Annotated in this window: 50 protein-coding genes and 6 pseudogenes (1 of these 56 only partly in view); 19 read left to right on the forward strand and 37 right to left on the reverse strand. The window is 61.8% G+C overall.

What is annotated here, in order from left to right; translation table 11 throughout:
- The first annotated feature begins 558 nt into the window (after positions 1-558).
- Positions 559-1,197 (forward strand): hypothetical protein, encoded by a 639-nt coding sequence (locus NKI49_RS26670; protein WP_352695821.1) that lies wholly within the window; start codon positions 559-561, stop codon positions 1,195-1,197.
- Between the two features lie 109 nt (positions 1,198-1,306).
- Positions 1,307-2,359: a LysR substrate-binding domain-containing protein gene (locus tag NKI49_RS26675; protein WP_352608395.1), complete on the forward strand. Its 1,053-nt coding sequence runs from the start codon at positions 1,307-1,309 to the stop codon at positions 2,357-2,359.
- On the opposite strand, the gene NKI49_RS26680 is transcribed toward NKI49_RS26675, so the two are convergent.
- The 8 genes from NKI49_RS26680 to NKI49_RS26715 all read right to left on the reverse strand — a co-directional run bounded on the left by NKI49_RS26680 (position 2,346) and on the right by NKI49_RS26715 (position 11,861).
- Positions 2,346-3,809: an amidase gene (locus NKI49_RS26680; RefSeq protein WP_352695823.1), complete on the reverse strand. Its 1,464-nt coding sequence runs from the start codon at positions 3,807-3,809 to the stop codon at positions 2,346-2,348. The genes NKI49_RS26675 and NKI49_RS26680 overlap by 14 nt on opposite strands.
- Before the next feature lie 48 nt (positions 3,810-3,857).
- A complete protein-coding gene (locus NKI49_RS26685; protein ID WP_352605744.1) occupies positions 3,858-4,685 on the reverse strand; it encodes an FAD binding domain-containing protein in 828 nt (275 codons plus the stop codon).
- A gap of 10 nt (positions 4,686-4,695) precedes the next feature.
- On the reverse strand, positions 4,696-7,083 hold the full coding sequence (locus tag NKI49_RS26690; RefSeq protein ID WP_352605758.1) for a xanthine dehydrogenase family protein molybdopterin-binding subunit: 2,388 nt from the start codon (positions 7,081-7,083) through the stop codon (positions 4,696-4,698).
- 13 nt (positions 7,084-7,096) lie between these two features.
- The gene (locus NKI49_RS26695; RefSeq protein ID WP_352605742.1) at positions 7,097-7,573 is read right to left on the reverse strand and encodes a (2Fe-2S)-binding protein; all 477 of its coding nucleotides are present in this window, start codon (positions 7,571-7,573) and stop codon (positions 7,097-7,099) included.
- 16 nt (positions 7,574-7,589) lie between these two features.
- The gene (locus tag NKI49_RS26700; RefSeq protein ID WP_352695825.1) at positions 7,590-8,696 is read right to left on the reverse strand and encodes an ABC transporter ATP-binding protein; all 1,107 of its coding nucleotides are present in this window, start codon (positions 8,694-8,696) and stop codon (positions 7,590-7,592) included.
- Positions 8,693-9,604 carry an ABC transporter permease gene (locus NKI49_RS26705; protein ID WP_352605738.1) on the reverse strand — a complete coding sequence of 304 codons (912 nt, stop codon included), beginning with the start codon at positions 9,602-9,604 and terminating at the stop codon, positions 8,693-8,695. Before NKI49_RS26705 ends, NKI49_RS26700 begins: the two co-directional genes overlap by 4 nt.
- The gene (locus NKI49_RS26710) at positions 9,601-10,476 is read right to left on the reverse strand and encodes an ABC transporter permease (RefSeq protein ID WP_352605736.1); all 876 of its coding nucleotides are present in this window, start codon (positions 10,474-10,476) and stop codon (positions 9,601-9,603) included. The genes NKI49_RS26705 and NKI49_RS26710 overlap by 4 nt, the downstream gene beginning before the upstream one ends.
- A gap of 74 nt (positions 10,477-10,550) precedes the next feature.
- On the reverse strand, positions 10,551-11,861 hold the full coding sequence (locus NKI49_RS26715) for an ABC transporter substrate-binding protein (RefSeq protein WP_352605734.1): 1,311 nt from the start codon (positions 11,859-11,861) through the stop codon (positions 10,551-10,553).
- A 28-nt stretch (positions 11,862-11,889) separates the two neighbouring features.
- Here NKI49_RS26715 and NKI49_RS26720 point away from each other — a divergent pair, with 28 nt between their 5' ends.
- The 5 genes and pseudogenes from NKI49_RS26720 (at position 11,890) to NKI49_RS26740 (ending at position 15,937) form a co-directional block, all read left to right on the forward strand.
- Complete coding sequence (locus NKI49_RS26720) at positions 11,890-12,255, forward strand: hypothetical protein (RefSeq protein WP_352605732.1); 366 nt, start codon at positions 11,890-11,892, stop codon at positions 12,253-12,255.
- A gap of 923 nt (positions 12,256-13,178) precedes the next feature.
- The gene (locus NKI49_RS26725) at positions 13,179-13,493 is read left to right on the forward strand and encodes a YMGG-like glycine zipper-containing protein (RefSeq protein ID WP_352605730.1); all 315 of its coding nucleotides are present in this window, start codon (positions 13,179-13,181) and stop codon (positions 13,491-13,493) included.
- 54 nt (positions 13,494-13,547) lie between these two features.
- Positions 13,548-14,012 (forward strand): annotated as a pseudogene (locus tag NKI49_RS26730) (SDR family NAD(P)-dependent oxidoreductase); the annotation flags it as partial.
- A gap of 486 nt (positions 14,013-14,498) precedes the next feature.
- On the forward strand, positions 14,499-14,867 hold the full coding sequence (locus NKI49_RS26735; protein WP_352605728.1) for a hypothetical protein: 369 nt from the start codon (positions 14,499-14,501) through the stop codon (positions 14,865-14,867).
- 785 nt (positions 14,868-15,652) lie between these two features.
- Positions 15,653-15,937 carry a hypothetical protein gene (locus tag NKI49_RS26740; RefSeq protein WP_352605726.1) on the forward strand — a complete coding sequence of 95 codons (285 nt, stop codon included), beginning with the start codon at positions 15,653-15,655 and terminating at the stop codon, positions 15,935-15,937.
- A gap of 586 nt (positions 15,938-16,523) precedes the next feature.
- Here NKI49_RS26740 and NKI49_RS26745 read toward each other — a convergent pair.
- From NKI49_RS26745 to metC, 13 genes and pseudogenes are all read right to left on the reverse strand, one after another.
- Positions 16,524-17,882, reverse strand: a complete 1,359-nt coding sequence (locus NKI49_RS26745) for a sensor histidine kinase (RefSeq protein ID WP_352605724.1) — start codon at positions 17,880-17,882, stop codon at positions 16,524-16,526.
- A pseudogene (locus tag NKI49_RS26750) lies at positions 17,869-18,545 on the reverse strand (response regulator). The gene NKI49_RS26745 and the pseudogene NKI49_RS26750 overlap by 14 nt, the downstream one beginning before the upstream one ends.
- A 385-nt stretch (positions 18,546-18,930) precedes the next feature.
- Entirely contained in the window at positions 18,931-19,215 is a 285-nt protein-coding gene (locus tag NKI49_RS26755) for a copper-binding protein (RefSeq protein WP_352605723.1), read from the reverse strand.
- A gap of 23 nt (positions 19,216-19,238) precedes the next feature.
- Positions 19,239-19,727: a cupredoxin domain-containing protein gene (locus NKI49_RS26760; RefSeq protein WP_352605721.1), complete on the reverse strand. Its 489-nt coding sequence runs from the start codon at positions 19,725-19,727 to the stop codon at positions 19,239-19,241.
- 44 nt (positions 19,728-19,771) lie between these two features.
- Positions 19,772-21,130 (reverse strand): multicopper oxidase family protein, encoded by a 1,359-nt coding sequence (locus NKI49_RS26765; RefSeq protein WP_352605719.1) that lies wholly within the window; start codon positions 21,128-21,130, stop codon positions 19,772-19,774.
- Positions 21,131-21,146: 16 nt separating this feature from the next.
- Positions 21,147-22,604 carry a TolC family protein gene (locus NKI49_RS26770; RefSeq protein ID WP_502899584.1) on the reverse strand — a complete coding sequence of 486 codons (1,458 nt, stop codon included), beginning with the start codon at positions 22,602-22,604 and terminating at the stop codon, positions 21,147-21,149.
- A 318-nt stretch (positions 22,605-22,922) separates the two neighbouring features.
- Positions 22,923-23,471, reverse strand: a complete 549-nt coding sequence (locus NKI49_RS26775) for a hypothetical protein (protein ID WP_352605717.1) — start codon at positions 23,469-23,471, stop codon at positions 22,923-22,925.
- Between the two features lie 413 nt (positions 23,472-23,884).
- Positions 23,885-24,279, reverse strand: a pseudogene (gene cueR / locus NKI49_RS26780) (Cu(I)-responsive transcriptional regulator).
- A 140-nt stretch (positions 24,280-24,419) separates the two neighbouring features.
- Positions 24,420-25,169, reverse strand: a complete 750-nt coding sequence (locus NKI49_RS26785; RefSeq protein ID WP_502899583.1) for an amino acid ABC transporter ATP-binding protein — start codon at positions 25,167-25,169, stop codon at positions 24,420-24,422.
- A gap of 44 nt (positions 25,170-25,213) precedes the next feature.
- Positions 25,214-26,305 (reverse strand): amino acid ABC transporter permease, encoded by a 1,092-nt coding sequence (locus tag NKI49_RS26790; RefSeq protein WP_352605713.1) that lies wholly within the window; start codon positions 26,303-26,305, stop codon positions 25,214-25,216.
- A gap of 3 nt (positions 26,306-26,308) precedes the next feature.
- Complete coding sequence (locus NKI49_RS26795; RefSeq protein WP_352605711.1) at positions 26,309-27,430, reverse strand: amino acid ABC transporter permease; 1,122 nt, start codon at positions 27,428-27,430, stop codon at positions 26,309-26,311.
- Between the two features lie 70 nt (positions 27,431-27,500).
- Complete coding sequence (locus NKI49_RS26800) at positions 27,501-28,535, reverse strand: transporter substrate-binding domain-containing protein (protein WP_352605709.1); 1,035 nt, start codon at positions 28,533-28,535, stop codon at positions 27,501-27,503.
- A 29-nt stretch (positions 28,536-28,564) separates the two neighbouring features.
- Entirely contained in the window at positions 28,565-29,779 is a 1,215-nt protein-coding gene (gene metC, locus NKI49_RS26805; protein ID WP_352605707.1) for a cystathionine beta-lyase, read from the reverse strand.
- Between the two features lie 80 nt (positions 29,780-29,859).
- Between metC and NKI49_RS26810 the strand changes: the two genes are divergently transcribed.
- The gene (locus NKI49_RS26810; RefSeq protein WP_352605705.1) at positions 29,860-30,756 is read left to right on the forward strand and encodes a LysR family transcriptional regulator; all 897 of its coding nucleotides are present in this window, start codon (positions 29,860-29,862) and stop codon (positions 30,754-30,756) included.
- 290 nt (positions 30,757-31,046) lie between these two features.
- Here NKI49_RS26810 and NKI49_RS26815 read toward each other — a convergent pair whose 3' ends face one another.
- A complete protein-coding gene (locus NKI49_RS26815; RefSeq protein ID WP_352695827.1) occupies positions 31,047-31,322 on the reverse strand; it encodes a putative quinol monooxygenase in 276 nt (91 codons plus the stop codon).
- 224 nt (positions 31,323-31,546) lie between these two features.
- Here NKI49_RS26815 and NKI49_RS26820 point away from each other — a divergent pair, with 224 nt between their 5' ends.
- The 3 genes and pseudogenes from NKI49_RS26820 to NKI49_RS26825 all read left to right on the forward strand — a co-directional run bounded on the left by NKI49_RS26820 (position 31,547) and on the right by NKI49_RS26825 (position 32,208).
- Positions 31,547-31,678: a hypothetical protein gene (locus NKI49_RS26820; RefSeq protein WP_352605703.1), complete on the forward strand. Its 132-nt coding sequence runs from the start codon at positions 31,547-31,549 to the stop codon at positions 31,676-31,678.
- A gap of 128 nt (positions 31,679-31,806) precedes the next feature.
- A pseudogene (locus NKI49_RS33480) lies at positions 31,807-31,988 on the forward strand (hypothetical protein); the annotation flags it as partial.
- A gap of 67 nt (positions 31,989-32,055) precedes the next feature.
- Positions 32,056-32,208, forward strand: a complete 153-nt coding sequence (locus tag NKI49_RS26825; protein ID WP_352695830.1) for a hypothetical protein — start codon at positions 32,056-32,058, stop codon at positions 32,206-32,208.
- Positions 32,209-32,240: 32 nt separating this feature from the next.
- Here NKI49_RS26825 and NKI49_RS26830 read toward each other — a convergent pair whose 3' ends face one another.
- From NKI49_RS26830 to NKI49_RS26840, 3 genes and pseudogenes are all read right to left on the reverse strand, one after another.
- Positions 32,241-32,420: a hypothetical protein gene (locus tag NKI49_RS26830; protein WP_352605701.1), complete on the reverse strand. Its 180-nt coding sequence runs from the start codon at positions 32,418-32,420 to the stop codon at positions 32,241-32,243.
- 36 nt (positions 32,421-32,456) lie between these two features.
- Positions 32,457-32,615: a hypothetical protein gene (locus NKI49_RS26835; RefSeq protein WP_352605699.1), complete on the reverse strand. Its 159-nt coding sequence runs from the start codon at positions 32,613-32,615 to the stop codon at positions 32,457-32,459.
- A gap of 693 nt (positions 32,616-33,308) precedes the next feature.
- Positions 33,309-34,082: pseudogene (locus tag NKI49_RS26840) on the reverse strand (adenylate/guanylate cyclase domain-containing protein); the annotation flags it as partial.
- Between NKI49_RS26840 and NKI49_RS26845 the strand changes: the two are divergent.
- Positions 33,967-34,383: a hypothetical protein gene (locus tag NKI49_RS26845; protein WP_352695835.1), complete on the forward strand. Its 417-nt coding sequence runs from the start codon at positions 33,967-33,969 to the stop codon at positions 34,381-34,383. The pseudogene NKI49_RS26840 and the gene NKI49_RS26845 sit on opposite strands and share 116 nt — an antisense overlap.
- A 76-nt stretch (positions 34,384-34,459) precedes the next feature.
- On the forward strand, positions 34,460-35,035 hold the full coding sequence (locus tag NKI49_RS26850; protein ID WP_352605697.1) for a hypothetical protein: 576 nt from the start codon (positions 34,460-34,462) through the stop codon (positions 35,033-35,035).
- Here NKI49_RS26850 and NKI49_RS26855 read toward each other — a convergent pair.
- Entirely contained in the window at positions 35,009-35,227 is a 219-nt protein-coding gene (locus NKI49_RS26855) for a hypothetical protein (RefSeq protein ID WP_352605695.1), read from the reverse strand. The two genes, NKI49_RS26850 and NKI49_RS26855, sit on opposite strands and share 27 nt — an antisense overlap.
- A 313-nt stretch (positions 35,228-35,540) precedes the next feature.
- Here NKI49_RS26855 and NKI49_RS26860 point away from each other — a divergent pair, with 313 nt between their 5' ends.
- A complete protein-coding gene (locus NKI49_RS26860; protein WP_352605693.1) occupies positions 35,541-37,817 on the forward strand; it encodes a PAS domain S-box protein in 2,277 nt (758 codons plus the stop codon).
- Positions 37,818-38,373: 556 nt separating this feature from the next.
- On the opposite strand, the gene NKI49_RS26865 is transcribed toward NKI49_RS26860, so the two are convergent.
- A complete protein-coding gene (locus NKI49_RS26865; RefSeq protein ID WP_352605691.1) occupies positions 38,374-40,119 on the reverse strand; it encodes an adenylate/guanylate cyclase domain-containing protein in 1,746 nt (581 codons plus the stop codon).
- Positions 40,120-40,685: 566 nt separating this feature from the next.
- On the opposite strand from NKI49_RS26865, the gene NKI49_RS33485 reads away from it, so the two are divergent.
- Positions 40,686-40,958: a hypothetical protein gene (locus NKI49_RS33485; protein WP_502899581.1), complete on the forward strand. Its 273-nt coding sequence runs from the start codon at positions 40,686-40,688 to the stop codon at positions 40,956-40,958.
- A 234-nt stretch (positions 40,959-41,192) separates the two neighbouring features.
- Here NKI49_RS33485 and NKI49_RS26875 read toward each other — a convergent pair whose 3' ends face one another.
- On the reverse strand, positions 41,193-41,384 hold the full coding sequence (locus NKI49_RS26875; RefSeq protein ID WP_352605689.1) for a hypothetical protein: 192 nt from the start codon (positions 41,382-41,384) through the stop codon (positions 41,193-41,195).
- A gap of 138 nt (positions 41,385-41,522) precedes the next feature.
- On the opposite strand from NKI49_RS26875, the gene NKI49_RS26880 reads away from it, so the two are divergent.
- Both NKI49_RS26880 and NKI49_RS26885 read left to right on the forward strand, forming a co-directional pair.
- Positions 41,523-41,726, forward strand: a complete 204-nt coding sequence (locus NKI49_RS26880) for a hypothetical protein (protein ID WP_352605687.1) — start codon at positions 41,523-41,525, stop codon at positions 41,724-41,726.
- A gap of 12 nt (positions 41,727-41,738) precedes the next feature.
- The gene (locus tag NKI49_RS26885) at positions 41,739-41,942 is read left to right on the forward strand and encodes a hypothetical protein (RefSeq protein ID WP_352605685.1); all 204 of its coding nucleotides are present in this window, start codon (positions 41,739-41,741) and stop codon (positions 41,940-41,942) included.
- A 533-nt stretch (positions 41,943-42,475) separates the two neighbouring features.
- Here the strand turns inward: NKI49_RS26885 and NKI49_RS26890 are convergent.
- The 8 genes from NKI49_RS26890 to NKI49_RS26925 all read right to left on the reverse strand — a co-directional run bounded on the left by NKI49_RS26890 (position 42,476) and on the right by NKI49_RS26925 (position 55,448).
- Positions 42,476-43,129, reverse strand: a complete 654-nt coding sequence (locus NKI49_RS26890; RefSeq protein ID WP_352605683.1) for a hypothetical protein — start codon at positions 43,127-43,129, stop codon at positions 42,476-42,478.
- Positions 43,130-43,161: 32 nt separating this feature from the next.
- A complete protein-coding gene (locus NKI49_RS26895; RefSeq protein ID WP_352605750.1) occupies positions 43,162-44,343 on the reverse strand; it encodes a gluzincin family metallopeptidase in 1,182 nt (393 codons plus the stop codon).
- An 80-nt stretch (positions 44,344-44,423) separates the two neighbouring features.
- Positions 44,424-45,146, reverse strand: coding sequence for a TfuA-like protein (locus NKI49_RS26900; RefSeq protein WP_352605681.1), 723 nt, complete (start codon positions 45,144-45,146; stop codon positions 44,424-44,426).
- A gap of 5 nt (positions 45,147-45,151) precedes the next feature.
- Complete coding sequence (locus NKI49_RS26905; RefSeq protein WP_352605679.1) at positions 45,152-46,306, reverse strand: YcaO-like family protein; 1,155 nt, start codon at positions 46,304-46,306, stop codon at positions 45,152-45,154.
- A 23-nt stretch (positions 46,307-46,329) separates the two neighbouring features.
- Positions 46,330-49,491 (reverse strand): ATP-binding protein, encoded by a 3,162-nt coding sequence (locus NKI49_RS26910; protein ID WP_352605677.1) that lies wholly within the window; start codon positions 49,489-49,491, stop codon positions 46,330-46,332.
- Between the two features lie 36 nt (positions 49,492-49,527).
- Positions 49,528-49,827: a hypothetical protein gene (locus tag NKI49_RS26915; protein ID WP_352605675.1), complete on the reverse strand. Its 300-nt coding sequence runs from the start codon at positions 49,825-49,827 to the stop codon at positions 49,528-49,530.
- 897 nt (positions 49,828-50,724) lie between these two features.
- Positions 50,725-54,192, reverse strand: a complete 3,468-nt coding sequence (locus NKI49_RS26920; protein WP_352605673.1) for an AAA family ATPase — start codon at positions 54,190-54,192, stop codon at positions 50,725-50,727.
- Positions 54,189-55,448, reverse strand: a complete 1,260-nt coding sequence (locus NKI49_RS26925; protein ID WP_352605671.1) for a metallophosphoesterase family protein — start codon at positions 55,446-55,448, stop codon at positions 54,189-54,191. The genes NKI49_RS26920 and NKI49_RS26925 overlap by 4 nt, the downstream gene beginning before the upstream one ends.
- A gap of 132 nt (positions 55,449-55,580) precedes the next feature.
- On the opposite strand from NKI49_RS26925, the pseudogene NKI49_RS26930 reads away from it, so the two are divergent.
- Positions 55,581-56,009: pseudogene (locus NKI49_RS26930) on the forward strand (IS6 family transposase); the annotation flags it as partial.
- A 25-nt stretch (positions 56,010-56,034) separates the two neighbouring features.
- Here NKI49_RS26930 and NKI49_RS26935 read toward each other — a convergent pair.
- Entirely contained in the window at positions 56,035-56,652 is a 618-nt protein-coding gene (locus NKI49_RS26935) for a tyrosine-type recombinase/integrase (RefSeq protein ID WP_352605669.1), read from the reverse strand.
- 444 nt (positions 56,653-57,096) lie between these two features.
- Between NKI49_RS26935 and NKI49_RS26940 the strand changes: the two genes are divergently transcribed.
- On the forward strand, positions 57,097-57,306 hold the beginning of the coding sequence (locus NKI49_RS26940) for an adenylate/guanylate cyclase domain-containing protein (protein ID WP_352605666.1). 1,956 nt of this gene lie beyond the right edge of the window; 210 of the gene's 2,166 nt are visible here — the first part of the coding sequence; it begins with the start codon at positions 57,097-57,099; the stop codon falls past the right edge of the window.

Below are 57,306 nucleotides of genomic sequence, written 5' to 3' on the forward strand. Positions count from 1 at the left end.
CAGACGGAATAGATGACGCTCCCGCGCCGTGCGTCTAGGAATGGCACTTTCCGGAATGACGTCCAGGACGTATCGGGCAGCCGAGCTTTATAAAGGCGTTATAGTCACCACCGCAGCGGCCGATAGACGATGTCAGCACTCGCTGATGGAATTCCTCTCCGCACTGGAAGCATTTTCCAATCGCCGTCTCGGAGTCGGTGTTGCCGCGATCAGCCGGAGCGCCAATACTTGGAGTGCTGTTGGCGAGGTCACACGATTTGGCCAAAATTGGCTGCTTTGGGCCCAAACTAGGTTGAACATCCGCTATCGTTTTTTCGGGCGTCAGGAGAGGCCAGTCAGGTTTCGGCCCCCAAAAAGCCGCCAGGCGGCAACGCGCCTGATATCGCACTTTGAGATCAACTCTGCCGCTTCCTGTTAGCCGAAGTTGCAAGCGGCCCCGCTAACAATCATGGTTGCGCCTTTAGGGCATCGTGGTTCAGACCGCTGGCGGATTAGAACTCATGTTGGCTTTGCGATCGGCTCATCGCTGCCGACAATCGGTGACCTATATAAAGGGGCATGTCCACGCGCCGAAAAATCAATGCAACAGCGAAGCTGATGGGAGAGTGGCCGTTAACCCCAGCTGCAACGTTTGGATCGTCCGTCAGAGCGAGGGGTATTTTTCTCGAAATACGCGCCCGCCTTCCAACGGAGTTCAGGAAATTGCTCAATATCGAGTCTCGCGTGCTCACCCTGCGCCAGTCTGAGGGCGCCGAGAATGATGTGGAGGTGGTATTCGGGATCGTATCCAAAGCACTGCAGAATATCGAAGACCTGCCCGTAATCCCCCGTGAAATCGAGGACATTCTGACGATCTCGACGGCCGAACGGCACCGCTGGCTGAAAGATGGTCGCTTGCAGAGCGCCGGGACGAAAACGGTGAAACTCCGCGGGCGGGCAAGCAACATCACCTTTCACGTGTTCGACCCGCAGCACGTGGAAGATGTGCTTGACCGCGATCTGGTCACGGTCTGGCGCGAACAGGACGCAGCGACAGCTGCGGAGAATAGGCGGCGAGCCGCGGGGAAGGCCGCTATGAAACGCGCTCAAAGAAGCGGTCGCGGAACTGCAGCTTCAGCTGGCTATGGCCCCGATGAGAACGCGCACTCCGATTTGCGCGGCTGGGAAGATTTTGAGAAGGACGGCCTCCTGCGCTGATGGGCCGGGCGCACAAGCAGGTTAGGACGTTTGCCTGCGCCGTGCGAGATGCGCAAGGAGGGCTGTCAAACGCATCGCGTTCAGGACCCGCTTCGCAGGGACACCGCCCTTGCGTGCCATCTCGACACCTAACGGCGTCCGCTCCGGCCACAGCTGCAGACGCCGCACAGAAAATTGGAACGAATCTTGCTTAAATTCACTCGGCGCATCGGATCTGGCCCGGGGCACGAATATGAACCTCATCAGCGTCGACATACGAATGCTCCGATCGCTGCAATGTGTCGCGAAAACCGGCAGCATTACGGAGACGGCGCGGCGCCTCAGCCGCTCACAACCGGCCATTACCCTGCAACTTCAGCGACTCGACGACATTTGCGGCTGCAACCTGTTCCGTCACGACGGACGCAAGATGGTGCTTACTTCCGACGGCAGGCTGGTGCTTTCTTATGCAAATTCGATCCTACGCCTGCACGACGAGCTGCTGTCACGCCTGTCGTCGCCCGACATCGAAGGCCAGGTGATCCTTGGTACGCCCGATCTCTACGCGGCCTATCTGCTGCCGTCGATCTTAGCCGTATTCCAGCGCGCCTTCCCGCGTGTCCAGGTCCAGCTTCAATGTTCGCTGTCGACGCCGCTGGTTGCGCAGGTCCATCGCGGCGAAATCGACATCGCGCTGGTCACGCGAATGAACGACTTCATCGGCGGGCGGGTCGTGCGTCAGGAACAGCTCGTCTGGATCACCGGGGAACACTCAACGGCGCATATCGAGTCACCCTTGCCTCTGGCACTGCTGCCGCCTGGCAACATCTATCGCGACCACGCCATCGAGCACCTCGAAATGGCGGGCCGCCCCTGGCGCATCGCCTGCGTCAGCGAAAGCGTCAGCGGCCTCCAAGCCGCGGTGTTTTCGGGTATGGCCGTCACAGTGCTCGGCCGCAGCGCGCTCGTTTCGGGCATGCGCGAGATCGTCGCCAGCGGCGAATTTCCGACACTGCCGAAAGTGGACCTGCTGCTCTACAAGGCGCAAGGCGCGACCACGCCGGCCGCCAAGGCGCTGTACGACTATCTTTCGCACTATCTCGATATCAGCCGCGAGATCAGCGGTGTGCTGATGCCGGACATGCGTGAAGCTGGAAGCGAAGAACCCCTCACTGGAAGTTGAGCGGCGGCCATTCCAGCGCCCAAGGCCGTGCCTGCTCCAAGGCTCCCGCCAGCGCAATGACAGAGCTCTCCCGCATCCATGGCGCGATCATCTGCAGGCCGATCGGCAGCCCCGAGGAATCGCGCCCGCAAGGAACCGTCGCGGCTGGCAGGCCGCACAGATTGACCGGCCAGGTGAAGGGCGACCAGCCCAGATGCGCGTCGACCGGACGCCCGTCGACGCAGGATGCACCGAGCGTGCCGGCCGCGAAGGCGGTGACTGCGACCGTCGGCGTCAGCAATATGTCGACGGTGCCGAACAGCTCGACGAACTGGCTCCTCAGCCTTGTGCGCAGATGCGTTGCCGCCATGTAGTCCGCGCCACTGTAGCGGAGGCCTTTTTGAAGAACCGCGCGGAACGCATCGTCCGAATCGACAAACGCCTCTTCACCGCGGTCGCCGACCGATGCCGCTTGTTCGGTGAAGGCGATCGGCTTGAGCACCTTGTCGAGCATCTGCGGATCGAGGGTAAAAGGGAACTCGACGAGTTCGGCGCCGGCGGACGCCAGGATATCCACTGCGGTGGCAAACGCCGCGCGGACCTGCGGATCGATCGGCGCGTAGCCGAAATCGGCCGAGAAGGCGACGCGCAGGCCCTTCGCTGACGGCGGTATCCTCGAATATTCCTGTGGCTTCAGGGCGAGCGAGGCGGCGTCGCGCACGTCGTAGCCCGCAATTGTCTCGAGCAGCAGGGCCGCATCGGCGACGGTTCGAGCAATGGGGCCGGTATGCGCGAGCGATCCCCACGACGGCGGGAAGAAGCCGGGCGCGCGCGAAACGAGGCCAAAAGTCGGCTTGAGACCAAAGACCCCGCAGAACGAAGCCGGGACGCGGATCGAACCGACGCCGTCGGTGCCAATCGCCAGCGGGCCGCAGCCGGCGGCGACACCGGCTGCGGCACCGCCGCTGGAGCCCCCACTGGTGCGGTCCGGTGACCAGGGATTGCGGGTAATGCCGCTGACCGGACTGTCGGCGGTGAGCTTGTAGCCGGATTCACAAGTGGTCGTTTTGCAGGTTACGATGGCGCCGGCGTCGCGCAGGCGGCGCACGACATGCGCATCGACCTCAGGCACGAAACCGGCAAGCGAAGGTGCGCCCGCTTTCGCCGGTTTACCGGCGACGAAGACGAGATCCTTTACGGTGACAGGAACGCCCGCCAGCGCACGGTTCTCAATGCCCTTTCGGTAGCGCTGTGCGATCACCTTGGCGGCGGAAACAGCCTCGTCATAAAGGTCGGTCACCACGATGTCGCAGACAGCGTCCGCGCGGCGGAGCGCCGACACCGTATCGTCGATCACGTCGACAGCGTCGAAACGGCCTGCTCTGTAGCCGGCGACCATGTCGGCGGCGGAAAGACGCGCAAGGTCGCCCGGCGCGCTGGCCGCGCCGAAATTGGCTGGATTGACGGTCATAAGCCCTCCCGGGCCGGACTCGCGCGGCCGAACCGCGCCGGCCGGCCGCTATTGTCCTTTTGTTGCACCCTGGCCGGCGTTTTGAAGCGCAGCCGCTACCGCTCGCCGTGCCATGACCATCACCAGATTGGCGCGATAGCCGCGATCCGCGTGGATATCGGAATTCAATCTTGATGGATCCATCGAGACGCGGTTGAGCGCATCCGGATCGAACCGTTCCTGCAGCGCAGCCTCGATGTCGAGCGCCCTGAAAACCGACGAGGCCGCACCGGTGACGGCGACACGAACCTTTCCGGCCGTCCGTGCGACGAACACGCCGACAAGCGCATAGCGCGACGCCGGGCTGCGGAATTTCGCGTAGGCCGCCATCTCGGGAACCGGGATGCGAAAACCGGTGATGATTTCCCCTGGCTCAAGCGCCGTCTCGAACATGTCGACGAAGAAATCATCAGCGGCGACGGTCCGCGTGGTCGTGACCACGGTGGCATCGAGGGCGAGGATCGCCGCCGGATAGTCGGCGGCTGGATCGTTGTTGGCAACGGAGCCGCCGATCGTGCCGCGATGGCGCACTTGCGGGTCGCCGATCTGCCCGGCGAGCGAGGCCAGTGCGGGGATATGCGCCCGCACCAGCGCGGAGGACGCCACATCGTAGTGGCGCGCCATTGCGCCGACGACCAGGGCACCCTCCTCCCATTGCATCTCGCGAAGTGCCGCCACCGCCGAGAGATCGATGATCGCGGCCGGCGCGGCGAGGCCTTGCTTCATGGTGGGCAGCAGGGTCATGCCGCCGGCGAGGATCCTGGCATCATCATGTTCGGCAAGCAGAGTGGCTGCCGCCACAGTCGTCTCGGGCTTCAGATAGCCGAAGGATTTCATCGAAGCCTCCTCATTCGGCTGCAAGCGCGGCGCGCGAATTGCGGATGATGTTCCAGATCCGGTTCGGCGTGGCCGGCATGTCGACATGGGTGATGCCCAGTGGCTGCAGGGCGTCGACCACGGCGTTGATGACGGCGGCGGGAGAACCGATGGTGCCGCACTCGCCACACCCCTTCACGCCCATCGGCGTATGAGTGCAGGTGGTGGAGTGCGGCGCAACGACGATCGCCGGGAAATTGTCGGCGCGCGGCATGCAATAATCCATGAAGGACCCGGACAGCAGCTGTCCGGAACTCTCGTCGTAGACGGCGTGCTCGAACAGCGCCTGGCCGACGCCCTGGGCGATGCCACCTTGCAACTGGCCCTCGACGATCATCGGATTGATGATCGTGCCGACATCGTCGACGGCGGTATAGCGCTCGAGCGTCACCGTGCCGGTGTCGGGGTCGATCTCGACTTCGGCGAAATGCGCACCGCCGGGATAGGTGAAGTTGACCGGGTCGTAGTAGGCTTGCTCTTCGAGCCCCGGCTCGAGCGTTTCCAGCGGATAGTCGAAGGGTACATAGGCCGCGCCGGCAATCTCGGTGAACTTCTTCTTGCGATCCGTGCCGGCGACGGAGAACTCCCCCGCCTCGAAGACGATATCCCCCAGATCGGCCTCGAGCTGGTGGGCCGCGATCTTCCTGCCCTTCAGGATCACCTTGTCGGCTGCCTTCGAAAGTGCGGCACCGCCGACGACGAGCGAGCGCGAGCCGTAGGTGCCCATGCCGAACTGAACCTTGGCGGTGTCGCCGCAGACGATGTCGATATCCTCGAAGGGCACACCAAGACGATCCGAGACGATCTGCGCGAATGTCGTCTCGTGGCCCTGGCCGTGATTGTGGGTGCCGATCAGCACGGTGACGGCGCCGGTCGGATGCACGCGCACCGTGGCGCTTTCGTAAAGCCCGCCGCGCGCGCCGAGACTGCCGGCGAGCCGCGATGGCGCCAGCCCGCAGGCTTCGACATAGGTAGAGAGCCCAAGGCCGCGATGTTTGCCGCGACGCGCCGATTCCAGCCGTCGCTGCTCGAAGCCATCGACATCGGCGAGCTTCTCGGCACGGTCGAGGCAGCCTATCGGATCGCCGCTGTCATATTCGACGATGACCGGCGTCTGGTAAGGATAGGCCTCCGTCGGGATCATGTTGCGGCGCCGGATGGCGCGCTTGTCGATGCCCATCTCGATCGCCGCCACGTCGACCAGACGCTCCAGCACGAAAGTCGCTTCCGGCCGCCCGGCGCCGCGATAGGCATCCACGGGAACGGTGTTGGTGAACACCACCTTGACCGAGCAGTGGATCGCCGGCATGCGATAGACCCCCGACAGCAGCGGTGCATAAAGATTGGTCGGGATGTTGGGTCCAAAGGTCGAGAGATAGCCGCCCATATTGGCGAGCGTTCGCACCCTCAGGCCGAGGAACTTGCCGCTCTCGTCGAGGGCCAGGTCGGCCTCGGTGAAATGGTCGCGGCCATGGGCGTCGGAGAGGAAGCCTTCCGACCTCTCACACACCCATTTGACCGGTCGGCCGAGCTTGGCGGCGGCCCAGGTGACGACGGCTTCCTCGGCATAGTGGAACTGCTTGACGCCGAAACCACCGCCGACGTCGGGCGCCACGACGCGCAATTTGTGCTGGGGGATATGAAGCACGAACTCGCCCATCAGGAAGCGCACCACATGGGGAAACTGGCTGGTGGTCCACAGCGTGTGCTGGCCGCTGGCGAAATCATACTCGCCAATAGCCGCGCGCGGCTCCATCGGATTGCCGATCAGGCGGTTGTTGACCAGCTCGATGCTGGCGACATGCGCGGCGTCGGCGAAAGCCGCCTCCACGGCGGCGGCATCGCCCAGTTCCCAGTCGCAGCACAGATTGTCCGGAATGTCGTCGTAGACGGCGGGCGCCCCCGCCTGCAAAGCTTCGACGACGCTGACCACAGCAGGCAGGATCTCGTACTGGACTTCGATGACTTCCGCGGCGCTCCGCGCCTGCTCGACCGAGTCCGCCACCACGAAGGCGACGGCGTCGCCAACATGGCGCACCTTGCCATGCGCGATCGGCGGATGCGGCGGCTCCTTCATTGGATTGCCGTCCTTGCCATGGATGCCCCAGCCGACCGGGAGGCCGCCGACATTGTCGGCTTTCAGGTCTTCGCCGGTGTAGATCGCCACCACGCCCGCCATGGCCCGGGCCGCCGTCACATCGATCGCCTCCAGCCGGGCATGCGCATGCGGCGAACGCAGGAACGCGCCGAACACCATGCCGGGCCGCTTGATGTCCGCGACGTAGTTGCCGCGCCCGGTAACGAAGCGCAGATCCTCCTTGCGCTTTGGCGCCGCGCCGATGCCGATCACTTTTGACATGCTCATGAGCCCCTCACTTCGCATCGCGCATGGCGGCAGCGCCGGCGATCACCGATTTGACGATGTTATGGTAGCCGGTGCAGCGGCAGAGATTGCCTTCCAGCCAATCGCGCACTTCCGTCTCGCTCGGGTCGGGATTGCGCCCGACAAGGTCGACCGCGCTCATCAGCATGCCCGGCGTGCAGAAGCCGCATTGCAGCCCGTGATTATCATGGAACGCCTGCTGCATCGGATGCAGCTTCGCCAGCCCGGCAGCCGACAGGCCTTCGACGGTCATCACCGAGCCGCCATCCGCCGAGATCGCCAGCATGGTGCAGCTCTTCACGGACTCGCCGTTGAAATGCACCAGGCAGGCGCCGCATTGGCTGGTGTCGCAGCCGACATGCGTCCCGGTGAGCGAGAGTTGTTCGCGCAGCAGCTCGACCAACAGCATCGCCGGTTCGACCGAAATGCTGATCGGTCGTGCGTTGAGCGTGAGGCTGATTTCCATGACGGACTCCAAATCCTTAGGCAAGCAAATGTGCGCGGTCGATCAGCCATGCTGCAAGCACGCTGTCGCCAACCTCGAACGGATTCTCGAAAAAACGGCGCTCCGGCACATACGCGACGAATTCCGCCTCGCCGGCTGCGTCCAGCATCACCTTGACGAAATTGCCCTGATACTCGATGCCGAGGATCGTCGCCGGCACCGACGCCATGTCCTTGTCCGACAGAGCCGTGTCCTTGCGGAAGAGCTCGATATCGTCGCGCCGCACCGCGATGTCGATCGCCTGGCCAGCTTCCAGCCGGGCGCCGGCGTGCATCGGAATTTGAATGCCGGCGATCTCGGGGCTCGCGATCATCGCCCGCGCGCCGTTGATCTTGCCGACCTTGCCGCTCAGCACGTTCTGCCCGCCAAGAAACTCAGCGACATAGCGATCCTTCGGTGCGGCGTAGATTTCGCGCGCCGGACCGGCCTGCTTGATCTTGCCGTTTTCCATGACCACAACCAGGTCGGCGAGCGCGATCGCCTCGAGCTGGGTGTGCGTGACATGGACGAAGGTGATGCTGAGTTCGCGCTGCATACGCCCCAGTTCGGCGCGCATCTTGATGCGCAGATGCTCATCGAGTGCCGACAGTGGCTCATCGAGCAGCAGCACCCGCGGTTCGGTGATCGCCGCACGGGCCAGCGCCACGCGCTGCTGCTGACCGCCGGACAGCTGCGCCGGGAGACGGTTGGAAAACTCGGTCATCCGCACCTTCTCGATCATGGCGTCGGTCCTGGCGTAGCGCTGCGTCTTCGAAAGCCCGCGAACCCTGAGCGCGAATGCGATGTTGTCGCGCACCGTGAGATGCGGAAACAGTGCGTAAGACTGAAACATCATCGCCGTGCGGCGCTCGACCGGCGGCAAGCCGACAACATTCTCGCCGCCGATCAGGATCTCGCCGACAGTCGGATCCTCATGCCCGGCGATCATGCGCAGGATCGTCGTCTTGCCGCAGCCGGATGGGCCCAGAATGCAGCAATAGGCGCCGTCCGGGATCTTCAGATTGACGCCGTCGACAGCATAGGTGAAGCCGTCATAGCTCTTGGCGACGCCGGCGATCTCGATCTGACCCTTGCCTGGGCTCACGCCGCGCCTCCCGGCTGGCCGGGCGCGCGCGCCTCGCGCCGCTTCTGGATGAAGGCGATCGTGCCCAGGCTTGCGCCGATGACGAGGAAAGAAACGATCGTGGTTACAGTGCCGAGCGCGTAGAGCGCCGGCGAGGTTATGTTCAGCGTCATGCTCCAGATCTCCAGGGGCAGCGTGTTGAGCGAGCCGGCCGTCTGCAGCGTCCGGGCGAATTCGTCATAGGAGAGCGTGAAGCCGAACAGCGCGACAGCGACCAGGCCGGGTGCCAGCACCGGGATCACGACGAGCCAGATCGTCTGCCAGGGCGAGGCGCCGAGGTCGCGCGCCGCTTCTTCCCAGGCATGATCGAAGCGCGACATGACGGCGAACATAACCAGGACGCCGAAGGGCAGCGTCCACGAAAGCTGGGCGCCAAGTGCGGAGGTGAATAGGCTTGCGTCGATGCCGACCGCGTTGAAAATGAGCCCGACGCCGATGCCGAGCACCAGGCCAGGAGCGACCAGGCTGCCGATCATCATATAGAAGACGATGGTGTCGCCGGCGAAGCGTATGCGGAAGCCAAGCCCGGCCAGGAAGGACACGACCACGGTCAGCACAGTGACGATGATCGCGAGCTCGAACGAGCGCTCGAAGGAGCCTTTGACGTCGCCGGTGCGAACCTGCGTGAACAGGTCGATGAACCAGTGCAGCGACAGGCCCTTCATCGGGAAGACCAGCCCGCCGCGCAGATCCTGGAAGGAGAGGATATAGATGCAGGCCATCGGACCGTAGAGCGCCAACAAATACAGCGTGAACAGCGTGGCAAGCACATAAAAGGTCCAAGGCCGTCCACTGGCTGGCGCAATCGCCCGGCTTCTGCGCGCCGGTACGCCGGTGGCCGCCACGTCCGAGATACGGGCCAGGCTCATCGCGTGATCTCGTTGCGGATGTCGACGAAGCTCAGGATGAGGCCGACCGTGAGGACGAGGATTATCGTCAGCAGAACCGCGCTCGCCGCGGCGGTCGGGTATTGCAGCACCGAGATGTCCTCGTAGAAAGCGCCGACGACGGAGGCCGAGCCGCCGCCCGACATCACCTTGACGACGAAGAAGTCGCCCATGACGATCGAGATCACGAAGATCGAGCCGAGCGCGATGCCGCTCTTCGACAGCGGCACGATGATCAGGCGCATGATGTCGAAACGGCTGGCGCCAGCATCGAGCGCGGCCTCGACGACGCACTTGTCGATGCGGCCCATGGCGTGGAAAATCGGCACGATCATGAAGATGGTGAGCTGGTGGACGTAGGCGACCACCACCGCGAAGCTGGAGAACAGCAGGAATTCAAGCGGCTGATCGATCAGTCCGAGCTTGAGAAAGGCCTCGTTGACCAGCCCTTCCTTGCCGAGCAAGGGGATCCAGGAAATCATCCGGATGATGTTCGAGGTCCAGAACGGTACCGTACAGAGCAGGAACAGCCCGAGCGCCAGCAACTGGTTCTTAACATGGAAGACGAGGAAATAAGCGACGAAGAAGCCGATCAGGATGCTGAAGAACCAGGTCAGCACAGCGAACTTGATCGTCTCGTAGTAGAGATTGAACGTCAGTCCCGAAGTCAGGATCTGGGTGTAATTGCCGAGGTTGAAGGCGGGGAACAATCCGCCGAAGCCATCGGTCTCGAAAAAGCTCGCGGCCACCACGGCGATCAGCGGCAGCACGAAAAACGGGATCAGAATGACGACCAGCGGGGCCACATAGGCCCATCCGGCCAGACTTCGCTTGAACGCAGCGCTATGCGCCATCGCGCCTCTCCGAAGATCTTCAGCTGAAGGTATGGATCGGGCACGGCATGCGCGATCCGGTTGCAGCTAGCGTCTTAGGCGACCTTGAAGTCGTTCCAGCGCTTGTTCATGTAGGCCGCCTCATCCATCAGCGTGTTCCAGCATGAGATGTTGGTGACGCGCTCGACGAAGGAGCCGCCGTCGCGGACGGTGCCCGCCTTCTCCATCGGCACACCATAGGGGTCCTTAACTTCTTCGGGTCCCGGTTTGCCTTCGTACCAGAAGGTGTATTCGTCCGGCGTCATGAACTTCTTCGCCGTGGAGGGAACCGGGCTGTAATAGCCGTAGCGGCTAACGAAGGCGCCCTGCCAGCCCGACATGTACCAGTTCATATATTCATAGGCTGCGTCGAGCTTCTTGCCGGCGAGATGTTTCATCAAGCCCATGCCGTTGCACCAGCCGCGATAGCCTTCCTTGTCACCCCTCTTGTTGACCGGAGCGTAGACGCAAGGGATCTCCTTGACGCGCACCGCGGCGACGGCCGGCGACCACATCGACTGGATGATCACCTCGCCGGCCGTCATCAGCTGCACTGACTGGTCGAATGTGGTCCAGGTGGCGCGGAAGTGGCCCGACTTCTTCAGTTCGATCAGCTTGTCGATGGTGAAGTCGATCTCAGCCTTGGTCATGTTTCCCTTGTTGCCGTACTTGATCAGGTCGGCGCTCTCGAAACAAAGGGCGGCGTCCATGATACCAATCGCCGGCACGTCGAGGATCGCCGCCTTGCCCTTGAACTTCGGGTCGATCAATTCCTTCCATTCGGTGACCGGATGGCCGACGAGATCGGGACGATAACCGATGGGATCAGCATTGTAGACCTGCGGCACATTTGTCAGCCATTCCGTGACGCCGTCATGCAGTTCTGTGGAGTCCGGTTTCTCGATGTAGAGAGCCTCGTAGGGGGAAATACCCTGGCGCGGGATCTTGTGCCCGTCGAGTTCGCCTTTGGTGAAGATCGGCAGGAAGTTGTCGAATTCCTTGATCCTCTTGGCTTCGATGCCCTGGAGCACGCCGCGCTTGACGGCAAGCTTGGCCTGCCAGCCTTCCAGATCGGCGATATCGACTGAATTCGGCTGGGTGATGAAGCGGTTGATGGCTGCCGAGGTGTCGAGGTTCTGCATCGTCACCTTGAAGCCGAGATCCTTGGCAGCCTGGTCGCCGATCGCCTTGACCACCGAGTAAGAAACGCCGAGATGGCGCAGTTCAATGTCCTTGATCTCCTGGGCCCAGATCGTCGGGAACCCGCCTATCGCGCCCGATCCGACGGCGGCTCCGGCCGCGACCGCGCTGCCTTTGAGAAACTTTCTTCTGGTCAGTGCATTCGTCGACTCTTTCACCTGTTTCATGGTCAAACCCTTCCCCTGCATGCCGAGCGTGTCGTCGGCAATCCACATTCTTTCAATGTCTGGCTGTCTGCTGGGGGCAGGATATATTTTTTGCGCGATGCGCCAAATTAGAAGTAAAAATCCCAACCATAAGCAGCGCAAATCTGCCGCCGATATGGGCACGGGCAAGCACAAAATAGCCAAAACGTATGCAAAAGCGCCACCTTGCCGAGATTTTCTGCTGGAAGATTCAGCAATTGGCGAATCCGTCAGCCGACGACTTGCAGGCGTTGTGAAAAAAATGCAAGGCGCTGCTCTGCCGAGCTTACCGTGGCTGATCCTTATTGATCGTCAACGTGCGCCAGGCATCCATGATCTATCGCGCCAGGAACACGCCGCGAGGACGGGTGTGTAGCTTCGGACACATCCCGATGTGTGGATCTTCATAATTGAGGCTGTCAACGCCCGTAAGGATTCTAAAAGGCTTCGGCTCCGTGATTGATCGGGCTTCAGATTGCCGGGCAAATGCGATCCTGCCCCAGCGACAAGTGCCGTCTCGGCAGCTACCGTCGATATTGCACATCTCGATCATAGAGGCCGCGACTACTGGCCGGTGTGCCTACCGATTTCGACAACGTCGTCACAGGTGGGAACGCCACTTGTATCGCCGACGGCAAGGTTGCGATCGCCACGAGATGGCGAATGCATCGGGCTTCGCCGCCGGTTGCTACCGTCGCGAATTCGTTGAAATCTACTCTTGCAAGTTCGAAGCGATACTGTTGTCTTCCCAAAACCGGGCGCTGTGCACGGACGCTCCAGCTTAGTCGCCGACGGCCATAACGTGCTCGACCGATCTTGCGGTTTGGCATGGGGCCCGAAATTTCCAACGACCACGTACCGACAAGTCCGAGCAGAAGGCTAATAGCCAGGCAGGAACGCGCCTCATCTCGCCCGTCTAGATCCGCTTTGCCGTTCCTGAAAGCTGACGTCGCAGGCGACCGCGCTGGAGGTCGTGGTGCCGCCACTTCCCGGCTCTGCCGGTGTTGGCGCGAAGGTCGCGTGTCGACCCCAGCTCGGACTTGCCCAGCAGGATCGATCGGGCAGGCCAGAAAGGCTGGGCGTTCGAGAAGCCTTGCCTCATAAAGTGCTCTGCCTTGTGCCCCGAGTTTCGTTCTAATGGGGCTGGTCTTCTCAAATCAACTCACCAGACTCTTGCGGCCCATCATCAACCCGCGAGAAACCATGTCTCATATCGTGAGTGCGGCTGCCGCCGTTCCGCCGCAAAGCAACCTGATCTGACAAGGCATAGGGATTTCAGGCGTTTAAGGAGACCTCACGATGAATCGTCACAAAGCCATTGCAACAATTCTGGTGGCCGCCGCACTTGCAGGCTGCGCGCAGACAGAGGGTCAGCAGCGGGCCGGAACCGGCGCGCTGATCGGCGGTGCCGGCGGCGCCCTCGTCGGCCAGGCGATTGGCGGCAACACCAAGAGCACGGTCATCGGCGCGGCCAGCGGCGCGCTGCTCGGAGCGGTCGTCGGTTCAGCCACGACCCCGCAGCGTCGCGGCGAAGAACTCTGCCGCTATCAGGACCGCTACGGTCGCATCTACACCGCGCCCTGCGACGATCGGTACTACAACGGCAATTATTGATCCGTCTTAGTAGGAAGGGCGACGATTGCGGCGCCGCCCTCCAGCGGATGGCCGCGCGTTGTCTCCGTCAGCTCCAGTGGCAGCCTGTTCGGTCCGGTCTTCTGGGACGACCCGCATTTCTACTTCCTCCCATACGATCCGCTTCTTGCTTATGCCCAGTCGAAGACAGCTTGCACCCTCCTGTCCGTGGGGATCCGGGATAGATGGGCCGACGACGGGATCGTGTCCAATGCGCTCAATCCGGGAGCCATCGCGACAAACCTGCAGCGTCATACCGGAGGACTGCGTACGCCCGAACACCTTCGCAAGACACCCGAAGAGGGGGCTGCGACATCGGTGCTTCTCGCGGTCTCGCCGTTGGTCGAGGGAACGAACGGACGGTATTTCGAGAACTGCGCCGAGGCCCCGGTCGTGCCGAGCCGCCCCCAGTTGAGGTTGGAAGGCGTTGCCCCATACGCGCTCGATATCGCCAACGCGCAACGCCTGTGGGAGATGGCCGCAGGCTCTTTGGGAGAATGAGGGTGATGGACCGAGGCGCAGCATACGCATGCACTTCGGCATCGGGTGGTCGTGCGTCCGCTTTTCGCGTCGCCCGGCATAAAACCGGACGGTCTCCTTTCGGCCCCAAGGCTTGCCGAGCGGCACCGCATGTCGGCCGTTGAGGTCAGCTTTGCGACCGCCTGACCTAGCGATGGCTAGTGTCCCGGGTGTTGACCTTCTTGTAAATCGCGCACAAAGCTAGGATCGCCAACGGTTCCACTCATGCTTTGATCCCTTCGTGGCCATGTGAAGAAACAAGCCATTTCGTTCTTTACGAAGTCTAATTGCCGCGGAAAAGCATTGTGCTTAGCATCCGCATCATGAGCCTGCCGGCCGCCTCGAGCGCTGCCGCTACGAGGACTATCCCAGCCCTCTGAATGTCTCCGCCCACGCCGACGTGGAGATTCGATTCGAACATTGACGCGAGAGGTGATAGTTTCACCTTGGATCCCCGGGAGGAGGAAAGTGCGCGCCATTGCATTATTTGCCGCCGTGTTGGTGGCTACGCCCTCGATGGCGGCGGAGCAACTAGTCTTTTACACAGCCAGTTTTCCAGATGCCACGTCGGTCCAGCTCAGCGTAGTGAACAACAATGTCTCGCTCTATGGCGACTATGACTTTGATGTCGCTATTGGCCTGGTCGAGACGGAAGCGAACGGCGCCATCAGGTATGAAGATGCGGGCAGGCATCGTGCACGCGTTCGCTGTAACTTTCCGGCATATGTGAGCGTAGGTGCGCGAAAATATCCAATAGAGATGCCCCTGAGCCGCTCCGCACATGACGATTGGAAAGAAAATCTCTGGAGGATTTTCTGCCCGGCACCTTCATCCTGACTTCCGTGCCCATGGCATTGCTCGACCGGGTCACTGTACGGGCGACCGTGATGCGTCCATTGACGCGGTCGGCTGTGAACTCGATCGCCTGACCGGTTTTGAACTTATCAGCATGCCCTCCTCCGCGACCACGAACATCATCGTCATCGCCGGCGTGTCGAGATCTAGTCAGCGGCCCATGGTTTGATCGTCAGCTTGTTATTCTGCTTGGAGAACACGAGCGCGAGCGTCGAGAGAGTTCAATAGTGTCATGATTGGTAGTCAGTTGGCGACGGTGATGCCGCCCTTCATGCCAGGGTCGTAGTGACCCGGGACCAAGGCAGAGGAACCGAATTCGCCGGCATGGCGAATAGATGATCTCGCCTCTGACACCAGGCGTCAGCCGGATCGAGTTGGGATCGGCGTGCTTGTGTATGCGAGTGCTCGTCAACCTCGCTGCAGACCTCCTGAATCAAGAATGGAATAGCGGAAGACCGACGCACCCGTGTGCGGCAATCTCTCAGCAAAAAGCAGGTGCGACAGTGGACTCCGTGTTTCATGAGATCTGGCTGAATGCGCGTTCTTCCCCTTTGAAGCCGCATTGGACCGCCATGCATCGGCATAAGAGAAACGGCGACAGCCGTTCAACGCGTGACATTTCAAAGCTGATCTTCCCGGGCTTCAGCCGCGGCCACGCATGAGAATCACAAAAATGTAAATCCGAGGGAAGGTGCCCGTGAATTCGACCCGGTAGCCTGGTTGTTGCTGAGTGTTCGAACGCTCACTTTCGACAAAAGGACTGAACCATGAAGCACACCATCGGATATGCATTGATTGTCTTAGCGGCAATGACCGGTGTCGCCCACAGCGGCACGAACTCGACAAGCCCCCGCATCGGCGAGGTCTTGCACGGCCATGGATCGACGGGCGAAGCCAGGAAATCGGCATCCAACTCCGATATATCTTCCCAAGTGCTCGACAAGGGCGATATCGAGAAAACCGATTCCCCCTATAACCGAGTCGAGGCAGTGAGCCCCTCATCGTGGCAGGGCGGGAGCCCTCGCCAGCGCGCCAGCTGGGCGGGCCGGTAGCGGGGCCGACACCGCAGCTCCGCATCTTCCCACGGAGCCGGTGCAGGACAAACCAGCCGGCAGCACTGCCGGCTGGTTTGCCCTTCGACTGCCGTCAACGAAATCTATACAGCACCGCACACCGCACCAAGGAAACCTACTCGCCACCACCCGTCTTCGGATGGTCGTCACCTACGCCACCAACGCGTCACGATGCTGCTCTCACCCGCCATACTGTCATCGGTCGTGAAGTGGTCGCAGCGTCACCGCGCGACGAGAGTGTTTGATTTGAGTATAGGCGCGCAACGTGCCGAGCTCGGTCTGGCGGCATCTGTCTAAAACGGCCAACCACGTCCGAGCTGAGGTTTTCGCCGGCGATATCGTATCGGACATAGCTGCTGATGCGCAGGCCGGTCCGTACCAAGAAATAAAGAAAAAGCCAGTGCCGTAGGCACCCATCCGCCGGCGCACGCCGGACAACGCAGCGACCAAGAGCGCCGGGCCATCGTGGCGGGTTAGCGAACTCTGGTCTGGTCGCCAGCACTATTGAATTGTAATTCGGCTCAAGCCGATATGAACCACCCGTCTACGCGTGACTGACCTCATACTATAGTTTACGCGGGAACTCTGTTTGCACGATTAAGCCGGGCCTATTGTCCTTCAGGGAAATTGTCGCGCCATGGATGTCCGATATGGCTTTGACCACGCTGAGGCCGAGGCCTGTCCCTTCGGTGGTCCTGCTCTTTTCCAGGCGATAGAAGCGCTTGAACACTTGCTGCCGCTCCGCCGCCGGGATGCCCGGTCCGTTGTCGCTGACGACGATCGCGCAGCGGTTCGCCTGCGTGGTGACGCCGATTGCAATCCGGGCCCCTCGTGGTGTGTGGCGCATTGCATTGACGACAAGGTTCACGCACATCTGCTTCAGCAGATCGGCATCGCCCCATATGAATGAGGCCGTGTTTCGGCTGTCATTGGAAAGAACCAGCGAGCGCTCGGCGTCGTCCACGATGTGACTATAGATATCGTAGAGTTCAGCAACCAGTTCCGGAAGGTTCACCTTCGCAAATCGCGAACGGCGTGCGCCGGACTCAATCTGCGAGATGCGCAGCAAGCCCTCGAACGTGCCGGCTATATGCGAGACTTCGCTCATCGCTTTTTCGATGAGGGATCTCGTGGCCGTTTGGTCTTTGCTTTCGGAAGCGCCCTCAAGCGTTAGAAACAGCCGGCCGACCGGCGTCTTGAGGTCGTGCGCGATGTCGGTCGCTACCTGTGTCATCGCCGCGACACTAGCCTGTAGCTGTGCCAGAGCGACATTGACTTCAGTCGCCAGCACGTCGATGTCATCGCTGCGCAAGGAGACCGGCAAGCGGGTAGCGAGATCGCCGGCGCCAACGGACTGCATCACCTCCGAGAGTCTAGTGATGCGCCGTCGCGTGCGGAACGCCAAAACTGCGCCCGCACCGAGACCTCCAGCAAGCACGATCGCCGTTCCCCAGCCGAAGCTGATAAGCGCGATGCTACGCAGGCGATTGGTGTCGTCATAGCTTACGCCGACGGTCAGGTCGTAGCCGTCTAGGTTCTTCCGGTAGAGCCTGTAGTTATTGGGCGCCACCTCGTGGCTTGTCGGTGCGCGCGTGGAAAATCCCGGCGGCACGGCGGAAATATCAATGTTGCCAGCCAAGAAGTCGCCGTTGGGATCCTTCAGTGTGTAAAGCGTCTCCTGCCCCCGGATTGCCGGACCATGGCTTCGGATCATCAGGGCTGCGCCGTCGACACCATTCGCCTCATAGGCGGAAGAAATCTCCCGGAACCGCTCCATCACATTGGAATCCAGCCGCTCGTAGAGGTAGGCGGCGACCATGTTGTAAGCGACGAAATTGGCTCCCAGGAACGAAAGCAGAAACAGGGAGATGTAGAACGCGGCAACTCGGATTGACGCACTTCTAGCGATACTAGCGTTGGCCATGAATGGTGTAGCCGGTGTTGCGTGTATTACGCAGGAGCGGGACATCGAATGGTTTGTCGATCTTCGCCCGCAGTCGGCTGATATGGGTTTCCACCACGGTGCTTTGCGGGTCGAAGTTGAAGTTCCAGATCCGCTCAAGGAGCATGGTCTTCGTCAGTATACGGCCCTCGTTGCGCATCAGGAGTTCAAGCAGCGCGAATCCCGAGGAAGCAATTCGATCGTCGTTCCGCCGCGGGTGGCGAGGCGGCTGAAGAGATCCAGTTCCAGGTCAGCCACCTTCAGCTTTGCCTTTTCGGCGGTGATCGGAGGACGCCTTTGCAGAGCATTGACCCGAGCCAGGAGTTCGGAGAAGGCAAAGGGCTTGATCAAGTAATCGTCCGCACCTGCCTCCAAGCCTTCAACTCGATCGTCAACGCCGCCCACAGCCGTCAGGAAGATCACTGGCACCTTTGCGCCGGCGCCTCGAAGACCCCGCACAAGCGACAAGCCATCGAGGCCTGGCAGCACCCGATCCACGATTGCGACGTCATATGGATCGCGTAGTCCGACAAGCAAAGCATCGCGTCCGTCTGTCAGGGCATCGACCACATGGCCGGAAGAGCTCAGTCCATTTTCGATGTAACGGCTGATTTGTTCGTCGTCTTCGACTAGGAGAATTTTCATAATAGCAATCTCTCATCTGGCCTGGCGCGCCAAGCGTTGATGACCTCCAGTTTGCTTCTGAACGAAGCGATGTCTCAGTGAGGCTTTGGCCGGCGGGTCTTTCGGCTCGGTGCCATTAGTCGGTGACGCAGCTTTTTCAATCAGCCAGGTACTGGGTTTTCGATGCATCAACATCCATCGACTGAATCGACAACACGGTTCGCAAGCGAAAGCGCCTTGCAACTTTCACGTTGTATCTCATTGTGGCCTATCCCTTTTATTGTGCCGCAAGTCCAGCATAAGGCTGATCCGCGGCGCTCATCACCTCAAGCCATCACGCCGTGATCGCTTCTGAGAGCAGCCAGCGGGCCGCGGATTGGTTTCAACCCGCGGCGCTGGTCCCGGATCACTTGATGCCGGTGACCGTGATACGTCCGTTGACGCGGTCGGCTGTGAACTCGATCGCCTGACCCGTTTTGACCTTATCGAGCAGGCCCTGCTCCGCGACGACGAACACCATCGTCATCGCGGGCATGTCGAGATTGGTCAGCGGCCCATGCTTGATCGTCAGCTTCTGCTGTTTGGCGTCGACCTTGATGACTTCGCCCTTCACGTATTGCTGCGCAAGCGCGCTCCCGCCGATGGCGAGAACGAGCGCGAATGTCGAGAGTGTCCTTACCAAAAGTGTCATGATTTGCTTCCTTTGCGTTGAGGTCAGTTGGCGACGTTGATGTCGCCCTTCATGCCGGAATCGTAGTGACCCGGAACCAAGCAGCCGAAACCGAAGTCGCCAGTATTGGCGAACGTCCAGATGATCTCGCCTCTGGCGCCGGGCGCCAGCCGGATCGCGTTGGGATCGGCGTGCTCCATGTCGGGGAACTTCTCCATCAGCGCCTTGTGCTCCATGATCGCCTCATGGACGTCCATGACGAACTCGTGGTCGACTTGGCCCTTGTTGACGAATTTCAGGCGAACGGTCTCGCCCTTCTTCACCCTAAGGACGGCCGGCTGGAACAACATTTTTCCGTCGTCCTTCTCAGACATCGAGATGTTGATAGTCCGCTTTGCCTTGCCGGCCTCGCCTGGATTGCCGATCCGCATAATGGCGGCTTTGTCGCCATGGCTTCCGGCGTGGGTTCCACTGGCATGAGCCGCTCCGGAACTAAGTACCGTCAAAACGGCCGCTGCGATGATACGTTTCATGCTGTACTTTCTCTCATTGTTGAGGTTGAGGGGTTTCGGTTTTGTCATCCCTGTTTGCTGTGACCGCCGTGCGCTGCCGGGGCCATCGTTTTTGCGTCGCCTGATTTCGTCGGAGCGGGCACATCTCCCTTCCACTCGTAAGCCACGGTTCCCTCCGGGTGCTGGTACCAGCCCGGATCGGCGTAGTCGTCCGAGGCGAGCCCCTCGCGAACCTTCACGACCGAGAACATGGAGCCCATCTCGATGGGGCCGAATTGCCCCCAGCCATCCATCATCTTGATGGTGTTGTCGGGCAGCGGCATTTCCATTTCGCCCATGTCGGCCATCCCGCGATTGCCCATCGGCATGTAGTCGGGCTGAATTGTTCGGATCTTCTCGGTAACCCTTGTCTTATCGACGCCGATGAACGTTGGCACATCGTGTCCCATGGCGTTCATCGTGTGGTGCGATTTGTGGCAGTGGATCGCCCAGTCGCCCTCATATTTGGCTTCGAACTCGTAGGCCCGCATGGCTCCGACCGGAATGTCGATCGACACCTCCGGCCAGCGTGCCTCGGGGCGGACCCAGCCACCATCGGTGCAGGTCACTTCGAAGTCATAGCCATGCATGTGGATCGGGTGATTGGTCATGGTCAGATTGCCGACTCTTACCCGCACCCTGTCGTTCTTTGACACCACTAAAGGACTGACCCCTGGAAAAATGCGGCTGTTCCAACACCACAGGTTGAAATCAGTCATCTCCATAACCTTGGGGACGTAGGACCCAGGTTCGATGTCGTATGCATTCAGCAGGAAGACGAAATCCCGGTCGACCCGCATGGATTTCGGGTCCTTCGGATGAATGACAAAAAAGCCCATCATGCCCATGGCCATCTGGACCATTTCGTCGGCATGAGGGTGGTACATGAAGGTCCCGCTCTTCACGAGGTCGAACTCGTAGACGAAGGTCTTGCCAGGTTGGATGTGCGGCTGGGTGAGGCCGCCGACGCCGTCCATTCCGTTCGGCAGGATCATGCCGTGCCAATGGATGGTGGTGTGTTCCGGCAGCTTGTTTGTCACAAAGATGCGAACTCGATCGCCTTCAACCGCCTCTATGGTCGGACCGGGGGATTGACCGTTGTAGCCCCAGAGATACGCGGTCATGCCAGGCGACATCTCGCGTTCGACCGCTTCGGCCACGAGGTGGAACTCCTTTATGCCCTTGTTCATGCGGTGCGGAAGGGTCCAGCCGTTGAGTGTCACCACCGGTTGGTAGTCCGGTCCGCTTGTCGGGAAGATCGGAGGCTGCATGTCGGGGGACTCCATGATTGCAGCCTCGGGCAGCCCCACAGCGGACGTTTTGCTCCATGCGGTGGCGCTGGCGAGCAGGGCTCCCGCGCCTAGCAACTGACGTCTTGAAAGCATTTTCTTCTCCTTGAGTTCAGGGGCCTTCGGCGCCCGCTTCGGCTGCGTCCGGTGTATCGCCGGCTGCAGATGAGCTTGTGCCGCCACCGTTGATGGCGGTTCCGAGATTGACGTCGGCCAGCCAGAAATTGCGGTTGGCGTTGAGGGAAAGCATGATCGAGCTGATTTTGGCGCGTGTATCTGCGAGCAGTTCGAACGTGTTGGTGATCATGCCGTTGTAGGTGAGGACCGATTCCGCCTCGATCTTTGTTCGCAACGGCACGACGTTGTTTCGATAGTGCCGGGCAATATCGTAGGTTGACCGGTAGGCGTCATAAGCGGACCTGGCCTCCGACCGGATGTTGACCGCTTTTTCAGCCACTCGGTTTGCAGCTTGCATGTAGGCAAGCTCGGCCTTGCGCATGCGTGCCTTGCCGGAGTCGAAAATCGGAATGACAAACTCGAGCTCGAGAGTGGGCGAGACACTCGTCTCCGTGCCGCGCTCCTCCGACCCTTCGCGTTCCACCTCCACGCCGGAGAGGAGTTCCAGCTCGCTGACGTAGCGCGTCGCCTCGGTCAGGCCGTAGGATTTCGCGAGCGCCTCCAGTTCAAGTTTCGCGATCTGAAGGTCGACGCGATTTTTTAGCGCTTCCGCCTCGATCGCGCGTTTGGCCTTGGCGCCTTTGGGCAGGGCTGGAAGCATGTTGGGGACTGAGTAATCGACGTCCGGTCCCCATAGACCCATCAGGCGGGTTAGCTCTTCCTTGGCGATCCGGGCGGCAAGCCGCGCCTCCGCCGCCTGACCGGTGATCTCGGCATAAAAGACGTGTTCGCGGGCTTGGCCGGTCTTTGTGAAGGCGCCCGTCTCCCCAAGTTTTTGAGCGAGTTCCGAGGCAGCGTCGGCGGCGGCTTGCGCCTTGTTCAGATAGGAAACGCTTTCCCAGGCCGATGCCGCATTGATCCAGGCCCGCCGCGTGTCCGCGGCCAGCCGTAACGTTTCTTCGGCGGCACGGAGCTGGGCCTGACGGAAACGCGCATCCGCGACTGCGATGCGCCGCTTATGGGTCGCCAACGCAAGGATGTTGCTGACCAGCGCTCCTTCAATCGTCCGCACAGGGTCGACGCCGATCATGCCGATCGAGATCGTCGGATTAACGAGCATCGTTTGCTGCCACATGTCGGCCGCCGACAGGCCGACCTCGGCGTAGGCGGCCTGCAGGCCCTTGTTGTTGAGCAAGGCGACCTGCACCGCGGTGTCTGGACCGATCGTCTTCTTCTGGACGAGGCGCTTCACGCGCTCCGAAATCGTCCGCGCTTCCTCGCTGGACTGCACCCACACGGTTTTCTTGCCGGTCACGGATGCGGCACGCGCCGCGACTGTCGTGAAGCCGGCCATGGGGACTGAGATGCCATCAAGGGCCCCGCTCGTCGTGCATCCGGCAGCGATCAGCGAAATGGTCACCACCGCAGTTATGGTCAGGGGCCGGCGCTTCATGATCCGGCTCCCGAGGCTGCGGGAGAGAGTTCTTGATTGAGACGCCGCCAATTCTGGGGATCGAGTGGCTCCCGCTGGCGATAGTCGGCGACGACCGGGTGGTATTGCGTGCCACGGATGCCAATGACGGGATCTGCCGGATTGAAGGCGGGACGAATCTCGGACGGCGTGGTTGCCGCGCATCCGGCAACGAACAGCGATGCGGACATCGCGAAGCTTGCGATTTTCATTGTAGACCTGAATCTTGACGTGTGCATTTGGCCGCGTGGGAACGAATTCCCAACGCTGCGCGCGAACGCCCTCAAAAGAGGCGTCAGTTCAGACGTATCTGGGGGGTCTAATCAGCGCTTTGTATTCGCCGAGCGGCAAAGTGACGGCAATGACAGGCGCAAAGCAGCGGGAGACAACATGCTCCAACTCAGGACAATCGACTGGCACTGCATTTGCCGGCGCGCAATGGACTTCACAGCTCTTGTCGGCGGATTGCTTGTCGGCGGATTGCTTGTCGCCGTGCTGATGCTCCGACCTGTCCGTGTCATTCGCCGTGGCGCCGTGATGGCCCATGCCGTGTGCAGGTGTCTCGGCTTGCAGATCCGCGCTGGCGTGAAAACCCGTGGCATTGGCTGTGGCGAAGAGACCAGGCTGAAGCGCCGACATCACCAGGAATACAACTGCCAGCAGAGTTCGCAGCGGTACGCTTCCTAGGATCGCGATTCGACCAACAGTCCTCATCGTCCCTTTCCACAAATGTTCGGCTGATTTGTCAAGGCCGCCTTCGACCAGTTTGCTGCACTGCAACCAAAGTGAGGATCGTTGCAGGAACGGTATTGCTCGAAGCTCCCATGCGCCACAATATTTTTCATACATTTTTGTATGGCCTGGCTCATGCCCAAATGAACGCGAACGCGCTGCGATGTCCGCGATTTCGGTTTAGGTCAGGCTCAGCACCGCTCCGGCGACGACCGGATAAAGCGAGACGCTTCTCGGCGGCAGAGACCGAAGCCGTGCTGCCTTGGGGCGTGCTTATGTCCGCTGTGATCGTCGCGCTGGGATTCACCGGGTGGCGTGGAGGCGCGCTTCCGGACGAGCGGCGGATGGTTTCGGCAGCCGCCTTCAAGGCTGCGGGGTCATAGGCGCTTCCCGTCAAAAACCCGGAGATGGTTTTGGCGGCATCTGCCATCGCCTTCATCGCCGCCTGGCGTTCCGCGACAATCGGCGCGACAGCGCTGTTGCAGCGGCGCCGGCCACGAACAGGATCGCGGCTATCACGGTAGTGCGCCTCACTGGACCGGACCGCTTCCCGCAAGACCGTCGATGATCGGGCAATCAGGGCGCTCATCGCCGTGGCAATTGTAGACGAGATGGGTGAGCGTGTCCCGCAGGCTCGTCAACTCCGCGATCTTGCGGTCGATGTCAGCCCGTTTGACCTGGGCGATCACCTTCACATCAGCGCTCTCGCGCTCCTTGTCGCGGTACAGCGACAGCAGCTGACGGCCTCAACAGAGAAGCCAATGCTGCGGGACCGCTGCACAAAGCGAAGGCGATGCACGTCGGACATTGAATAGTCGCGGTATCCGTTCCCTGCCCGGTCGGCTGTCATGAGGCCAATTTCCTCGTAATAACGGATCATCTTCGGCGGCAGCCCGGACTTTTCGGAGGCAGTTCCGATGTTCATTCGTGTCTCTCGTATTTTGATACGTTAGAGATAATCTTTCCAGCCGCTGGAAGGTCAAGAGCATCCGGAAAACTGCGCGAGATCATCAGGGCCATAGGCAGGGATCAGACGGCGCGTGCCGGAGACTACCCGAGCGCGAGCTAGTTCAGGATCTGGGCAAGGAACAGTTTGCTCCGCTGGTGACGCGGATGCGAGAAGAACTCGGAGGGCGTGTTCATCTCAACGATCTCGCCCTGGTCCATGAAGACGACGCGGTCGGCGACCTGGCGGGCAAATCCCATCTCGTGTGTGACACACAGCATGGTCATGCCATCCTCAGCCAGCGCGACCATGGTGTCGAGTACTTCTTTGACCATTTCCGGATCGAGTGCCGACGTCGGCTCGTCAAAAAGGATGATCTTCGGGCTCATACAAAGCGCGCGCGCGATCGCAACCCGCTGCTGCTGGCCGCCTGACAATTGGCCGGGATATTTGTGCGCCTGGTCCGGAATCTTCACTCGTTCCAGATAATGCATGGCGGTCTGCTCGGCTTGCCCGCGCCGCATCCTGCGTACCCAGATCGGCGCCAGCGTCAGGTTCTCCAGAATAGTCAGGTGCGGGAACAGGTTGAAGTGCTGGAACACCATGCCGATGTCACGGCGGATTACGTCGATCTGCTTCAAATCGTGGCTGAGTTCGACGCCTTCGACGGCGATCTGCCCCTGCTGATGCTCTTCCAGCCGGTTGATGCAGCGGATCATCGTCGACTTGCCCGAGCCGGACGGACCACAGATCACCAGCTTCTCGCCGCGATGGACGGTCAGGTTGATGTTCTTCAGCACATGGAAGTTTCCGTACCACTTATTCATGCCGGTCATTTGGATAGCGGGCGCAGCGCTGGGATCGGGCATGGATGGAACGCGCGTTGGGGCGGACAATAACATCAAGGCATTTCCTAGTGAGCGGTCGGGCCGCGCCGTTCCAGGAAGTCGGCGAAGCGGGCGAACGAGAAGGAGAGCGCGAAGAAGATCGCGCCGATGAACAGGAATGTCTCAGCCGCCGGCGACGGCCAGTCCGGGTCAGCCAGCGCCGCTTTACCGGAGCTGATCAGGTCGAAGAGACCGACGACCAGGACAAGGCTGGTGTTCTTGATCATGACGATGATCGTGTTGGCCAGCGCCGGGATCGCCACCCGGATCGCCTGCGGCAGGATGATGAGATATTGCGCGCGCCAGAAGGGCAGGCCGAGCGCTGCCGCAGCCTCGTACTGACCCTTCGGGATGGCCTGCAGGCCGCCGCGGATCACCTCGGCGAGATAAGCCGCGGCGAAGATGGTGAGCGCGACCAGCGCGCGCACGAATTTGTCGGGCAACAGGGCCTCGGGCAGGAACAGCGGCATCATGATCGACGCCACGAACAGGATGGACAGCAGCGGTAGTCCGCGCACCGATTCTATCAGGACCACGGCGCCTATGCGTATCGCTGGCATGGTTGAGCGCCTGGCCAGTGCCAAGACAATGCCGACCGGGAAGGCGACGCCGATGGCAACGACGGTGAGGAGGAGCGTCACCGGCAGGCCGCCCCAGGACGAGGTCGGAACCTCGGTCAGGCCGATGCCGCCGCCCATCAGCCAGAAGATCAGCACCAGCGCTGCGACCCAGAGCGCCAGCAGCCGCGGGGCCCAGCTGGCGGGGCGCACCGACCAGCCGAGCAGCGCCAGGATGAGCAGGCAGACGATGGCGGGGCGCCAGCGTTCGTCGAGCGGATATATGCCGAACAGCAACTGCCCGGACTTGGCGTAGATGAAGCTCCAGCAGGCTCCGGTGGCCACCCGGCAGGCGCTTGGATTGGGATTAAACAGCACGGCGTCGATTACCAGCCAGCGCAGCATCGGCGGTACCGTGGCGACGAGCAGAACGCCGAACAACAGCGTCAGGGCGGCATTGAGCGGCGTGCCGAACAGGAGCTTGGCGGACCGCCGGAAGGCGCCGAAGCGGATCTGACCGGGCATTGGCTCGGCCGGAAGGGGAAGAGACACGGCCTTCATAGTTCAGCGCTCCACGATGGCGATGCGACGGTTGTACCAATTGGCCGCGCTCGACAGGCTCAGGTTGAGGGCGAGATAGACGCCAAGGATGATGAAGACGCCCTCGATCGAATGGCTGGACTTGCTGATGATGGTGTTCATCACCGCAAGGAAGTCCGGATAGCCGACCGCGATCGCCAGCGTCGAATTCTTCACGACGTTGATGTATTGGCTGTTGAGCGGCGGGACGATCACCCGAAGCATCTGCGGGATGATGATCAGACGCAGTATTTTGCCGCGCGGCAGGCCGAGCGAATGACCTGCGTCCCACTGACCGCGGCCGACCGAAAGCACGCCGCCGCGCACGATCTCGGCGACGAAGCCGGTAGTGTAGATGGTCAGCCCGATGAGGATGGTGCTGAGTTCGGGCGTCAGTTGCTTGCCGCCCTTGAAATTCGATCCGGTGAAGGTCGGCCAGTCGACGGAGAACTTCGCGTCGGCAAGCCATAGTCCGGCAACCCCCACCGTGACGATCGCCGGCGCGGCCAGCGGCGGCAACCATCCTCGTCGCGCCGCCGCCCAGCCGGCGGCCGCGAGTGCAAGAGCGAGAGCGAGAGCAATGACCAGCAATCCCGGGGTGGCGGCGTCCATGCTGATAGCCGGCACCACAAAGCCGCGCATCGAGGCGTAAACGCCGGGCAGGAGATTGAGCGCTTCGCCGACCGGCGGCAGCACCTTCCACCACAGCGAGTAGAGAAAGATCAGAAGCACGATCGGCGGTGAATTGCGCGCAACCTCCACCCACACGCGGCAGGTGCCGGCCGCCAGGGGATTGCTGCTCAGCCGGGTGATGCCGACGACGAGGCCGAGCATGGATGAAAAGACGATGACGACGGCGGAGACGAAGACCGTATTGGCGAGCCCGGTCACGATCGCCCAGTAGTAGGGGTCCCTTGACTTATAGGTGAGGATCGCTTCGGAGATGACGATCCTGGATGGCATGGTCAGGAAATCGAAGCCGATCGGGATGCCGCGCGCCCTCAGATTGGCGAAGGTCGTGCTGACGAGCAGGGCAGCGAAAGCGGCAACCGCGGCCCCCAGGGCACACTGGATGATGATCGATCTGGACTTGGCATCGCTCAGCATGTCGACCTCGAGGGTTCGCGGCGTTGGCAGCGAAGGGGAGCGCCGGGCCCGTTCCCCTTCAACATGCGGCTCAATCCCATGGGAAGGGATAGTTGAGGCCCCCGTCCTTCCACAACGCGTTCAGACCGCGTTCGACTTTTAGGGGGCTGTCCTTGCCGAGATTGCGATCCCAGATCTCGGCGTAGTTGCCCATCTGCTTGATGACGTTGTAGGCCCACTTATCGTCTAATCCGAGCGGCTTGCCGAAGCCGGGTTCCTCGCCAAGCACCCGTTTGACTTCCGGACTGCCCGAGGCAAGCTTTTCATCGATGTTCTGCGAGGTGATGCCGTTGGCCTCGGCCCAGAACAGAGCATTCAATGTCCAACGCACCACGTCGAAGAGTTGATCGTCGCCGCGGGCGACCGCGACGCCATTGGGTTCGGCGGCCTTGCCGACCTGGATGATGTCGTAGTCGTCTGGGTTCTTGGCCACCGAGGCACGCTGTCCGGCTGCCGCGGTGCCGTCGGTGACGTAGGAATCGCAGCGGCCGCCGAAAAAGGCGTCGCGCGCTTGAACGGTCGAGTCGTAATAGACTTTCTCCATCGCGATCCCGAACTCTTCCTCGGTTTCCTCGATCGCTTTCTCGGTCAGGCTGCCACCGCCTTGCAGGCAGACGGTCTTTCCGTCGAGCAGTTTGGGCTCGGCAATGTTATCGGCCTTGCGCACGAGCATGCCGTCCGTGTCGTAGAGATTGATCCAGACGAAGCGGACAACCGTATCGCGACTGTAGGTGATGGTGGATGTGCGCGACAGAACGTCGATTTCCCCAGTCTGCAGCGCAGGAAAACGCTGGCCTGCGTTAAGCGGCACGTAACGGATCTTCTCCTTATCGCCGAGGATGGCGACCGCGAAAGTGCGGCAGATATCGGAATCGAAGCCGCGATAATACCCCTTCTCGTCGGGCCGGGAGAGACCGGGCACGCCTTGGCTGGCGCCACAGCTGACGTAACCGCGTTCCTTGATCTTGTTGATGACCGCCTGCGCGCTGGCGTCCACGGCGCCCGAACTCAGGCTGGCCAATCCTATCGCCAGACCCGCGAGCCATTTCAGACCTTGATGTTTCACAGTCATTCCCCTTGTCGTTGAGGTTGTCGTCATTCGGCGGCCTTGGCGCCGGCCGCGGCGGATCCGTTGCGCCGGGCTTCTGCAAAGAGCTCGAAGGCCTGGGACAGGTCGGCCAGAAGATCGTCGAGCGCCTCGAGGCCGATCGACAGGCGCCAGACCGGGCCGGGCTTCAGCCAGTCGAGGCTGGCGCGGCCTTTGCGCGGATCACTGACGGCAATCAGCGAATGCACGCCGCCCCAGCTCGCGCCGAGCCTGAACAGCCGCAAGCTGCGCAGGGCGTTGGATTGCAGTTGCGCCACTTCCGGCCGCAGCACGAAGGAGAACACGCCCGCCGATCCGGCGAAGTCGCGCTTCCAGATCGCGTGGCCGGGATGACCAGGGTCCGCGGGATGCAAGATTTGGGCGACTTCCGGGCGTTCCGATAGCCAGGCGATGATCTTGCGCGCGGTGCCGTCGGCGTGACGCATACGCACCGGCATGGTCATCAGGCCACGCTCGCACAGTGCGCAATCCTCAGGCGAGACGCCATAGCCCAGGAAGCGCGCGGTATCTTTCAGGCGCCGGAACAGGGCCTGATCATGCACCGCGACCGAGCCCATCAGGAGGTCGCCATGGCCGGCGGCGTGTTTGGAAAGCGCCTGCATCGAGATATCGACGCCATGAGCGAGTGGCTTGAACAGCAGATGAGAGGCCCAGGTGTTGTCGGCTGCGACGAGCGCGCCGGCCTTGTGGGCCGCGGCCGTGATGGCGGGTACATCCTGGATCTCGAAGGTGGCCGAGCCAGGCGATTCTACCCAGACCAGCCGCGTTCTGCCGTCGATCACGGCCGCGATGTTCGCGTCCAGCCGTGGATCGTAGGAAACCGCCTTGATCCCGAGGGGGCCGAGAAAACGCTCGGCCATGTCGCGCGCTGGCCCATAGAGCGTCTCCGGAATCAGAACCCTTTCGCCGCCACGGCAGACAGCCATGGTTGCCAGCGTCATGGCGGCCATGCCCGACGGGACGACGAGAGCCCGCGATCCGCCCTCCAGTACGGCAATGTGATCTTCGAGCTGCCGGCTGGTCGGTGTGCCGTAAAGTCCGTAGCTGAACCCGTCGTATAGGCGCTCGACACGACGCTCGAACGACTCCAGATCGTCAAAGACAACGGTCGAGGCTCGCTCGACCGGCATCGCCACCGCCTGGAATGGTTCCTCGGAGCGCTTGGGAGGATGGACATGTGAAGTGTCGTCGCGTCGGTTCATGGGCGCAACTTAGCGGGCTCATCCATTGCCATCTATGACCGCAGCGATAAAGTTAATTCGCTTTTGATATGGGCTGCACTATGAACCTGCGCGACATCGATGTCTTTAACGCGATCATGATCACGCGCGGCGCCGGCGCGGCGGCCGCGCTGCTCGATACCTCGCAGCCGGCCATCAGCCGTTCGCTAGCCAAGCTAGAGGCTGAACTCGGCTTCAGGCTTTTCGACCGCATTCGTGGGAGGCTGGTGCCGACACGCGAAGGGGAGTTGTTCCATGCCGAGGTGAAAGCCAGCCTGGCCGGGCTCGACCGGCTCAAGCTGCGTGCGGCCCAGATCAAGGAGGTCGGCACCGGTACCATTCGCGTCGCCAGCCTGTCGGCCCTCGGGCATGGGCTGGTGCCGCGCGCCATCGTAGCGTTCTCGCGCCGGCATCCCCAGGTGCGCATCAGCTATCAGGTTCGCACTTCTAACGTCGTCCGCGACCTGGTGGCGTCCGGCAGTTTCGACATCGGGCTCGCGGCCGACGAGGTCGATACCAGCGGCGTGCTGCACAGCATCTTCACCACGCCGCGCGCCGTCTGCGTAATGCCAAAGACGCACCGGCTGGCGCGAAAGGAGGTGATCACACCGGCCGATCTCGCCGACGAGCCGTTCCTGGCATTGTCACCGGAAGACACGGTGAGGGTCGCCATGGACAAAATCCTGACCGCGAATGCCGTGCGGCCGCGCATCCTGATCGAGACGCCCTACGGCCTGACCATCGCCATCCTCGCGGCGAAGGGCATGGGGATCGGCTTGGTGAATCCCTCGGTCATTGCCGACCGCATGATTGGCGGCATCGTCGCCAGGCCATTCGAGCCGGCCGTGCACTTCCGCGCGCTGCTCCTGCGTCCGCCGGACGGAATCAACTCGGCGCTGATTACCGACTTCATCGCCGAACTCTACGCGGCGCGCAATGCGCTATCGAGCGAACCGTAGGCGAGCAAGTCAGCGCTCGTCGCTCGGTTCGTCACGCAGCAACCGGCACTCGACAAGTTCGTTGAAGCAGTGTGCGCGGCACATCAGCCGCAGGCATGGTATTCCCCTGATTGGCATTTGGGACAGACTGCGGGGTTATCGAGACAAACAAGACAAAGTCCTAGAACTGCCACTTCAGCCATCGGAAATCCTTTCCGTCCGTCGTAGGTTGTATGAAGAGCCAATCCAGTTGTGTGGTCGACAGCTAAATGGCGAACACGCTTAGATAGCGTGGCTGTCCGCTGGCACAGCTATGTATTCGGCAAAAACCACGAACGCGGCTGTCGCAGGCGGCTCTCTAAGCAGATCATTGACACGGATAGCGCATTGCCCACATGGGGAGAGGCCATATGAGACTCCCAAGCCGCATGATCGCGGTATTGTTCCACGACATAAAAATGCGTGGTGTCGGACGTGCTCTGAGCGGCGTGATACGACACCGCCCGACTCAGCGGATGTCTGCCGCGGATGTCATGGACTTGATCGACGGTCTCGGCCCGAGCGAGAAGATTCGCGATGAACATCATTAGCAGACCCTTGTTGATGCTGGAATGCTAGCTCGGCGAAGCTGCGTCGCATTGTAGAAATGCGAAATGGCAGTGAAATCACGCGTGGCTCCGGACGCGTCAGCAACATTGTAGATCCACCGGCCTGCTGCGGCTCGGGATCAGCACCGACGCTGCACGTGCCGAAACAACAGGAGGAAGACCGGAAGCTGAGCTAGAATTCGCGGCTGACCGGAGCAGAATGCGTGTCGGTCTACGACCGCGCCGTCGACGGCAGGCTCAAGGCCCGACGAGCCACGGCGCTCGGACCGCATGCGGAACTCGTGCCGGCGCTGAGGCAGCTGAACGTCCGGGTTATCCGTGGCGACATTGCGTAAGGGGCCGTCGGGCTATCTCTAGTTGCCCCCTGCCCCACGCTAGGTCCAACCCATCGCACAGTACAGATGGTCATCTAGACTTGGCCCCACGACTTGCCCCAGTTATTTGAAGGTAGTCCGCGAGTTGGCTGGGTGCTGCCACGGCTTGGATGGAAGAGGTCGGAGCCCGCAACGGGGAGGAGTTCGTTACCTACAGCAGGGCAACGGATACGGGCCTCTTCAATCAGGGCTGGAAGGACAGTGCGATGCGATCTTCCATACCGACGGCACTGTTCCCCAAAGACCGATCGCCTTAGTCGAGGTGCAAGGTTAGTCTTCGCAGCATACCAACCGCGCTGAAAGCTCGCACCTACCAAGCCGGACAGCGCTACTGGTCGCTGCATGTTGCACAGGAGCGGAAGAAGCTCGAACGCCGAGGCTTTACCCCAAGCCCGATCGACGCCGAGATCAGCCGCTATGCGACGGCGATCAACCGCCTTCGCTTGAGGGCGAGTGGTGGCGCCGGGTGGCCTGAATGTTGCGACGAATGAACCGCCGGCCCAGTTCAACCCGCGCGACGTCCTTAAAAGCTGGGGGGATCGATATTCACCAAGGGGTCTGCGGCCTCGACCGCAGTTCGTATCCTGCTGCACAGCGCGAGATTTTCGGCCAGCATTTCTTCACTGCGTTGAAGCGCGAGCTCGGTCCGGTGGATGCGCTGCCTGGCATTGGCAACTTCCGATGTCAAAAGATCGGCCGCCATCCCGTGGCCGTGGGGTTCCATAGTGTCCATGGGCTTCTAATACATGGGGGGCGATATCGTTCCCTGATGTCGGGCGAAACGGCGGTGGATGCCAGCTAGCGCATGCCCCTGATGAACGCGGCCGCGCAGCTCATTGACGATCGCCATGGATGCGCCGAGCGGGATCGCGTCGAAACCCCCGAGCACGGCGGCCATGCCCTACTCCACCAGGTACCGGACAGGCCAGCAGGAGTCAGAGACGGCCGTCAGGCTGCTTTCTTCGATGAGCGCGTGGTTGCCGCGGCCCTCAGCCAGGACACATCACCGATCTGAGCACAACGGTGAATAGCTACACGACGCAGATCACGGCCAACACGACCGAGCTTGCCGATCACGAATTTCCGGAGCCATGCGGACATCGTGCTGGGGGGAGCCCTGGTAGCGCTCGGCTTTGCCGCATTTGGGCGTTGAGGGATATGTGTTCTGCATCCGCCCGTAGAGCGGTCCACCGTTCATAGAAACGCCGAGGCTGAGTTCCGGTTTCCCAATCCAGACTGCCTTTTATTCGACTTTCGAAGCACAGATCATGAACATTGGATGTCGGGGTATTCGGTTCAAATTCGCTGCTATCGTCAGCTTCGCGCCCGATGTTGGCCGTTGAGGCCAGCTTTGCCGCTTTCCGTAAGCAGGCATTGCCGATGGCGAAGCTGTAGGTCGTGGTCGCGCCATATCCGGACCTTCCAGTAATGCCGTGAATGTTAAGTCTCGGCTCCGATGCGGACGTTCGGCCCGAGTTCGAAGACTGACCGCAACCGTTCTGCGGCCCTCGCATCGATAGCGCCAATGAGCGGCGTCCCACATCCCACTCCTTGCGGTCCATTTGTGAAGCCTCGTTGGGACCAAGCCTTACTACCCGGGCTTGTGACAAAGCCGATCCAGCGCGTCTCCAAGTGCAGTGGCGGCATCGCCACGCTCGTCAGCGGACATCAGCTCCGGTTCAAGTTCCAGCCTGAAGTGCGGCAGCTCGGTTCGAACGGCACGACGAGCGGCTGCCAGATTGGCCTTCAGATCGATGACGCGGTAGGTGGCGACGGGATAGGCGATCCCCTTGACCTGGACGTGTCCCAGCTCCTCACAGTCGATTGAGCCCTTCACTTGCGCAAACGTCTCGTAGGAAATGAGTATGGCCCCCGGCGGCGCCTCCTGCTCCAGGCGCGAGGCGACATTCACGGCGCCGCCGATTATCGTGTAGTCCATCCGGTCCTCGCTGCCGAAGTTACCGACGGTGCAGTAGTCGGTATGGATGCCGATGCGACAGCGCAGCGGTGTTTCGATCCCCATGTCCCGCCAGACTTCGGCAAGCTCGCTAATCCGCTTTTGCATTGCAAGTGCCATCTGCGCGCAAGCCAGCGCGTCCTCCTTGACGCCGCGAGTCTCGGGATCGCCGAAAAACATCAGGATCGCGTCGCCGACATATTTGTCGATCGTCGCGCCGTGATCCGATGCGATTTTCGACATTTCCGTCAGATAGTGATTGAGGAGTTGGGTGAGATCCTCGGATTCCATTTTGTCAGTGGTCTCGGTAAAGCCGGCGATATCGGAGAAGCAAATTGTCAGCTTCTTCCGCTGGCTGGCGATCCTGACCTCCTGGCGGCCGGTGAATATCGAGCGATACACTTGCGGCGGCGGCCGGCTGGGCTGGACCATCGGCGCGCTAATGCTCGCCTTCGTCTGGAGCACTTACAACATGTATTTGGGGCCACGTGGTCTGCCGCTCGATCAGCCTTATTATTCCGGCTACAGGGATCTTTGGTGGCTGTCGTTTCCGGGCGGTTCCGTTTCGGCACTTATCGGCTGGTGGGTCGGCGGTTGGCTGATGAAGAAGCGGCGCGTAATTGGCGTGGTCGGCATCGGGATGCTAGCAGTCTGCTGGGTGTCCCTATCGAACCTGCCCACGCTCAATCGAGGGGCACCGACGGTTTGATCGCAACCGCACGGGGTTCGGGCGAGGGTATGCGGGTGACCGGGGCCGATCCGTACGCAATGAACAGTACATGCCTATGAACGGCACCATATCAATCCAAACCGTGGAAATGGGCAACCGCTGGTCGCATGTACAGAACACGGATGGTTTGCGAGTCTCGGCCGAGTTCACCTCCGGCGACCCCAGCTATACGGTCAGCATTGAGAAGCCGATGCCGCGCCACCCGCTCGGAAAATATACGACATGGTCAGGCGTGGCTTATGAGCACGAAATGCATGGCAATACTGGCGTCGGCACGGGCAAGTTGCCGAAGGTACGGCCCGAAATCGCCCTTTGGGGCTGGGCACAGGTGAGCCGCAACGGGGAAGTGATCGCACGAGAAGCTCCTGCCCACGTCATGGTGATGACCGAGGGTCCCATCAAAGGCGTAATGCTCGAAATCGGCACGGAGGACCAAGGTCTGATCGCAGAGCGGGACGGGTATATCAACGTGATGTGGCCGAAGGTCGAGGCGCTTCAAATGCCAGAGGGACAGGAGCGGATGCGACAGATCGTTGGCTGGATCGCAATCGTCGGTTTCGTTGTCCTCTTCGGGGGCTTGGCCATTTTTGACCGGAACGACGTCTCACGCGCACGGGCCAAAAAGCTCTGAGAGGTTGCCAAAGGCATTCGGGGTTATGGCGGCGAAGCTCAGCATCGCCGCCGGCTTGAGCTGCCAGTCGTCGCTGACCACCGGCGAGCCAAACTGACTTTGCCTTTCAACCGGCGAAAAGGATTCTGCCGCCGCGGTTTGAGCAATATTGCTGGTTGCACGCACCGCGACCGGCGCCAGGCCGCCGAGCACGGCGAGGGTCTGCGATCAAAGACCTCTCGGGCATTAACTTCAGCCGTCGGGAACTCGGATCGATGTCCGAACCGGGTCCCCTCAAGCTGTAGCGCGAACGTCAGGTTTGGAGTAGAATCGGGAACGCCCGGTTCTGGCGCTCTGTGCTCGTTGCCGATGACCGATTCAAACGGCAAGGTTTGGCGCTGCTTGTCCTGCTGGTGCAAGCTTCCCCACCTCCGCACCGTACTGCGGTCGGATTCAGCATCTTGCGTCGACATCCTTGCCTGCCCGACGGCCAGCGTTCCGACGGGTCATCACGGAGTGCCCGCCCTTGCAGGAAGACGACGCCGATAACGCATTGCAAGAGGCGATCCTCGCTTCGGTGGTTCGCTCATCGCTCGACTGCGTGATCGTCACGGACGAAGCCGGATTGGTTGTGGAATTCAACCCGGCGGCCGATGCGACCTTCGGCTATTCGCGCGCTGAAGCGGTCGGCAGAGATATCTCGGAGCTCATCGTCCCGCCGCATCTGCGCAAGGCGCACGCAAACGGGCTTGCCGCCTATCTTGCGGGTGGCGCCCCGCGGTTGCTCGGGCGTCGAACAGAGCAGACTGCCATGCGAGCGAACGGGACCGAGTTTCCGGTGGAACTAACGATTACCGAAGCCCGGAGCGGCAAACGTCGCTTCTTCACGGCGAGCTTGCGCGACCTGTCGCAGCGCCACGCTGCCGACGCCGCTCTGCGTGCCAGCGAAGCCCGGTTGGCGGCGTTCATGAAGCATGCTCCCGTAGGCATGTACCTGAAGGATACCGACGGGCGCTATCTGATCGCTAATCCCGAAATGGGAAAGGTCTTCGGCCGGCCGGCCGAGAGCGCGATCGGATTAAGCGCGGCCGACATTTTCGGGCCTCAGGAGGCCGCGATGATCGCGGAAAACGATCGCCGCGTCCTGGAATCGGGACAGGCGATTGCAATCGAGGAATTTCTAAACAACGCGGTCGACTATGCCTGGACCCTTGTCGTCCGCTTTCCCGTTCTGGGGGCCGATCAGCAGCAGGCGCGCATCGGCGGCTTCGATATCGACATTTCCGAGCAGAAGCGCGCGGCCGAGCGCCTGCTGCGAAGCGAGCGGCGCTTCCGAGACCTCACTCACCATCATCCGGTTCCGGTCGTGTTCATAGACTCGCGAACGCGGCAGCTGATTAGCGCTAATCCCGCCTTCCGCGAGATCATGGGTATAGGCCCGCATGACGAGGACCGCTTCCGGCGGCACCGCTGGTTCGCCACACGGGAAGACTATCGACGCCTCAAAGACCTGTCAGGTCAGCAGCCGCGCGCCGACGGCGTGGAGGCTCAACTTCGGCGTCTGGACGGCTCCGTGTTTCCCGTGTCGCTGAGTTGGCGCCACATCGAGCTGGACGACCGACCGGTGATCGTCGGCAGCATTCTTGATCTCACCGCAACCAAGGCGGCTGAAGCCGAACTGGCGCGGTCGCGCGAGGCATTGGCGCAGAGCGAGCGGCTCAACGCACTTGGTTCGCTCCTTGCCGGCGTTTCGCACGAACTCAACAACCCCTTGGCGGTCGTCGTGGCGCAGGCCCAGTTGCTGGAAGAATTCGTAGCCGGAACCGCCCACGCACAGCGGGCCGGCAAGATCAGGCTCGCCGCCGAGCGCTGCGCGCGCATCGTGAAGACCTTCCTGGCAATGGCGCGACAACGCCAGCCGGAGCGCCGCAGTGTCGACGTCAACGATCTGATCCGCGCGGTTCTCGATATTGCCGGCTACGGTTTGCGCACGGCAGGCATCGAGGTGCAATGCCGGCTCGCCGAGAGCCTGCCGCCTCTGGAACTCGACCCTGACCAGATGCATCAGGTATTCTACAACCTGATCGTCAACGCGCAACACGCCCTGCAGGATATACCGGGACCGCGGCGGATCGAGATCGAAACGGCGCTTGAAGGCAATGACCTCCAGATCGTGATCGCCGACAATGGTCCCGGTGTGCCCGCCGAGATCCGGAATCGCATTTTCGATCCGTTTTTTACCACCAAGGCTCAGGGTGCGGGCACTGGGATCGGGCTCGCTTTCTCGCTCGGCGTGGTGCAGTCGCACAATGGACGGCTGGCCCTGCTTGACCGTGCGGACGGCGCGCATTTCCGGTTGCTGTTGCCGGTGGAGGCCTGCACTTTGTCAGATTCAGTCGAAGGTGTTGCGGCGCACTCGGTCGCGGGCATCGGTAGTACAGCCCTTGTGGTCGATGACGAGCGGGAGGTTGGAGAAACGATTGCAGAACTACTAAAGGCTGAAGGTTTTGCCGTCAGGATCGTCGACGACGGCGCCGCCGCCAAGGCAGCGCTGATGAGTGCTGTTTTCGATGTGATCTTTTGCGATCTGCGGATGCCGAACACCGACGGCCCCGCCTTGTTCGACTGGGCCTGTCAGGCAACCCCGGGCATAGCGGAGCGCTTCGTTTTCGTTACCGGCGACACGCTCGGCGGCGCTGCGGCGCGCTTCCTTGAACGGGCTGGTCGACCAGTTGTCGAGAAGCCGTTTTCGCGCGATTCCATCCGTCGGGCACTAAGCTCGTTGACAGACGTTCCGCGCTAGCCAACGGCCCTTGTTGCGCGCTGGCGCCTTCGGACAACACCGCAGCTTCAGCGAACACGCATCGCAGTCCAGCTTGCTCGCGCAATACCGCATAGCTTTCATCATCGAGACTGCGTTGGCGCATGGGCTTGGATTATACCGCGATGGAGCGCATAAGCACCGAGATAGGCTGGCCGGGGGTTCTCAGCGTACTTGACCAATTCGCGCTCGGCGCGTCCTACGCCTCTGCGAGCCGCTTCCCGTTCGTCTTCTGGCCGCGCTAAAGAACGATAAACCTGCACAAGCAGGAGAACAGACTGGTGATCATCGGGCTTGATCTCGGCGGCACGTTCGTGGTGGTGGGAAGCCTGCTTGAGCTTGCCTTGCGCGCGCGTCGAAATAATGCGCTTCAAACAGACTGGGATCACTTGCGATAGCCTGCTCGAACTCTTTTTCGGCCGCCTCATATCTTTCGCCGACCGAGAGACCGAGACCACGCGACGCGTGTCGCGGGCTCAAGGGACGTCGCCTCGCCGGAGGTGACGCGCAGGAGAGGGCATCTTTGCAGCCGCCACGATCACGCCGGCACGCCGGAGATGCCCAGCGCCTCGACGTAACGCGCGGCGAACACCTTGTCCAGCCACGGGTTGATCTGTCTCTGCAGGGTAAGCGTGTAGGTGGGGAACGCTTCCATCAGCCGCCGCGTCGCCGCCTGCGCCTCGTCGAGGCGGTTGAGTTTGACCAGCGCCATGACCACCACCCGGTGCGAGGAGCCGTAGTTCGGCATCTCGTGCAGCGCGCGTTCTCCCCATGCCAGCGCTTCCTCGTAACGCTCGAGCATCAGGTAGCTCATCCCGATGCCGGAGAGCGCGATGCCCTTCTCGGGGTCGACCGGGCTCAGCCGCATTGCCCGGTGAAAGTGCTCGATCGCGACGAGCGGGCGGCTGGAATGTGCGTTCACCCAGCCGCTGCCCGTATGGCCCTGCGCCGAATTGGGGTTGAGCAGCAGGGATCGTTCGATCGTGCCCAGCGCCATCTCGTATTCCTTCGCGCTGAAGGCGATCACCTGCGCGGCGAAGCGCAAGCTTGTCGGATCGTCTCGCGCGTCCGCCAGCACCTCGCGCGCCATGCGCGCGGCGACTCGGATATCGTCGGGCTCGTGCCAGCACTGGCTCACGGATAGGCTGCGGATATAGGCGCCGAGTGCCTTCGCCAAGTTGAAGCCAGGATCGATGCTGAGCGCCTCGTTGGTGAGCCGGCGCACGTCGGCGAAGCCTTCGCGCGTCATGCTGTAGAAGCGCGGCAGCGCACGAAGGTAGAGGTCGTAGGCACCGATGTAATCGGTCGGCTTCATGCGCGCCTGCTTGATCTCCTCCAGCCGGATGCTCGGTTCGACAGCGCCGACGACGCTCTCGGTCACCTTGTCCTGCAGGTCGAAGATGTCGCTCACGTCGCCCTCGAAGCGGCCGGCCCAGACATGGTGTCCGCTGATCGCGTCCACCAACTGCCCACTGATGCGCACCCGCGATCCTGCTTTGCGGATGCTGCCTTCGAGCACGTAGCGGACGCCCAGCTCGCGCCCTACCTGGCGCAGGTCTACCGCCCGGCCCTTGTAGGTGAAGGACGAGTTGCGGGCGATCACGAAGAAGGAGTTCACCCGGCTCAATCCCGTGATGATGTCCTCCACCAGCCCGTCGGCGAAGTATTCCTGGTCGGGATCGCCGCTCATGTTGGTGAAGGGCAGAACCGCGATCGAGGGTTTCTCGGGCAGCGGAGGCAGTGCAGCCACCGAGACGCTGGCGTCGGTCTCGACGCGGTAGGCGCGCACAGGCCGCTCGATGTTCTTGAGGCGCAGGTTGCCGAGCGGCGTGAAGCCGCAGCCGAGCTTGCCCTGAAGGTGGTCGTAGGCCGTGCCCGAGACGACCACGGTGCCGGGATCAGCAATGCTTTCGAGGCGGGCGGCGATGTTGACCGCGTCGCCATATAGGTCGCCGTCCTCCTCGCAGACCACGTCGCCGAGATTGACGCCGATGCGGAAGCGAATCCGCTCTTCCTCGGGCGTCTCCGCCTCGTGTTCTGCCAGGGCCTGCTGGATCGCCATCGCCGAGGTCACCGCGTTAACGACGCTCGCGAACTCGCACAGCATGCCGTCGCCGGTAAGCTTGACGATCCGACCTTGGTGCTCTGAGACCAGCGGTCCGAGGAGATCCTTGCGGTAGATCTTCAGCCGCTCGAGCGTGCCGCGCTCGTCGCGCTCCGTCAGGCGCGAATAGCCGACCACGTCGCAAGCCAGGATCGCTGCGAGGTGGCGCTGCGTTGTCATTGCACCGCTCAGCCAAGCGTCTGCACGCGGGCCGCCCCGTGTCCATGCCCTGCCAACTTCCAGACGCCCCATGTGCATGGTATCCATCTCTCCCGGTCGCCGCCCGTCGCCGATACAGGACGGAAAACGCAGCTCGACCTTGCCTTCACGAGATTTCGCTATCCCGCTTGCGAGGCGTGGAGCGTTCCAGTCGCCGCGCTAACAGCCAACCGACGACACGCCCACGCAGCCTCTGGGGACGCTGACACGCCACTCCCAGAAGGCCGGAGATATTTCCTTCCCTGCGTAACCGGTTGACGCCACCGTGGCGGTGCTTTTGTCACCGCGATGTAACAGCGAGATGCCCTACAAACGCGCGCATCGGGCATCACACCAGACGTTCGCGCTTAGAGTGCTGAGGTCGGCAAGTGGCGCGATCGAGGCGATGCGGACTTCGCCTACTCAGCAGCTGCCAGCGCGGGGTCAAACGGCTTGGTTGGATCTATCTTTCCGGTTCAACCGTCTCGGAAGAGTGGGAGCTGAATAGCCAGTGCGCTGCGATCCGGATCCGATCTAGAATTGCCTACATGAAGCTGATCTTCCTTCATGGGGCACTGGCAAGCGGCAAGCTGACGGTCGCCAAGGCGTTGCTCAAGCCGCTACGGGCTCGACTGTTGAATCACGCGGCTATCGATGCTGTGCGAACCGTTTTCGACTTTGGGGCTTCCGGCTTTTGGGAACTGGTAGGCACGATCCGCGAATCAATATTGCAGGCGGCGATAGAGCACGCCGGGGCGCGCAACCTCGTTGAGCGCTTCTTCAACAAAGCCAAGCAGTTCCGTCGCATCGCAACTCGATAGGACAAGCTGGCAGAAAACTATCTTGGCGCCCTCAAACTCGTCTCCGTTCGTATCTGGCTACGCGGCAATGGTCTACGGCCTAGGTCAATACAGCATGGCATCACCCGATCAGCTTCGAGCGGCGCGAGCACTTCTTGGGCTCTCTCAGCCTGACGTCGCCGCGGCCGCAAACGTATCGACGATGACGGTGAAGCGTGCAGAAGGGCTCAGGAAAGCCTGCCGCCTCTGCAGATGCTATGTCAGCGATCGAGCGGGCCCTCGAATCCGCCGGACAAGACCAGGCTTCAGCCATTCGGCCTTGTCGCTCTTGAGGCATACTGGCACTGGCCCACCGGCCTTGCCCTGCACGCGGTCCCACAGACGCTTACGCTTGTCGGCCTTGAAGGTGACGAAAGCGCCGCCGGCATACTGGCCTTTGTCGGCCATACCTGATCGGCGAGCCCTTGCAGATGATCGGCGAGGATGTCGAGCGGGTCCGTCATGCGCCCCCGCAGTAACCGGAACTAAACCGATACGTGACGGTTTTCTAATGGAAGGGATCGCAGAGGCAAAGGATGCGGAAAAATGGTTGAGCTCCTGGTTTTGGAACAAGCGATCGCCAGGCAACGGGTGAAGCGGGCGGAACGCTCTCTCAAGCAGGCGAAGATGCTGCTCGACGACAACATCGGGCTCGCCGTCAGTCTTGCCCTTTGCAGCCGCATTCGGGCCGAGCAGGCGAGTGCGAAAGCGGCCAGAAGACGCCTCGCGAAGATCATCCCCATACACTGAGGATTTGCCGCCATGGCAATGCTGTTTGAACCGTTGAACTCGAACGGACACCTGCGTAGCGTGCTCTATCGTTCCGCGAAGTTGTCGATGCTGCACGATCGGGTGCTGAAGCGCCTCGATAGGGTCGACGATGCGGCAGAAAAGGTCCAGGCGGCGGCGGAATTGTTTGCCGAGGCTGTTCACCCTTCCGGAAGCACTGAGACGCTCGGCATGTGAAAGCCAAGCCCGCATCACTCGTCTCGATCTTGCGGCCAGCGCTTCCACCACTGGCGTTCGAGCACTGCGGCCACCGCGTCTATGGATGCCGAGGGCGCCGTGTTCGGCTTCGTGCTCTGCCAATAAGCGAGTCGGGCATTTGCTCCACGGCCTCGGCGAGGTGGCCGAGGGTCCTGTCGATGCCGGCGGAGCGATCGGCCGGTGTCGGACGCTGGTCCGAATGCGGGTGTTCCCTATGGGAACAGGCGACTGCTGCCCTGGCGATCATGCTCGCCTCCGCAGCGGCACCACATGCGGCGGGTTGTTCGGCTGCACCATATCCCGTTCCCTCCACATGCGTTTGGCGAGGCCTGGGAGGGCGCTGATGATCTTGGCCGTCGGCCGTGTTGTCGCAGATGGCTGCCCCTTGCTTTCCGCTAAGCATGGCGTTTTCGCTTATGCGGGCAAACCGGATAGGCGCTTTCGCACATTTAAAATTTCAAACTGACCCACGACCTCGCATTCCTCACGGTGCCGTCACATCACAGAATGCTCTAGTCGTTCAGCTTTCCGCCACGGTGTCCCATGGTCATCTTGGATGCGTACATCGTCGGTGAGCGCTTGCCTGGAAGGTTCGCTTCGAGGACGATCTGCTCAACGAACCCCTGGTTCATTTCGAATTCGACGCATTGGTTGAGCTTGTCCACGATCCAGACCGCATAGCCCTCTAGCTGCTTCTCGTCATACCCGGAGTCATCGTCGGGAATCTTTGGTTCCGGAGCTGCTGGAATCAGCATGATCTTGGGTTTCGGCAAATCATACGTGTGTCCTTCATATGCGTAACCGAATATCACCCCGGAGGTGAATTCCGTCTTGGGCTCTGATGGCATGACGTCGATTGCGCCGATCATGACCATGTAGTTGGCGATGATCGAATTGACAAAAACGTAGGAACTATTGGTTGCATTGTTGGCAAATAGATTTTTCAGAAATGTCATCGCGTCATCGCCTGTAGGGGGATCAATTCCGATCCTCGCGCCAACAAGAGCAAATTGATTATTTATGATTGCAGTATTTACCTCTGCTATATCATTTGTCGTTTTCAATCGCGGCAAGCCCGGTATGCCATACAAGCGTACTTGCGTCGCATTGAATGCACTGTGGGGATCGCGCGTAGTGTAGGTTGGCCTGTGATAATCGTCGCCCATTTTCCTTGCTCCTTTTTGGTACATCGTTCAGCTCACAAGATCTCCCGCCAGCTGAAGTTCTCGTCGAATTTTTCCGCGAGCATTGGCGCGACCCGATCGCTGGCGTCCACCACCATCACCGCGGCCTTTTCGAACGACAGGTCATCCGCATCGAGGCGGGGCCACGCCTGCGCAAGGGCGAGAGCCACCTCGTCCCTTGCTCTGATCAGCATGCTCTTGAACATCAAGGGCCGAGCGCGAAAGGCGCGGGACGTGAAATCCGAGATGCGCTGCATGTCGGACTCGTCGACATCCTTGATATCAATCCCCAGCAGCCGCTCGTCGGCCAACCCCTTGTGCACCAGTGCCGCGTGGTAGACGTCGACGATCGTGTCGAACACGGCCCCCGTGAACGGCCGTGACCTGTCATGGATTTCCGCCGTCACCTCCGACATGCGGCGTGCATTGCTGGCGAGGCGGATCTGCCGATCGCCGGTCAGCTCGGCAATCCGGTTCAATTCATTGAGAACAAGCAGGTTGCCATCGCAGTGCCGTAGCAACCGGTCCATGCCGCTGTCGAAATTCAGGAAGGACAAAAGCGAGACCAGATCCGAGCTGGCCTCGTGGAACGGTCCGAAATCGCCTTGGGTCAGGCCGCCGGCTGGTGTCCCGAACAGCGAAAACAAGATGGCGTGGCCGACCTCATGTGCGATCACATCGAAGTTGAGTGCATACGGATAGTCGCGTCCGTCGATGCCGCGCTCGCGGCCGAGTTCCAGATAGCCATAGCCCGATTGCGCATTCTCCCAGTCGACGAAGGGGATGATTTCGAGCCGCTCGTACGTCTCGGCGAAGTACCAGACAATCGGCTTGCCGAGGTAGCTTTCCCAGATGTCCAGCACGCGGCTGACCGAGGCGAAAGCGTGCGCAGAAAGGAACTGCCGCGAGGTCAGGGAAAGCTGATCGAAATGGCCGTCAAAGCCAGCCTCCGCAGGCGGAAAGATTTCGCCGACAAACGGCGGCAGATAAGGGTAGTCGTAAGGCTCCTTGTCGAGGAGCGGATCGCGAACGTAGATGCGGTGATCTTCCGGGCCGGAGCGGATCAGCTCGGGTGGAGTAGAAATCCATACTGTTTCGGGTGTTCCGTAACCCGAAAGGTGAGGAACCTGCGGGTAGACCAGGAACCGCGTTCCCAGCAACGCATCTTGCGCAACGACACGATCGACCGCGTCCAATTGCTTGCTCCCCTCTAACGCTAACCACGCTATCACGGCGCTTACGTTGCGTAAATCGTGGGCCGCCAAGAGGTCAGGTCCTACAGCGCCAGCCCCGTATCATCCATATCCTTGGAGAAGGCCGACGTTAGCTGTAATTCCGGCATGGGCTGCGCATTTTCAAATGCTTGCTCCCGCAAAAGTTCGAGTGCCCGCAGGGCATCTTGCTTTTTTTGCTGGACGAAAGCCGCGCCGAGCTCCCTGCACAATTTCTCGACGTCGTCCTTGCCGTCGTGCGCATCCCGGACCATGCGTGCGAGGGTGCGCTCGCGAAAGTTGACGGCCTGTGCCGCACCCTCGAGCTTCGCCTGCTGTTGAGGTGAAATCATGCCGCGCCGGCAAGCAGCGCGAAGTGTCCGGCGCAGGTCAATCATCGCATGCGTCAATGGGGTGAAATTCACCTCAGCCGGTCCATGCAATACCGCTACTGCGTCGTCGGGTGCAAAGGCGAAGCGGCGATACCATCGGTAGATAAACCCGACGCCCTGCATATGGGGGAACAGCTCGGCTGCTCGAAGGGCACCCATGCTGGCCGCGCCGACGACATGAATGCCGCGGCTGAGGGCCCACAGGATTTCCTTGTGCCGAACCGCGGGCTCGGCCTGAAAACCGCCGTCGATGACAAGGATCGCACTCGGGTCGAAACGCTGTACGGCCGAAACGATCGAGCCTTGCACGGCCGGGGGAAGGCAGACCGCATCAACGACCTTCAACGCGTCGGGATGTGACAGGGTGGGGCCGGTGAAGACGAGTTTCGGGCGCATGGTCTCTATCCCTGCAAGAACGGCTGCAAGGCGGGGATGACGATCCTGACAACCGACAGGTCGTCGAGCGGGTTCGTTATCACCCGGACCAGGTGAACCGCATCGAATCCTCTCTCTTCGAGAATTGCCAGGAGGACCGACAGCCCGTCCGTCGCCGTGTTGAACTTCTGCTCGGGGAGCGCACGGAAATCCACGCTGCGCGGGCCGTCGCGGAGGAGCCGGCGATGCGCTGCTATCATCTGCCGATCGGGGTATTTCGGATAGAACGCGCGCGTCAGGTCATCGCGCGCGCCCGAGATCGCCGCCAGACGGGCCTGGGCCGCTTCGTAGATGGCGTTAGCCGCCGCGCCGGCGGGACTGAAACCGGCAGCCGAACCATCAGCCGGATGATCCAGAAGGACCGTTTCCGTCGGTTCGTCTTCCAGCAGATGGCACCAAACCACCGGTATGCCCAACGGCGACAGAGCTTGCCAAAGGCCGACCAGCACGTTGTTGGCCGCCAAAGTCTCCAAGAGATCGCGCAGCGACGGATCATCGATCGTCTCGGGATCGATGCGTTGACGGTGAAAAAAACCGTGGGTCCGGTATGCCGTGGCGATCGCGTCGCGTTCGATGCATTCAAACATGCCATGAACGCTGGCATCCCGCTCCTCGAAGCCTGCGGCCAGACCGCTCGTGGATGCCGCGAAAATGCCGTCATGGGGAAGTGACGGCAGTACATAGGCGGTATGCACGAGCTCGAACGGGACCAGGTCACGGCTGCCGGTGAGAAGATTGTCGGCGGCTACCCACGCCGTCTCCCTGCCCCGCCATCCGGGCGCGGTGCCGTGCTGGAGATGGCTTTCGAAACGATCGGGCGGGATGCCCAATTGATCGGCGCAGCCGACGACTGTGTCGAAATTCGCCACCTGCTCTGCAAAGAAGGTCTCGGCCGATTCCAGCATGGCCGATATGGCGGCTTGCGCCAGGGTGGCGCCCTTGCCTTGCGCGACCACGTTGGAGAGCGAGAAAGGCCTTGTCACCTGCACGACGGGGATGCCGAGCTGGTCGAGCCCGGTAAGGTCGGCGATCCGCGTGATGCCCAGGGCTTTGCGCATCTTTATCAGTCGCGCCAGCGCCTCGTCGGGCGGCGGACCCAGGCGTTCATATCGCTCCACCATCGCGGACGCTCTTGCAGGGCCGGCTAGTGCCGGACGGCCGGTTCGGGATTGACGATCAGCGCGGCGCCCGGCTCGAGAACGGATTTCGCACGTTCGACCCGGTCGCGAAAGCGCCACGACAGTTCAGGTGCCAGGCCTGATGATTGAAGGATCTCGTATGCACTGAGGAGAAAAGGCACCGCGCTTTGCTCCGCGGCTATGGCGATGCTCTTTTCGAGGGCAGCGATCACGTCCGCCTTGGGGTAGCCCTGGAGAAGAAGTAGCTCCGCCCTTCGTCGGTAGAGCTCTGCGAGCCAGAAGCGGCTGCCGCCGGCCTCGGCCTGCGCCGCAGCCGAGCCCAGCAGCGCGAGCGCCTCATCAACCTCGGCAGTTCGTGTCAAAAGCTCTGCCAGCATGCTGCAATAGACCGGTTCGTCCTCAGGTGTCTGGAACTCGCCATGGAGGCCAAGACCTCGCCGCATTTTTTCCCTGCCGCTCTCGACCTGGCCGGCGTTGCCGTCGCACCAGCCTTCGAAGATTTGTGCGGCGGCAGCGAGGGCAGGCATATGATGGCGCTCCGTCAAGTGGCGCAGATCCGCTATCACGCTTCGCAGCGCCGAAAAATCGCGGCGATAGCAATGCAGCATCGCCTCGTTGAGGTAGGCATGCGCGATGCTGCCGGCATGTCCGGTTTCGTGCGCCCAGCTCCTGGCTTCCGACATCGAATGGATCGCGCTTGCCGGCTTTCCGACGAACCACAACGACAAGGCGCGGTGAGCGAGCCCGCAGACCCTCGCGTCATGCCCGCCGAACAACGCAGCATTCGCTTTGCCCCGGCCGTGCTCATAGAGCGAAAGCCCGACGTCGACGGCCGCGATGCAGCGGTCGTGGCGGCCAAGATTGAAGTCGATTGCCCACACGCAATGCCTGGCCTGGAGTTGCACTTCGGCGTCCTCGACATCCCTGAGATCGCTGAGCACGACTTCGGCGCGCTCGCCGTCCATGACGGTATCGGTAAACCACCAGCCCCAGTAGATCGGGAACCACTTGGCCCGTTCGGCTACCGGCCGCCGCCGGGCGATCACCACGCCGTCCTCGTATAATTTGCGGGCGGGCGCCGAGTTCGGCCCCTCGACAGCGGTCAGGATGGGACCGAGCACGACCATTGCCGATAGCCGCAGCGCGTCTCGCATTTCGGTCGCGGCAACCCGCTCGCAGAGCTCCAACGCATGTTCGAGTATCTGCCTTGCTTCCGCCATTGCCGAGCGGGACGAGCTTTCCGTGCCTGCGATCACAAACTGACCGATCGCGTCCTCCAGAAGGCCTGCGCGCTCGGCGTGCTCGGCGACCTCGGCAGTCCCCAGCCACCCGGCCAGGTTTCGGTTGCGGCTCACCGCGGCAAACAGCCGCCGGTGCAAGGCCTGCCGTCTCTTGCGCAGCGTTGCGTTGTAGATCGTCTCCTGGATAAGCGCATGGCGCACGCCGTAGACGGGAACGCCTGAAGGCCGCACGCGGATCAGGAACCCGGCCTCGCTCAGCGAATTCAGTGCGTTTGCGATGACATCATCGTCGAGCTCCGGCAACAGCGCGCGAAGCAATTCCTGATTGAAACGATTGCCCACGACGGCCGCAGCGCGCGCGACCTCCCGTGCCGGCCCCAGCGTTTCGAGCCTGGCCTCGAGCACGCTTTCGAACATCGAGGCATGACTGCGCGTCGCGGTCTGTGCCAGCCGATCCGTCGCCGAGACCGCGTTCTCAGTCATCCACTGGCAGATTTCTTCGATGAACAGCGGGACGCCTCCCGTCACGCGTTCCACCACGTCGAGCAATTCCGGGGAAGTGGACGGCTTGCCTTGCGGCCACATGGCCGCGATCGCCAGCCGCGTTTGCTCGCGGTTGAGGGGCTTTAGCGCGATATACCTTGGATTCGATGCTGCCAGCCAGCTCCCGGATCCAGGGCGTGTGGTTGCGATGACAAGCGCCCGGAAGTGACGGGCCGACTGTGCAAGCTCAGCCAACAATTGTCTCGACGTCAGGTCGATCCAATGGATGTCCTCGACCAACAGGACGATCGGTCCACTGGCGCACAGGGCTTCGAGCGAGTGGCGAACCGCCCAATTGGCTTTCTCGCGCATCGCCCCCGCATCGATCTCCTTGAGCGCCGGATCGGCTCCCGCAGCGCCGAGCAGGAAGGAGAAGATGTCGATGATTTCGGGATCGCGAACGTCATGATCGCGGAATACTTCCGCCACGGCGCCAGCGCTCAGCTGTCCTTCGTTGTTGGCGAGATCGCTCCGCACGTTCTGCAGCAGCGGATGCAGCGTCGAGCGCAAGCCGCCGGGCGTGCACTGGAAGAGCAGCAGTTTCGCGCGCTGGTGACGCGTGCGCCGGCGCACTTCGTGAAGAATGCGCGACTTGCCGATCCCGGCCTCGCCTTCGATCACCACTACGCCGCCGTTTCCTGCAACGGCGCTGTCCCATGCTTCGGCGATCGTGCCTAGCTCGGCCTCGCGATCGACGAGCGGACTGCTCAGCCGCCCGAAGGCGAAGAAGCGGTCGACCTCGCGCTTGTGGCTCAGCGCATGCCAGATCCGCTCCGGCTCGGCAAACCCCTTGATCGCATGGATGCCCCGGAAGCTGAACACATGCGACCGTCGCGCCAGATTGCGCGTCTCGTCAGAGACCACCACCGTATCCGGCTGCGCGAGGGCCTGGAGCCGCGTCGCCATCGCGAAGGCAGGGCCGGTGACATTGTCATGAGCGGTGTCGGCATCACCCTTTTGGATCAGGGTCATCGATGTCGCGACCCCGACCCGGACATGCAAATCGGCGCAGCCTTTGTCCGAACCGACGCGCCTGCAGGCGTCGATGATTTCGAGCCCGGCCCGGATCGCCAGCGATGCCGCGTCCTTGGCGTCTATTTCGGCAGGAAACAGGGCAACACCGCCATCGCCGACCTCGACCCTGACGGCACCCGAGCACGACGCGACCGCCTGTCTCGCCGCCCGCTGGAAGGCTGATATCAGTTCCTCGAATTCTTCGATATCCAAGATGGCAAGAAGGTCGGTCGATCCGACAAGATCGTAGCAGAGCGCGGTCAGGATCCGCCGCTCATGCCGGGCTTCAGACGCACTGTTGCCGTTGCCGCCCAGAAAACCTGTTGCCACGGACGCCACCGGCAACGCGACCGGACCCTTCTCCGACATGCTGCGATTTCCTCGCCGAGCGCAGTGACGGCAATGTTAGCAAAGTGCGATGCTGTTCACAAAACACTTAATCGGTGACCGGGGCGGGGAGGAGCCGGTGCCGGTGCATTTCGGCGACGAGTCTCTGAGCACCAGGCGCTGGCGGACGAACGAGGCCTGCCGGGGGCGGGCTTTTTTGCTGAGGCGCTCTGGCAAAAGATAAGCAGCGTGTCTTAGCGGCTCCATTTCCTGGGCAAACTCAAAGCGCAATTGATCGGCCTCATCGTTCGGCAGCCAATTGGCCATGTTCGGAAACACGGTTTGCCACATGCGGGCGTCGCGCTCGAACCAGGGCATCTTCTCGGCTGATCGCGCTTTTCGAGGAGCGACTCTAGCCGGATGCGGACATTTTCCACACTGAGCTGCCCTACGCATCGGGTACCAAGCGTCAGGGCTTTCACCACTCGTGTTCTGTGATCTTCGGCGCGGCGGAGCGAAAGTTGGACTCTGAGGAGTGCACCGCGGACCGGCGAGGCCGGTGAGCAAATCGTCGATGGCGGGAATGAATCCGGAAACCCGTCCCGGCTGCGTTGTTGAGCGCTGGCGCCTGTTTCCTGGCCGAGGGACATGATGCCTGCAGCGCCAACCCTGCAACTTAGATCACCCTGTGCTGCGCACCTTCATAGGCAGCACAGATTGCGTGAGCGATGGCCGAGAGGTTTGACGCAGAAGTCCTGAAAATTTCCATCCTTGAAACGTTACACGCCTACATTGCTAGACGGCACGCCTCCGTTCCGGCAAAGCTGCGAATCGCGGGGCCACTGGCAATCCGCAGGTCGGCGGGTTCAGGCAATGCTCATCGAAAGATGGGCCGCCGACTTTCCTTTTGGGCGGGTTGCCGCTCTCACTTGCCGTCTCAAATTGATCGGCGGGACGTGGCGCCGCTACTAGCAAGGGATTTCCGGAGAAGGCCAGTGCCGTGCTTCGGGCCACCTTCCGCGCTCACGCCATACCCATCTCACTTGCCTCCTGCGGCGAGAGACCTCAATCCCGGCTTGGTGAAGGCGCGGCGTGCTCCTCGCCACGCTGGAAGGAAAGCGCACGAGATCGGCCAGGAATGCGACCCTCCCAGCGAAGCCGTCATCAACCGCGCGCAAAATGGCTTCGTCGGCAATTCGCTGAGGCATGCCGGCGAGGCATGGCGGGTTGGAATGGCTGCGCCGCTCATCCCGGCGCAGCCAGTTCCCTGCGGATCTATCCAAGCTCGTGGATCGCGACGCCCGGCACAACCGTCCTGGCGATCTCGCACAGGTGCCGGTGATGCGTGAGATAGATCACCTGACCAGCACTTGCCATCTCGCCAAACAACCTGAAAACCTCCTCCGAGCGCACATGGTCGAAGGTTTCCATGATGTCATCCGCAACAAACGGTACGGAGGGCCGGAACTGCGCGAATTCATAGTATCCGGCAAGCCTCAGCGCCAGGTAGAGCTGGAAGCGAGCGCCCTTTGACAGCGCATCGGCGACCTTCGACTGTCCCTCGCGCTGCAACGCGATGAGCACTTCCCCACCCTTCACCGGTTGGGTTGTCAGCCCCGAGTACTGGCCGCGCGTCATCAATGCGAATGCGTCGGATGCCCGTGCCATCATGCCGGAGCGATGACGCTCGCGGTAGACGCGCAGGGCATTGCTGGCCGACATCACACCCAGTTTCAGCTCGATGTAGCGGACGGCCTTTTCCTCAATGTCCAGAAGGACGGTGCGCCTTTCGGCGTCGATGCGGGCAACAGCACTGTCGCCGCCAATGGCGTCCAGCTTGTCTGCAGCGCGCGTCTGTCGGATCAGCTGTTGCTGTATCGCTTCGTCAAGATCGCGCAACCGCTGCTCGCCATCAGCCTTCTCGATCGCCAGGCTGGCGAAATCGAGAGCATCCAGGATAGAACGCGCTTTTTCGAACCCGTCCACCGCGAGCTCGGCCGCCACCTGCTCCTCGAGTTCGGCGACCGCAGTGCGCAGGCGATCCCTGTCGCGCAGCAGCTCGTCGCGTTCCACGACGTCGGACAAGGTAGCAACACCGAAGACACCCAGGACGTCGTTCCTGCGACGCTCATGTGCCGACATCTCAGCATCGAGAACCTCGCGGGCATCCCGCAGGCGCTGCAGATCGTTCACGAGGTTCGCCCTCATCTCGCGCGTACGATCGGCACGCTCCAGGCGCTCGGCAAGCCGGACCGCCAACTGTTCCGGTTCACCGTCCGCCGACTCGTCCGCCTCGGCGGCAACGGCGGTGAGCTCGACAATAAAGTTGTCCCTGTCGGTCTGCATCTTCTCGATGCGGAGCTGCATGGCGTCGCGCTCCTGGAGGTTTCTGGACAGCTCAGCCAATTGGTCGAGGATCATGCCGACGCCGGATGCCGAAAGCCCGTTCTCGAGCCAGGTCCCCTTGAGCGCTTCGGCAATGCCAGCCAACCATTCTTCCTCGCGCCGCTCCGCCACGTCCACGGCTCGTCGCCTGGTGGCCAGCTCTTCCTCCTTGGCGCCCACTGTCTTGAGCGCCTCGGCATGCTGGGCGTCCACCTTGCGCTGCCGGTCGAGGAACAGCTCCGCGCCGGCCATGATCGTCTCCAGGCTGTCGCCGGGGTCCACGCCGATGCCGACGCTCTCCAGCGCTCCGCTCACCTCCAGTCGTATTCGCTCCCCCGTATCGGCCGCCCGCCCGGCCTTCTTGCGGGCAAGCTCGATCTCCTCCCAGGCTGCAAGCGCATCGGCGCGGCCAGAAATGCGGTCCTCGATGCGTTCGATCAGGCGCTCCAGCGACAATTCCCGACATTCCCCAAGCGGATCCCATGCTGCCGCGCGCAGGTCCGACAGGGCGACGTCCACATCCATGTCGACTTGTGCATATTGCTCGCGCAGCCGTGTGATGTCGGCCGAGGCTTCGGCGAGCTCGCGCGTCGTAGCGCGGATTTCGGCAAGCTCCGACGCGTTGGCCAGTCGGCCGGCGCCGGCACTGTCGTCGCGCGCCAACGTCGCGGCGAAATCATCAGCGGTTTCGCCGGTAAGCACACCGCGATGGCGTTCCCAGGCCTCATCTCGCGATCGCCGGATCGCGGCCGCCGCCTCATCGTCGACGACATCGACCGATTCGCGAAGCGCGCCGAGACGCGCCGCGAGCAACTCTTGATTGCCCTCGTACTCGGCAAGGCGTTCGGACAGTATGGCTCTCTTCCTGCCTAGTTCGGTCGACAGCGCCTTCCAGGCGCTGATCTGCCCGGCGCTCGGAACGGAAATCCTGCTCAACGCCGCTGCGTCGCCAGACCATGGGTGCAAGTGGCCGAGTGCGGCCTTCCATCGCACCGCGCCCGCATCGTCCGCCTCGCGTGCCGCCTTGATCTCGCCGAGGTGCCCGCTCGCCCTCGCCTTCGACAAGGCCGCGCCCAGCCTTGCCCTGGCCGGCTCGGGCACCGCCCTTTCCTCGCCGACCCGCTCGCGTGCCGTCTGGAGCGCATCAAGCGCCGCTGCGGCTTCGTCGCGGGCAACGCGCAGGCCGGTCGCTATCCCGGATCGCTGGTCAACCATGGTGCGGACAACGCCGACAGTGACTGCAGGCAAAAGCAGCACGGCGGGATCAGGCTCTGAAGATCGTCCCAACGCGGCAAGGCAGCTTGCCACGGTGTTGTTGAGGATTTGCAAGTCCGTCCTGCGATTGGGCAGGTCAAGGCCTGCCGAGCCATAGCGCAGTTTGCCTTGCGCCAGACCACGAACGCGCTCGGAAATCGCAAGGATCACTTCGTCTACATCGACGGAGGCGATTTTCGTCGTCAAGCGCTCGACCTCGTCGATGTTGCCGGCCGACCGTGTTCTCAGGCTGGCGTCGTCATCGATCAGTCCGGCGACGCTGCCCGTCCAGGTCCGTGGCGGTGAGGCCGTGTCCGGCAGCTCGGCCAGCCGGGTTGCCTTGCGCCGGATATCCGCGAGGACCGGGCCTGCACGGAGGTACCTGGCAATGGCATCCAGCCTGGCAGACAGGACCGAACGTTCGGTGATATTGCGGTCGTATTTTTCCGCCGCGTCCAGGCGTTCGGCTTCAAGGCCTTCGTAGGTCGAGGCCAAGGTATCGATCTGATCCCGGCGCGACTTGAGGTCGGCCAGACGCTTCTTGAGCAACGCAAGCTCGGTTCCGTGCGCCTGCTTGCGATAGAGCGCGTCCGCCTCGGCCTCGAGCGCGCTCAACGTGTCACTCGCATGCCCAAGACCGGCGCTGGCGGTGAACAGCAGCTTGCCCAGGTCGCCACGCGACTCCAGGATCGACTTGCCGCCCGCTTCCAGCGTCTCGTCGTCCAGCGAGAACATGGTCGCGTAGGCGTCTCGGGACAGGCCGGCGAGATGGGCGGTTACAGCCACCTCGCTCACCGGTTGGCCCATAGCGTTCAAGAGCGAGTTGCTGCGCTGTTTCGTGCGCGTGAACGTGTGCTCCGCCCCGTCGAATTCGAGCACCCCGCCGATACGCATGGCGCCGTATTCGTGCAGGAAATTGTAGCGGCTGCGCTCCTCGATGCCGAACAGAAGGTCCAGGTAGCCGGAAAGCGCTGTCGACTTGCCGGCCTCGTTCAGGCCGAACACGATGTGCAGGTCGGGTCCTGACTCTGGCTTGGGCCCGAAGTCGATCATCCGTTCGGTGAATTTTCCGTAGCGGATGAGGTCAAGACGCCGGAGCCTCATGGCGCACCGCCTGCCTTGAGGCGGGCTGTGACCAGGTCGGCACCGCTGGCAAGCACCCTGTCGAGGAACAGGTTCAGCCCAGCTTCGTCTCTTCCGGCAAAGTCTCGCCCATCGGCGGGAAGGTCCGCGATCATCTTCTGGACAAGCGCCCTCGCCTCGGCACGAAAAGCTTCCGAGCCGGCGTCGGCGCGCATGGATTGAGCGAGTTCAAGGATCGGGTCCGCGGCGCCCTCAGCTGCTTCCGTCCTCGGCGCAGCAAGGTCAAGCTCGAGTTTTTCCACCCATGTGTCGCCCACCTGTTCCGCAGCCTGCTCTGCTTCGGCCAACAGCAGGTCCCGGTCGCGGATCAGCGCCCACGACACAGGCGACGCTCCGGTCAGGGCAAGGCGCACCACGGCGTGGCGCGACCTGACGGAGGCCCGGATTTCTTCGAGCGCGGAGCGGAAGCGTCCGACGACGTCGGACCATTCCGCCGTCCCGGTCAGATCGACGCGCGCCCGCTCGAATTGCGCGACGCTGGTCAGCCTTTCCTCGATCTCGACGGAGCGGTCGTCTTGTATCGTCACTAGGGTAACGGATTTCTCGCCGGCCTCGTTGATGTCCCTGCCCTGCGGGATGCCCGGCATCACCACCGTGTTTGCTCCAGGATGGACCTGGCGGACATGGATGTGCCCGAGCGCCCAGTAATCAAAACCATGGCCGTGCAGGTCGACGACGCTGCAGGGGGCGTAGACATCATGACCCGGCGATCCGGCCAGACTGGTGTGCATGATGCCGACATTGGCCGCCCCTTCGCGTGCGGCCGGATATTTTGGCAGCAGGCTGTCCGGCGCCTTGGGGCTGGCGAAGCTCAAGCCATGGAACATGACGTCCAGCCCACCGGCTGTCTGGAGCACCGACTGGGCACGGCCGCCGAAGATCGTGACCGTGTCCGGAAACACCAGCTGTTTCGATATCCGCGACAGGGCGTCATGATTGCCACGGATCTTGAAAACCCTGATGCCGGCCTGGTGCAGGCGCATCATCTGCGCCGCCAGGAACCGCGCCGTCTTCATCGACGTCTGGTCGCCGTCGTAGAGATCGCCGGCAATGACAAGCGCATCGACATGCTCTGCCAGGCACAGATCGACAATAGAGACGAATGCCTGGCGGCTGGCGTCACCGACGAGCTCGGCAAGCTCGCGGTTTCGCAGCGCCAGTGAACGCAGCGGCGAGTCGAGATGAATATCGGCCGTATGTACGAATCGAAATGCCATTGAGGGTCTCCACCCAAGAACATAGAGGGTGTTCGATCGCGGTTCGATAGGTGGATTTCGCGACACGCGGTGGTGGCTGAGCACAGTCGGCTGTGTTGCAAAGTTTTGGTAACTGGTCGCGCGGGAGGAACCCTGCATCAATTTTCGGAAAGGAAAGGACGTCAGTTCGACCAGTCCGTCATCTTTTATGCGCTGATATCTAGCCTATAATCTGAGCCTGCGCGACTTGAAAGAAATGATGGCCGAACGCGGCATCGGCGTCCATCATTCGACGATCCATCGCTGGGTCATTCATTTCGCACCGCGGTTGCTGGAGCGCTTCAACCGCCGCAAGCGTGCCGTCACCGGCAACTGGCATGTCGACGAAACCTACATCAAGGTTCGCGGTGATGGATGTATCTCTCTGCCGCGCTATCCACAGTGTCGGCGAGATGGTCGGCATTCTGGTTCAGCGAGCATCGTGACCTCCTGTCGGCTAAGCGCTTCTTCAGGGAAGCGCAGCGTGTGCGGCGCCACCCGCTTGGCGAGTCGGCGGCCTGCGCCGCCTCGATGACTATGCGATAGAGCTGCCGCGTGCTGATCGGCTTCATCGCGTGCTGCCCGGGAAACAACCAGCCGTCGCGATGCATCCCTGCTGCCGCCCCGACCCTCCACCATTGCCGAAGGAGAGTGAGCAGGTCCTCCGAGAGCATGGCGTTGCGATATCGCCGCCTTTGCCACGTACGACGCGCAGCAGCATGCGTTCGCTGTCAACATCTGCGATCTTCAGCATCGACACCTCGGCGACGCGCAGGCCCGCGCCATAGGCAACCGAGATCGCGGCCTGGTGCTTAAGGCAGGTGGTGGCGTTGAGCAGCCGGGCGACCTCGTCGCGACTGAGCACCACGGGCAGGTTGCGCGGATGCGACAGCCGGACGAGCCGGCGCGCCAGGTCCGGGCGGTCGAGCGTTTGGGTGAAGAAGAGCGTAGCGCCGACACGATGCTGTTCATCGTGGGCACGGGAACGCCGTCTTCCTGCTGGACGATCTGGAACCGACGTAGGTCGTCGGCGGTCGCTGTGTTTGTTGAACGCCCGAGGAAATGTCGCCAGGCGTCCGATATCGCGGGGATCTTCATGTCGTCGATCAGCCGCTGGCTCAGCGGGCTGATCTGTGCATCGAGAATAGGATGGTGCATGGTCAGGCTCCTTGTTCAAGAAGTCCACCATGCTACTCCAGCCGAACGACGCTCAGCGCGAGCACGACATCCGGTTCGTGATCTCTATCTGACCGCGAGCGCCCATCCCGCGCAGCAGGTTCGTTCTCCGGCCCAACCCCGGTCGGGGTATTGTCACTTCAGACCCTGGGCTTCAGGCCGCCGTGAGGGGACCGGAGAATTGTTTGGACTTTGAGGGTGGTAGCGGGAGACCGTTCTCTCCGCTTTCAACACTGCCACTGATCCCCTTCGAACTAAATGTCGCCGCAGCGGACACCAGGCCACCGAGGGACCATTCGCAACCGCGTATCCCCTCACTACGGTACTTGAGAAGAGCTTATGCATCCCATAGCTTTGAGGATGATCTCGAGACACCGGCGACGGACGCTGGAGAGGTCGGTCGTTTCATTTAGATGAGACCAGGTCTATACTCCACGGAGGACAGGCCAGATCGATGGACCGTAAGCTTTCCGCCATTCTCGCCGCCGATGTTGTGGGCTATTCCGCTCAGATGGAACGCGATGAGGCCGGCACGTTCGAGCGCCTTCGTGCTCGACGCAAGGAACTGTTTGAGCCTGAGATTGCCCGCCAGCACGGCCGCATCTTCAAGCTGATGGGCGATGGACTGCTGGCCGAATTCGGCAGCGTCGTGGACGCGGTCGAA

This window comes from Mesorhizobium sp. M0587, assembly GCF_040320945.1.
Classification (GTDB): Bacteria; Pseudomonadota; Alphaproteobacteria; order Rhizobiales; family Rhizobiaceae; genus Mesorhizobium.

Coding starts and splice junctions, on each gene's coding strand:
- NKI49_RS26865 (WP_352605691.1), bottom strand. CDS start 40,119: ATGACAACGCAGCGCCACCTCGCAGCGATCCTGGCTTGCGACGTGGTC.
- NKI49_RS26740 (WP_352605726.1), top strand. CDS start 15,653: ATGAAGCACACCATCGGATATGCATTGATTGTCTTAGCGGCAATGACC.
- NKI49_RS26875 (WP_352605689.1), bottom strand. CDS start 41,384: ATGGCCGACAAAGGCCAGTATGCCGGCGGCGCTTTCGTCACCTTCAAG.
- NKI49_RS26885 (WP_352605685.1), top strand. CDS start 41,739: ATGGCAATGCTGTTTGAACCGTTGAACTCGAACGGACACCTGCGTAGC.
- NKI49_RS26925 (WP_352605671.1), bottom strand. CDS start 55,448: ATGGCATTTCGATTCGTACATACGGCCGATATTCATCTCGACTCGCCG.
- NKI49_RS26770 (WP_502899584.1), bottom strand. CDS start 22,604: ATGAAGCGCCGGCCCCTGACCATAACTGCGGTGGTGACCATTTCGCTG.
- NKI49_RS26765 (WP_352605719.1), bottom strand. CDS start 21,130: ATGCTTTCAAGACGTCAGTTGCTAGGCGCGGGAGCCCTGCTCGCCAGC.
- NKI49_RS26680 (WP_352695823.1), bottom strand. CDS start 3,809: ATGACCGTCAATCCAGCCAATTTCGGCGCGGCCAGCGCGCCGGGCGAC.
- metC (WP_352605707.1), bottom strand. CDS start 29,779: ATGAACCGACGCGACGACACTTCACATGTCCATCCTCCCAAGCGCTCC.
- NKI49_RS26795 (WP_352605711.1), bottom strand. CDS start 27,430: ATGCTGAGCGATGCCAAGTCCAGATCGATCATCATCCAGTGTGCCCTG.
- NKI49_RS26890 (WP_352605683.1), bottom strand. CDS start 43,129: ATGGGCGACGATTATCACAGGCCAACCTACACTACGCGCGATCCCCAC.
- NKI49_RS26880 (WP_352605687.1), top strand. CDS start 41,523: ATGGTTGAGCTCCTGGTTTTGGAACAAGCGATCGCCAGGCAACGGGTG.
- NKI49_RS26905 (WP_352605679.1), bottom strand. CDS start 46,306: ATGGTGGAGCGATATGAACGCCTGGGTCCGCCGCCCGACGAGGCGCTG.
- NKI49_RS26900 (WP_352605681.1), bottom strand. CDS start 45,146: ATGCGCCCGAAACTCGTCTTCACCGGCCCCACCCTGTCACATCCCGAC.
- NKI49_RS26715 (WP_352605734.1), bottom strand. CDS start 11,861: ATGAAACAGGTGAAAGAGTCGACGAATGCACTGACCAGAAGAAAGTTT.
- NKI49_RS26920 (WP_352605673.1), bottom strand. CDS start 54,192: ATGAGGCTCCGGCGTCTTGACCTCATCCGCTACGGAAAATTCACCGAA.
- NKI49_RS26695 (WP_352605742.1), bottom strand. CDS start 7,573: ATGGAAATCAGCCTCACGCTCAACGCACGACCGATCAGCATTTCGGTC.
- NKI49_RS26725 (WP_352605730.1), top strand. CDS start 13,179: ATGAATCGTCACAAAGCCATTGCAACAATTCTGGTGGCCGCCGCACTT.
- NKI49_RS26760 (WP_352605721.1), bottom strand. CDS start 19,727: ATGAAACGTATCATCGCAGCGGCCGTTTTGACGGTACTTAGTTCCGGA.
- NKI49_RS26790 (WP_352605713.1), bottom strand. CDS start 26,305: ATGAAGGCCGTGTCTCTTCCCCTTCCGGCCGAGCCAATGCCCGGTCAG.
- NKI49_RS26915 (WP_352605675.1), bottom strand. CDS start 49,827: ATGCCCTGGTTCGAGCGCGACGCCCGCATGTGGCAAACCGTGTTTCCG.
- NKI49_RS26835 (WP_352605699.1), bottom strand. CDS start 32,615: ATGGCCGCCGTGCTCGGGGGTTTCGACGCGATCCCGCTCGGCGCATCC.
- NKI49_RS26705 (WP_352605738.1), bottom strand. CDS start 9,604: ATGAGCCTGGCCCGTATCTCGGACGTGGCGGCCACCGGCGTACCGGCG.
- NKI49_RS26685 (WP_352605744.1), bottom strand. CDS start 4,685: ATGAAATCCTTCGGCTATCTGAAGCCCGAGACGACTGTGGCGGCAGCC.
- NKI49_RS26830 (WP_352605701.1), bottom strand. CDS start 32,420: ATGGCGGCCGATCTTTTGACATCGGAAGTTGCCAATGCCAGGCAGCGC.
- NKI49_RS26785 (WP_502899583.1), bottom strand. CDS start 25,169: ATGCCCGATCCCAGCGCTGCGCCCGCTATCCAAATGACCGGCATGAAT.
- NKI49_RS26815 (WP_352695827.1), bottom strand. CDS start 31,322: ATGATGTTCATCGCGAATCTTCTCGCTCGGGCCGAGACCGTCGATCAA.
- NKI49_RS26910 (WP_352605677.1), bottom strand. CDS start 49,491: ATGTCGGAGAAGGGTCCGGTCGCGTTGCCGGTGGCGTCCGTGGCAACA.
- NKI49_RS26775 (WP_352605717.1), bottom strand. CDS start 23,471: ATGTATGAAAAATATTGTGGCGCATGGGAGCTTCGAGCAATACCGTTC.
- NKI49_RS26745 (WP_352605724.1), bottom strand. CDS start 17,882: ATGGCCAACGCTAGTATCGCTAGAAGTGCGTCAATCCGAGTTGCCGCG.
- NKI49_RS26755 (WP_352605723.1), bottom strand. CDS start 19,215: ATGACACTTTTGGTAAGGACACTCTCGACATTCGCGCTCGTTCTCGCC.
- NKI49_RS26670 (WP_352695821.1), top strand. CDS start 559: ATGTCCACGCGCCGAAAAATCAATGCAACAGCGAAGCTGATGGGAGAG.
- NKI49_RS26810 (WP_352605705.1), top strand. CDS start 29,860: ATGAACCTGCGCGACATCGATGTCTTTAACGCGATCATGATCACGCGC.
- NKI49_RS26690 (WP_352605758.1), bottom strand. CDS start 7,083: ATGTCAAAAGTGATCGGCATCGGCGCGGCGCCAAAGCGCAAGGAGGAT.
- NKI49_RS26850 (WP_352605697.1), top strand. CDS start 34,460: ATGAACGGCACCATATCAATCCAAACCGTGGAAATGGGCAACCGCTGG.
- NKI49_RS33485 (WP_502899581.1), top strand. CDS start 40,686: ATGAAGCTGATCTTCCTTCATGGGGCACTGGCAAGCGGCAAGCTGACG.
- NKI49_RS26710 (WP_352605736.1), bottom strand. CDS start 10,476: ATGGCGCATAGCGCTGCGTTCAAGCGAAGTCTGGCCGGATGGGCCTAT.